This is a genomic window from Clostridium paridis (assembly GCF_016765615.1).
Classification (GTDB): Bacteria; Bacillota; Clostridia; order Clostridiales; family Clostridiaceae; genus Clostridium_T; species Clostridium_T paridis.
On record NZ_JAESWA010000022.1, the window covers coordinates 260,556 to 318,226 of the forward strand.

Genomic DNA, 57,671 nt, shown 5'->3' on the forward strand with positions numbered 1-57,671 from the left:
AGTGCTCTTAAAGCATTGATTGATACTATTATTTCACTATTAAATTTAACTGCTTCTTCTCTAAAAAACTTGATGATTAATCCAAACCGTTCCTCATATGTTCTATGTGCAAGATCTGGCAATGTCAGTATCATTGGAAATCTTCTTATAAATGTTCTAAGAAGAGTTGAATCTGGGTTTTCTGTTGTTGCAGCAACAATTATTACCTTTGCTTCTCTCTCTTCATCTGTTTCTCCAAGTCTTCTAAATAATCCTTTATCCATAAAAGCAAAAAACATCTCTTGCCCTTCAGGTGGTAGTCTATGTACTTCATCAAGAAATAAAATTCCGCCATTTGCTTTTTCAATAAGTCCAACTTTATCTAAATCAGCTCCTGTGAAAGACCCCCTACTTACACCAAATAATTGACTTATTAATAATTGAGGATTATTTGCATAATCAGCACAATTAAAGGTTATAATATTCGAATCCTTGTCCATCTTACCCATTTCAATGGCATAGCCATGAAGTAAATCTGCAAACATTGATTTACCTACACCTGTCTCTCCGAAAATAAGCATATGCATTCCATTGGGAGGATATAATATGGCTGCTTTAGCTTGTTGTACTGCTGAATATAAGCTTGGATTATTTCTTGCAAATTTATCAAAAACTGTAACGTGTTTTATGTTATTCTTCTTATGAATTGGGCTATATAACACTGGCCTTCCTTTTGTTTTACTCACTCTTCCAAATTCAAATAGTCTATTAAGGTCATTGCTTACATTTGCACGACTTAGGTTTAAATCCTCTGCAATTTCAAAAGCACTTACTCCACTACCACTATAAAGTTCTTGTAATTTTTCATAGACAGCCTCCAGCCTTCTCATAAAATTCACCCCTGTAGCATTAATAATAGATATTAAAATTTATATACTCAGACAAAGTGTAAAAACTCGAATACTTATGAAATTTATTATATTTTATACAATTTTATAATAATTTGTATATATTTACAATATATTTTTATTTTTTTACAATTAGTAATTTAACTAAATTTTTTCTTTAATTAAAAAGTCACTTACTACTAATAATAAGTGACCTTTACTAAAACTTTCCTATGAAATATATTCTTTATTTATTCCCACTGCATGCTTTAAAAACTGAACCTATTCTCTCATCTAGTTTAAAATATCCTAAATCCATCATAATTATAGGGTCCACTTTTAATGCATTTGGCTTTCCACTATCTAAACATTCTTCCTTTGCATATACAGATACTATTTCACCTATAAACATAATAAAATCAAACATTGGAATGGTCTGTATTACTTTGCATAAATAGTTTACAGGACATTCTTCTATCATAGGTGCTTTTCCATTTTCATCATAAAAGGATTTAAATATATTAGATTTATCAGTTTTATTTCCAGTAATCGTGCCACATAAATCTGTCTTTTCTATTAAATCTGATGATGGTATATTTACACTAAAGTAACCACTTTCTATTACACCTTTGGTTGTGTAATGCGAATTCTTCAATGATATATATAGAACTGGCTTTTGACTTACTACGCCATAAGCTCCAATAGTTGCATAGTTAGGTTTCCCGTCAACTTCTGCTCCTGCCAAAACTGTGATATATGGTCCAAAAGGGATATTGGAAATCTTCTTTTTATTCATATCTTCTCTCCTAACATATAATTTATTTGTTGCAACATGAAAAATTATACGATAGAAAAATAATAATTTATAGACTTTTTCTTTTAAATTTATTATCATATAGATAGGGTACGCCCCTAAGTAAACTTAGTAAATCTACTCATATATATCTGAAAATTCAATTCTCACTTTTTTCATATAATTTCTTTCAAGTTGATTTGCACACTTATTTTTAGTATCATCATTAATTGAAATATCTAGCAAAGAAATAGTGAATTCACTGCCTTTACCTAATACACTCTTTACTGAAATACTTCCACCTTGCATCTCAACTAAAGATTTTGCTATAGCTAGTCCTATTCCACTACCTTCACATGATTTTGAAATAGATTTATCCACTTGAATAAACCTATCAAATATTAATTCTTGCATGCAGTCTGGAATTCCAATACCTGTGTCCTTTACAGAAATGCATACTTTATTGTCTTCTAAATGTATTTTAACAAAAATACTTCCACCTTTTTCAGTAAACTTTACGGAATTAGATAACAAGTTTAATATTATTCTTTCAATTAAATTAAGATCACAAGCTATAATTTTCTCTTCAATTTCTGTATCAAAAATAATAGCTATTCCTCTATCTTTAATAAAATCAGCTACAGACATAGTTATGTCTTCAATTATCCTTATAATATCATAATTTTCAAAATTCACATCAAAATTCAAAGCATCTATCTTAGTAATATCAATTAAATTTTCAATTATCCTTATTAATCTATAAGAATTTTGTTTAATCATATCTAAATACTTATTTAATGTATTATCGTAAAAGTTACTCTTCTCTACATTTTCTTCCATAATTTGCTCAGCACAATATATTACATTTAATGGAGTTCTAAGTTCATGAGATATATTCGCAAAGAAATCCGTTCTTAGTTTCTCATACTCTTTAAGCTTCCTATTTGTTTCCTCAAGTTTTTTCTTACTTTCTAAATTATTTTTGTTATTTATAAAATCTTGCGAAAAGTGCTTAAAATTGATATTAGATGCTATATAAGCAAAAAGTGCAACTATTACTACATTAACCATATTACTAAATAAAGATCTTATATCATGAACTATATGAAATATTCCTAATGAAAAAATTAGCATTGAAATGAAATAAGTAACAAATGCTTCTAATGGTGAGATATATAAAAGCGCTGATATACATAGAATGCATATAAGATATGCAGAGATTTGTCCACCTATACTTAGATTATTTAATGCCATAAACATACACCAATATAGTGATATATTTATAAGCAATATATAATAAACCCTTAAACTTAGTGTTTTTTTGTATTTTTTATGCATCTTCAAGAGAATGAACCATAATAAAATCAAAATTATCACTGTAATGTGTGAATAGAATAAAAATATATATGATGAAGTTTTAGCTCTCATAGGCTTATAAACAATTAAATCCATAATTAACAAAATCGTGTTTAATATCAAAAGTATTGTACCAACTTTTTCGCATCTACTTATATTTGTATATATTCTATGATTTTCAAATTCATACTTATATTTCTTTATATTTGACTTAATATTTCTAATTTCACTATATTTGTTTAAAATTGAACGCATGCTAACCCCTCTAGAAATAATTACATTTTATGTATTATTTTGTAATAATGCATATATTTTACCACATTATTAAACTATTCTACAATTATACCAATAACCCTTTTTATAACGAGGTTTTTTCGCACGACAAAAAAATCCATATATTGACTTATAATTCTAGAATGTTATGGTTTAATTAATACATGACGTTCTTTCATTCTTCTAAAAATAATATTTCCAACTTTCATTAATTCCAACCAGTGGTTGCATTTTAAAATCTTGTAAGATATACTCATTCTATATTTTAGAATTACTTTATTGTTTTATGAAGATAATGTTTTTCTCATTATCTTAAGGAGGTAAACTATGACTCAAGAAAAAATGTTGTCAATTATAATTCCAGTATATAACGCTGAAAAATTTCTAATTGATTGTTTAAATTCATTAGTAAATCAATCCTATAAAAATCTAGAAATAATATTGATAGATGATGGATCTAGTGATAATAGTAGAAAAATTATTCATACTTTTATGGAAAAGGATTCAAGGATAGTAGGTTATTTTAGAGAAAATTCTGGAGTTAGCTCAGCTAGAAATTTTGGAATACAGCATTCTAAAGGTGACTATATAACTTTTGTTGATGCTGATGATTGGTTAGACCTAAACGCTTATGAAGAAACCATTAATCAATTTAATAAAACTGATTGTGATGTTGTTCTTTTTAGCTATATTAAGGAATTTAGTTCTACAAACAGAATACCCGAGATACTTCCTTTTAAATCAGAAGAGGTCTTAGATAAAAATAGAATTTATAATGACTTGGTATTAAATTTAATATCTTTTGATGATGAAACAAAAGAGTCTATCATGGGAGCAATTTGGAGATGTGTTTTCAAAGCTGATTTGCTAAAACTTAATGAAATACTTTTTGATACTGAAATGCATTATGCTGAAGACTTGATTTTTTGTTTAAATGCATTTAGTAAAAGTAATTCTATAAGAATAATAAACAAGCCTTTCTATCATTATAGATTTAATACTTCTTCAATAACTGCTCAGTATAAAAGTGACCACTTTGAGAGGCAATTATTTATATATGACAAAATTAAGGGATTATTTAAAAACAATAATGATAATGTTTTAAATGATAGAATGAATATTATGATGCTTCGATATATAATAAATGGAATTGCACATATTTGCAATACTTCCATGACCTTTAATGAAAAATATAGTAGTGTAAAAAAAATACTTAACAATAAAAGAAGTGAAAATCTAAGAAAACACTATACTATTAAATCAACTAAATATAAAATACTTAAATATAATCTTCCCTTAATTACTTTTCTATTAATTAGTTATATAAACAAGAAAAGCAAAAAGAGAATGAGTAATTAATATACCATTCTACCATAAATTACTTGTATATCTGCTCCTTTTCTATACGAAATATTTACTATACGTGTAAAAAGGAGTGGTTAATCTGAAGTACTTAAGAAAATTTTCAACAATTCTAACTTTAGTAATGTTTTTTGCTTTTAATAGTCAATTTATTTCAGTTGCAGCACTTTCTGTTCCTAAAGCACCTACTTCACTAGCTTACTCTGGAATAACATCTGAGAGTGTTAAGTTAAGTTGGCCAGCTGTTTATGGTGTTAAAGGCTATAAAATCTATCGTTCAAGTAATAATTCAAGCTATTCATTAATAGCCTCAACTGCACTTACAAGTTTTAAAGATTCATCACTTACGCCCGGAGCATTATATAAATATTATGTAAGAACTTATACTTCTGCTGGTATATCTTCTTCTTCATCTACTCCGGTAATTAGTCTTAATACTAAAAAGAGTCAAGCATCAATACCTACAGCGCCTGCTTCATTAAATTATTCTGGTATAACTTCAAGTAGCGTTAATCTAAGTTGGGGTTCAGTTTCTAATGCTAAGGGTTATAAAATATATCGTTCTAATGTAAATAGCTCTACTTATTCGTTAATAGCATCTACTGCACTTACAAGTTTTAAAGATTCATCGCTACTACCTGATACAAAATATAGTTACTATATCACAGCTTATAATTCAGCTGGTTCATCATCAGGCTCAAAGGTAATCACTTTTTATACAAATAAAATAAGTCTTGATGCTCCTAAAGAATTTACATACTCTATAGTCTCATCAAGTAGTATTAAATTAAGCTGGACCTCTGTTACAGGTGCTACAGGTTATCAAGTATATCGTTCAAGTTATAATAGCCTAAGTTATTCATTAATTGCTACTACTTCTTCAACTAGCTATTTAGATTCAACATTATCTTCTAACACAAAATATTGGTATTATGTAAAGGCATTTAGCTCTAATGGTATTTCCCCAATTTCTCCAATAGTATATATTAGCACTACTAAAAAGATTGTACTTGGGTATGCTACATATTATTTTTCCGGTGATAGTTCCTCTTATAACTCAATGGTTTCCAATAATTCAACTATTGATGAGATTGCCACTGATACCTTCGCCACTGATGGTACTGGTAAAATTACTGGGCTAATTCCAACTAATCAAATTACTTATGCTAATAATAATGGAATAAATATATTTCTAATGATAACTAATAACTTCGATAAAGATATAGCAAAGAAATTGTTAGAAAGTTCAACAAATAGAAAAACACTAATAAATAATATTTTAGGTGCATTAAAAACTTACGGATATAAAGGTGTAAATATTGATTTAGAAAATATCTACTATTATGATAGAACTTATCTATCAACATTTATGAGTGAGCTTTATAGTTCACTTAAACCTTTAGGTTATTACGTAACCATAGCAGTCCCTGCAAAAACTAATGGTAGCGCCACTGATGATTGGGGCGGAGCCTTTGATTATTCTACAATTTCTAAATATTCAGATCAGATATTAATAATGACATATGATGAACATTATTTTGGAGGAACTCCAGGACCAATAGCATCCATTGGTTGGGTTGAAAATGTAATTAAATATGCACTAACTGTTATACCTAAGGAAAAAATATTATTAGGAACTGCTGCTTATGGGTATGACTGGTCTTCAAAAGGATCAAATTCTTATGGAGCATCAGAAATTTATGATTTAGCACTAAAGTATAATACTACAATAAAATGGGATTCTATATCACAATCTCCTTACTTTACTTATAAGGATTCTTCTGGAGTTATTCATACAGTATGGTTTGAAAATTCCTATAGTGTAAGCTTTAAACTAGATCTTGTAAATAAGTATGATTTAGCTGGAATAGGTATATGGAGACTTGGGCTTGAAGATCCTGCTTATTGGACAAGTATTAAAACAAAATTAATTAGATAAACTTATAATTTTCAGATTTAAAAACAGAGCAGAACAAGTGAATATCAGTGTTCTGCTCTGTTAACTTTTAAATAGTATTTATTTCTAGATTATATTGTTCCATATATTAGTAAGTTTCTTACCATCATCTTTATAATAAATATAAGCAGGCTGCCAGTAGGCTCCAATATACTCACGTTGTCTAGTATTAACTGATACATATATTTCACAAGGATTTTCCGTTGCCTCAATTCTTACAACATTATATCTTTCTGGAACCCCAGGCCATAAGGAACCTTGATTCGCACTTAAAGCTCCTGCTCCAATCATAATCATATTTGGATTAATATTTTGAGGATTTAAATAATCTAGACTTATTGTTCTATGCACATGTCCATGCATATAAATCTTAAAATTCTCATTTTGCATTGCATTTGCAAATGGAATATCCTTTCCATACCCATTAGTTAGTTCTTCTGGGTGATGCCCAACAGCTATTTTTATCATATTCTCTTTTGGAAGCATTCTTGATGCTTTTATTAATCCATCTACATCAAAATAAGTTACTTGACGATTAAATTGATCAATGTTTGCAGCTGTATTAAGCATAAAAAATGCTATTTTCTTATTATCTAAAAAATCCCCATATATTACTTTAAGTTGCTCCTTTGGGTTATCTGGAAATGGTTCACCATATAACTTTTCGTAAAGATATTTGCTATAATTAGTAAACTTCTTATCCCATTCTTCTTCATTTCTCTTTAAATAGAATATATCTGTCCCCACATTAGTTACTACTTTATCGTTTGGCCCTGGAATTCCCTGAGTCAAATGGTAACTACTCATAGTTACATCCCAGCTTAAATCATGATTTCCTGGTACAATAATTATTTTATTGTAAGGAAGCATTAATTTTTTACTTAGTATATCAATAAAGTGAAATGCTTTTTCAAAGGAAATTTGTGAGTTCCCGAAGTTTACAAAATCACCACTCACTACAACATAATCAATATCTTGTAATCTTAGTGTATTCTCAACATTATCAAAGTACACTTTCTTTAAATCTTTTATGAGAAGATAAGCTTCATTTTCTTCATCTATATTTTCATCAAAATGCAAATCACTTATATCTACGATATAACCTTTTCTTTTATAAGATTTCTCATTTGTGGTAATTAACTCATTGCTTGTCCAGTCTTTTGTTTCTCCAATCACTTAACCTTACTCCCCTTTCTAAGATTTCTTTTTCACTAATATAATATTCTGGAAAGTAATTATAGTTTATTAAATTTAATAACGCCTCTCTATGTTGTTTTAATATAAGATAATAATACAATCATACCAATCTTAATATAGTAACATGTATTATCCATTAATAATATTATATTAGTAAGATATTTAGGTTTATTAATATATCTCTTCCTATATAAGGAGATTGATAATAAATGAGACTATACACTATACAAGGTGCAACTGATGCATTGCTTTTTGTAGTAGAAGAAGGTAATCCTTCGGGGAAACCCATAGTTTTCATACATGGTGTTTCCCAAAACAAACTTTGCTGGATTCGACAATTAGATTCAGACTTATTAAGAGATTATAGACTTATAGTTTTGGATTTACGTGGTCATGGGTTATCTGATAAGCCCTTAATTGGATATGATGATGAAAAGATTTGGGCTTATGATATTCATTCAATAATCACCTATTTAAAACTTGATAAACCTTTTCTTGTAGGTTGGGAATATGGAGGAAAAGTAATACTTGATTATATAACTATTTATGGTGAAGAAAATATTTCAGGAATAAATCTTATTGATGTTGGAACCTCTTCTGGTATTTATGGTGGACGTTACTACACTTCGACATCACAAGAAATACTATCTGGGCTAATGTCATCGGATGCTTTAATATGTAACAATTCACTACAGGAATTTGTTCGTATGCTTTTTTATCACTCCCCTTCTGAAAAGAATTTTTACTTCTTCTTAGGCTTTATCTCCATTGTTCCACCATATGTACGTGAAGCAATAATTAAAAGAAAGGTTTCCTATGATGATCTCCTAACTAAAATTAATGTACCAGTACTTCTTACCCATGGTATCGAAGATGAAATACTCTATCCTTCTCAATCAATAGATAACTCAAAAATTATTAAGAATGCTAAACTATCCCTTTATGAAAACACTGGTCATTCACCTTTTTGGGAAAAACCTATAAAATTTAATAAAGAATTAGTTTCATTTATTAACGAATGTTATAACAATAAATATCATTCTTAGATCATAAAAAATATAGACCACCATACTAAATGATGTATGGTGGTCTATTAAATAATTGTCACTAATTAAGGATAATTTTAGAATCATAGCAGAAAATATATATAATTTATAAATATAGAAATAGGAGTGACTCTCATGAATAAAAATTACAACTCAAAATTTTCTATTATTACAAAATTGCTATTATCTTTATTTATATTACTATCACTTAATATTACTTATATAGCACTAAATAAAAGCTACAAAATTAAAGCTTCAGAACCTGAACTATATATAAGGCCAGAAAAAGTTAGAATAGATGCTGCTAAAAAGCTATTGGTAGAAGGTAACAAAAGATATGTAGATAATAAAACTTTTGCCAATGATATTAGTGATACTAAGCGTAAAAAATTATCAAGTAATGGACAAAAGCCATTTGCTGTAATTTTAAGTTGTTCTGATTCTCGAGTTCCTCCTGAATTAGTTTTCAATCAAGGTCTTGGGGATCTATTTGTGATTAGAAATGCTGGAAATGTTGTAGATCCAATTGTTTTAGGAAGCATCGAATACGGGGTTGAACACTTAGATGTTCCTTTAATTGTAGTACTTGGCCATGAAAAATGTGGCGCGGTTGAGGCAACTATAAAAGACGGAGAGGCATCCGAAAACATAGCATCTATTCTTAATAAGATTAAACCATCCTATAATAAAGTTAAAAATAAAAATCAAAATATTGATGAAGTTATTAATTTAACTGTTAATGTAAATATAAATAATTCAGTAGCAATTATTAGCCAAAGTCCTGTAATAAAGAAACTTTTAGATGAAAAGAAAATTAGCATTATTGGTGCCAAATATAAAATGGATACTGGAGAAGTTATCTACGATTTTAGTAAATAACAACTTTACTACATACCTTTTTTAGATAATGGAGAGCACTAAATTAAGAAAAATGGAGGGTTTATTCTTTATTTCTTAAAAAATCAGTTAGTACTCTATTAAAGTCTGTACATCTATCTTGATTTGCACAATGGCTAGCTTCATTAAAGTTAATTCTATAGTAATTTGCATTATCTATACACCACTTGTTAGTTAAATTACCAATGCTCCTCATAGAATCCTTTTTTCCATAAACTATTAAAGTCTTTTTATTTATCTTATATCCTTTTTCAAAATGAAAAGCATCAGCAGTTTTTAAAAATATTTTAACAAAATCTTTCTTACCAACCTCTTTTACTGTGCATTTTATATAATTTCTTACATCTTCTCTTAATGCACTTAATCTTATACCTATTGCTAGTAGTACACTCCACGGACACATTGGCATCAAAATATGTGCTACTTTAATATATACTTTTTCTAAAACTGATAATTTCATTGTATTACATGGGCAATCTATTAACACTAACTTATCTATTCTATCTGGATAGTAAAATGCCATTTCTTGTGCTAATATTCCTCCCATTGACTGCCCAACTAATATTGCTTTATCTATTCTTTCTATATCCATAATATTTATTAAGTCTTCTACTAATAACTTAATACTAAATTGTTTACCTATTGGTCTTGATAATCCATGCCCTCTTGCATCCCATTCTAATATTTTATTACTATATTTAATTGCCTCAACTTGTTCTTTGAACATATTATGATCTAAACCTGCACCGTGTAAAAACAATACCCAGGGTCCATCTACATCTTTAGACATCCAATAGTGAATGTTACATCCATCTTTCCTTATTGTTTTCGCTAATAAATTTTCCTTCATGTTACCACCACATCATCTTTTCTCAATTGTACTTATCTTTTTTAATTCATTATTAATACTATTTACAAATCTATCTTAATAAATGCAAAAAAAAGAACCCCATTTAATGAGATTCTTTTTATATACTTAGCTAAAATAAATATTTAGTGACCCATCATTATATTTTGCACTGGCTATTTCTTTAGATTGAAGCTTATTAGGTAATATTAAACTTCTTCTTTCATTTTTAATAGATATAGTTATCTCATCGCCTTTTTGAGATAGCTTTAATTCTTTTTTATCTATAAATGGCATATTAATTCTTAATAAATATCCTTCCTTATCGGTCTCAACAGTAAATATTTTATCTTTAAATAATATTTCTTCAGGGTTAACATCCCTATAAATACTATCCCCTACTTTTTTAAGCATATCATATTCTCTTAACTCATTATTCATTAGCTCAAGCTTGAAAATTGGAATGCCTTTAAAACTTTGATAAATATCTTCAATGCTTTCATTTTGGATTTTTTTCCACTTTTCAAAGTATCCCATTAGAGAATCCTCTGAAAAGATCTTGTTTATTATTATTCCATCTACATTATAATTAAAAAGATGAAGATATGAAAAACTTCTCTTTGCTTCCTTGACAACAATTTTTTCTGGTGTAGTAACTATTCTTAAACTTACTACATCTTTGTTTAAAATAAGAGAATGTAGTTCATCTATCTTAGAATATATCTTCTCAATGTCATCAAAAGCTTCATCACTTGGCATTGGAATTTTTACAGTAGCTTCAATTATTGGTTTAGCAATTTTTGCTCCCTTTCGTTTTATTGGGAAAAGCTTCTCCATCCACCATTTAAATAAATCTGGAAACTTTAGTAGAGACATGGTTTCTCCAGTTGGAGCACAATCTACTATTAATACATCATATATGCCCTCATCATATATATCTTTAATCTTTAATAAAGAAAGTAACTCCTCAAATCCGGGAAAAACTAATAACTCCTCACTCTCTATATTTTTTTCAGACTTTAACATCATGAGCTTTTCAATATAACCTTTTATATTACTCCAAGCCTTTTCATTTTCAATAATACTATCTATTTCCATTGCATAAAGATTTTCATTTATTTCTACTGGTTCATCAGAAAGTTTTACTCCAAATGAATCTCCTAAGCTATGAGCTTGATCTGTACTTAATACCAAAACTTTTTTTCCTTCACCTGCTATTTTACATGCAGTAGCTGCAGCCACACTAGTTTTGCCTACTCCACCTTTTCCTGTATACAATATTATCCTCATAAATCCACCTCCTGTAGTTTAAGAAAAATCAATATTTACTTTTTTTATACTTTTACTATTAGTTTCTTTAACCTCTTCCTTTAACAACTCCACAGCAACATCCTTTAAAATATTAACCGAATCATTTTCTAATTCTTCTACCTTTTCCCTAACTTTAGTAGGTAGTATTTCTTTTATTGCTTCATACTTCAATTTTTCAGCTTTTATAATTTTCTTAATAAATTCTCTATTCATAATCTTCACCCTCAATTATTCAAAATAAATGCTTAAAAGTTCGTTATTAAGTTTTGCCGATACAATTGAATACCTTCTTATTACATTAGGTACAGGAATATTTCTTTTGAAGTTTCCTATTTTTACAATTATATCTGTTCCAGATTCAAAAAGATCAAAATCTTTCTTGTCAGAAAAGGGAACAAATACATCTAGACGATAGCCCTTTTCAGTTCTTTCAAAAATTTCGTTTATTGTTGTTTTTAATACCTTAAATAAATTATTATCTTTTAGAGAATCATCTACAATTCTCTCTAGTCCTTTTGTTCCATTAATATCTACTTCATACCATTTTATTTTGTATATGGGGATGTTCCAAAACACCGAATATATCTCATCTAAATAATTTTTTTGTATCTGTTTCCACTTATCAAAAAAGCCATTGTCTACTTCTTCAGGTATTATTCTATTGATATATAGTCCATCCACATTAAAGTTATATAAATTTAAATACATATAACTTCTTTTGGTTTCTTCTACAACCATTTTTTCAGGTATTGTCACAAGTCTTATACTACAAACCTCTCTATTCTTTAAGAGATTTTGTAATGTTCCAAGTTTAAAATATAACTTTTCAACATCATTCATTGCCTTTTCATCAGGCATCTCTAACTTGAAAGCTATTTTTGAAATTGGTCTTAATACTTTAAGAGCTATTTTTTCTAATGGAAAAAGCTTTTCCATATACCATGAAAAAAGTTCAGGAAACTTTAATAATGATAAGGTTTCACCTGTAGGTGCGCAGTCTACAATAATCAAGTCATATATCCCCTCATCATATAGTTCTTTTATCTTAAGCAGTGAAAATAATTCTTCTATTCCTGGAAAAACTACTATATCTTCTAATACTTCTTTATCCTCCTCATTTTTAAAGGAAAGCATATTTTTAAATGCATCTGAAATATTTCCATAATATCTTTCCATCTCATGATTTGAGTCAATCTCCAATGCATAAAGATTATTAAATATTTCTATTGGCTCCTCCTTTATTTCCTTCATAAATAAATCACTTAGATTGTGTGCCATATCAGTACTTACAATTAGTGTTTTCACGCCTTCATTTGCAGCTTTTACTGCATGTGCCGCTGCAGTACTGGTTTTACCAACTCCACCTTTTCCAGTAAAAATTATTATTCTTCCCATTAATATCCCTCCAATAATTCTTTCTTAGAATAGTTCTTGTAACGAAGTATTTCTTTTAAAAAATAACTTAGTTTTCTAAGTTATTCTATTATTATTCTTTTGACCTTTTTAGGAGATTTTTCATCATCTTTGCTTTTCCCTTTTTTAAGTATCGAAAGTGTTTTGTTAAATATGCTCATAGCAGCAGCTTTTTCTTCTGCAGTTAAAGAATTAAATATCTCTTTAAAATAATATTCAAAGCTCTTTTTTTCTTCTTCCATAAAAAGGTTTCCTTTTTCAGTTAAAACAATATTAACTACCCTTCGATCCAAACTATCTCTTTTTCTTTCTACCATCATTTTCTTTTCTAGTCTACCAACAACTCCTGTAGCAGTATTTAAAGGAGCATTAATATACTCTGCTATCTCACTCATATTAACATTTTTCTTTCTATATAAAATTAAAAGAGTTAATATTTCATTTTTTGAATAATCTAAAAATGCATTACTCCACTGATCTGGAAAAAGCAAAAATTTTAGTTCATCAATATAATTGAAAATTAATGATTCAAAAGTAAAAGTTTCATTATGCGACATATTAATCTCCTTAAATAGTTCTTTGTCCGAAGTATATTTTCATTCTACACCCGAAGTAATTTCATGTCAATATGTTCCATTAATAATTCTCTATAAACTGTTCTCTTTCATTGTATAAGGTTTTATAACCTAAATTCAAAGATAAAAATACAGTCATACATACTGATGTACAGATGGCTATCATTATAGCTATTTGATACATAATAGCTGTAGTTGGAAGTGTTCCTGATAATATTTGTCCAGTCATCATACCTGGCAAAAAAATTATTCCCATTCCTAACATAGAATTCAAAGTTGGAATTAAAGCTATTTCTAAAGAATTATTTGCAAAAGGCCTTAGTATCTCTTTAGGCTCTATACCTAAATTAATTAGCGCATTAATTTTTCTTCTTTCTTTATAGACTGAATCCATAAAGGTTTTAGCTCCAATATTAATTCCTGTCATTGCATTTCCTATTATCATTCCTGCTAAAGGAATTGTATATTGAGGATTAAATAGAGATTTGCCAATAACAACTATTACAAAAAAAATTAAGACAAAGAGACCTGAAAAAGTCAAAGAAATTCCTATTGCAACTTTAAACTTTTTATTAAGATCATTTCTACCTTTAATTACCCTATTAATAGAAAAAGCTATCATAAGTACTATAAATATTAAAGTATAAATAGGCTTGGGATTACTAAAGACATATTGCAAGATATATCCTACTAGTATTAATTGAACTGACATCCTCAAACTTGCAACTAACAAAAGTTTTGTTTGCTTAATCTTAGATTTTTTCATAAGGATTAATACTATAATTAGTAGTAAATATATAAGTAAAAATTGAATAATACTTAATGCAACTGCCCCCTTCACCTTACTCTCTCCTTTATGATTTCAATTTTATTTTCACAAAACTCATTAGTAATGTTTTTGTCATGACTTACAATTACTATTTCTATATTTTTTTCTTTACAGAAATTAATAATATTCTTAATCATTTTCGAACTATTTTTATCATCTAAAGCCGAAGTGGGTTCATCTAATAGCACTACTTTTGGGCATAATGACAGAAATATTGAAATATAAACCCTTTGTCGCTCCCCTCCTGATAAAGTTGCTGCATTTTGATCCAATGGAACATTTACTAGACAAAGTTCAGTAATATATTTCACATAATCTTCATTTGGAATTGGAAGTCCTCTTAAAGAATAGATTTTTTTAAAGTTATCTAATATACTATCTTCAAATAAAAATGGTTCTTGAGAAACCAAACTTACATCTCGTCTCAATAAAATTGGATTATATTCATTTATATCCTTCCCACCATACAATAATTCCCCAGCTTCAGCACTAATTGAATTATTTAATAACTTTAAGAAAGTGCTTTTACCACTACCACTTTCGCCTACGATAAAATTAACCTTTCCTTTTTCAATAATAATGTCATTATATATTAACTTATTTCTATAAATTACATTCTTAGCTCTAAATAAAGGTTCAATCATGATATTCACTTCCTTAACCGAAGAATATATACTTGATAAATCAATCTAGATATAAAAATATGCTATTGATATTCTAATTTTAGGGTATCACAGAAGGAATTGTAGTACAAGCGAAATAAAAACGTATTAGAGCTTAGTGCTCTAATACGTTTTTACTTAATATGTACCTTGTTCATTATATGTTTTGTGCAATTTTGTTTAATTCTTCTGACATAGCTGTTATTTCTTCTACACTTGCTGTTATCTCTTCTGTAGCTGCTGCTTGTTCTTGACTTGCAGATAAAGACCCTTGGCTTTTTATACTTGCTTCTTCAACTTTTGATTTTATTCTGTCAGTTAATTCTTTAATCTTTGGCACTGTGCTTTTGGATTGCTCTGATAATTTTCTTATTTCTTCTGCAACAACTCCAAATCCTCTTCCTGCTTCACCTGCTCTTGCTGCCTCAATTGCTGCATTTAATCCAAGCATCTTAGTTTCATCTGCTATTTCTTTAATAAATGAAGATACTTCATTTATTTCTTCTGATAAACTAGTTATCTCTTGAATTTCTCTATTAAGTTCTTGCTCATTTGTATGTATACTTGTTGCAGACGCTGCTAATTCTTCTATTGCCGATGCTATGCCTTCAAGACCACCTTCAAGATTTTGTGACATGTTACGTAGATTAGCTGCAACCTCTTTAGGCGTAATTATCGCAAAGCTTCCAACTGCTTCTTCTGGATTATCCTCATCAAAAAGTGGATAGCAAGCTTCAAAGGTTGGTATTCCATATACTGATTCATCAAGTTCTACTATAGTCGGTTGCTTTGAGTTCATAGTTTTTCTTGCTATTGAATCACTTGTAAGTGTATCATTAATTTTCAACTCTGGCACATCAAACTTTTTAGATGCTTGTTTACCTAATATCTTAGTAGTATTAGTTGTAAATAAAGTAGATCCTTCAGGAAACATCTCTGATAACATTGGAGCAAAGTCTGGAAATGCCTTTACTACAGGATGTAACCTTGGAATTAAAATAGAAAATGCTCCAACCACTTCATCCTCATCATTAATCAAAGGAATTGCAACTGTTCTTAATCTTGTCCCATAAAGTGTGCTTGGAATATTTTCAGCTAATGTTCTTCTCTCATTCATAGCTTTTTGGGCCATGCTGTTACTTTTAATTACTTCTCCTACATTAAACAAATCCAATTTAAATGCATCTGACTGCTTTCTCCATGTAATTGTATCCCCCTCAATAACTAAGTATAAGATTCCTCCAGGTATTATGTTAACCTGAAGTTCTGCCATAGCCTTTAAATATTCTAATCCATTAATTGATATCATGATACTAACTCCTTTTCTAAGTCATACTTAAAAATTTCTTTTTTTAGGTTTGATGCATTGAGTATTATTATTATTCTTTGTTCTATAATATTGATTCCCTCAATACTATTTTTACTTATGCCCATAATTTCTGAATCTAGAACCTGAATATCTCCTCCATTAATTCTTATGACTTCAGAGACATCATCAACAATTATCCCTGCCTTCATACCATCAATATCAAGTATTAATAATCTACTATCGGATGTTCTTTCTTTTACTTCGATTCCAAATCTTTTCTTCAAATCAAAAACTGGAATTGCTTGTCCTCTTAGATTGATAATACCTTCAATAAATGAAGGGACATTAGGCATTCTTGTAAATTTAGGTATGCGAATTATTTCTTGTGCGTACGAAATATTTATTGCATATTCCTCTTCTCCTAAATTAAATACTACTAACTGATAGGAATTCAAGTATAACAGCTCCTTCCACAAAAGTGCTTTAATTTTAAATTTAGTTACTTTTGTCTGTATTTGTAATTTTTGCATAAGCAAATTTATTTTAATTATAACTTTCATTAACTTTAATTTATAACAAAATTTTATTGTATAAAATACAACAAAAAACTGTAGAAGGGGAAGCTATAAGTTTCTCCTTAATAGCTTCCCCTTTATAATATTTATTTTTATTTCTAATATTTAAGATTGAACAATTTATCTTTTAAAGTATTCTTATTTCCCTGTACTAGCTTATTTCATTATCCTTAAAATATCCTAATGTGTAATTAATAAATTTCTTAGTAATTATATTAATCTTTTTAAATTTATTTGTAATAAAACCTACCTCTATTTTGAAGGGTTTATCTTTAAACGATATAACTGAAATTTTATCATTATTTTTAGCAGCGTTAATTGAATTTAATTCAGGAAGTATTGCTATACCCTTATTGTGTGCAACCAATCCAATAATTCTATCTAACTGTGAGGTTGTAAAAATAATATTGGGATTAAATCCTTCTCGAATACAACTTTCAATAATAAGATGTCTAGATTTATAATCAGTGGTTAGCATTATAAATTGTTCATCTGCAAGTTCTTTAAGCTCTACTTCTTTCCTATTAGCTAAGTAATGATTTTTATTAACTAAAAGCATTACATCACTTGTCGCAACAGGTATAAAGCCAAGTTTACTAGCATTTATAGGTTTTACGGCAAAAGAAATATCAAGTAAATCCTTCTCCATATATCTTTCACATGCATATGAACCTAACTCCACAATTTCTAAATTTACATCAGGGTGCCTCTCATTAAATTCGCATATAATTAATGAAAAAAGGTCTGAGTATAATATATTAGGCAAGCCCAAGCTAATAGTCCTCTTTTGGAGATTAGCCTTATCATTTAAGAAATCTAACATTAAATCAAATTCCTCAATAATCTTTTCTGATTTTTCTAGTAATAGACTTCCAAACTCCGTTAGGATTACGCCTTTAGATGTACGTTCAAATAATTCAACTTCAAATTCATTCTCTAAATTTTTAATTATCTTGCTTAATCCCTGCTGAGAAATATGAAGATTTTCAGCAGCTTTGGAAACACTTCTGTCCTTACATACCTGAATAAAATATTTTATTTGCTTTATCTCCATCTCGTACTCCTATAAGTTAAAGGACTAAATAGTTTTTACTTTAACCATCTCATATATTTTCTTTTTTGTCGTTGTAGTTTTATATATAATACTTTAATTAAAAAAACTAGTAAAATTTTAATATACTTAGATATTATATTTACTAGACTCTTTATGAAATCATCTCGCCAACTATGAAATATTATTCTTTTATTATATAATCAATTATTTGCTTTTATCAAACAGTTTAATTTCATTTCTAGTTTTATTTTTACTTAGTAACCTTCGTCATATGATTTACATATTTTATATAAAAGGTGATATATTTTCGTAAAATTCAATATATATTTTATATTTGAAAGGAGTTATTAATTATGTCTGAAAACATTCTTCATGGTTATAATACTATCAATAACTCTAATGTAAAATTAACACCATGCACTGGAATCCCTGCTGAATCAAGTAAAAGAACTCCAACCATAGGGTCCTGCATAGGTGTTTTATATGAGTGTGGGAATAAAAACCCAAATACTAGCTTTTGTAAAGAATGTGGTTCAACAGTTTATTGCGTCCATAATGGAAGACTTATTGCTGATACTAAAAACTATATCTTAGTTAATCACTATAAGCTTGATAGCGCTGGTTCACCTAAAGAGGAAACTAGAATCTTTTATAAATATCAAAGATATCCACATGTTGTAGATTATAAGGTTACTCCTGACTTACCCAAAACTGACCCTCGTTATTGTAAAGATTTTAGGTCCAAATCCATCCCTGGCATTATACCATCAAATGCTGTTGGAATTGAATTTTATAAAGATCCAGTGAAAAAGATAAAAGATATTAAAAATGGTAGATATGTCTTTTGGCTAGAGTCAGATGAAACTAGACATTGTGTAATAAATAACGCGAATATGAGTAAAGTTTTTAGAGTATATTATTATCATTATAAAAAACCTTCCTGCAATCCTTCGGGAGGCATTCCAAGACTGGAAGCGGAGTTAACTTGCAAAGATAATGTCATTTGGGTATTTAAACTCACCAAAAAAGATCATAAATTCGTTGAAAAGTGCTAATAAAAAAACTTGTAAAAAGAATTTAGAATGCATAACGATAAATGCATAGAAACTTTTTACAAGTTTTTATAATAGAATTTTTAAAATCTAATAATGCGTTGGCCCGGCAATTGCATTTATTGTTGATGATTGAATTACGGCATTTGTAATATTAAAATAATTAGTATTTACTCTTATGGAATAGGTGCTAGAGCTTCCACATAATAATTCATCACAATACTCAATACTAAATGATTCATTCTTTTCTAGTGTTATAAACACATATTGATCCTCTTCTGCTCCACTAACAATTTGATCCATTAATATCTTATACGGCCAAGAAGCTAACTCTTTAATTTCCCCTTTAGTATTAGTTCTAACTAGTGTAAAAATAAGATCTAGCTCTTCTAGTACTGTCACTGAATAACTTAATATACAACTAAAATCAATCTTTATAATTGCTCTAGTCAATAAAGTTGTATCAATGCTTACACTAGCTAGAGTTGATCCACTTGTTGGCATATTAGATAAATCTACATATCCGCCTTGTCCACATGCCAAAATAACTCCTGTAGGACATGGAGGCTTAATAGAGCATCCTCTCTCCTCACTACAATTATATTCCCTCATTAGTTAACACTCCCAATACTTAAATTTATAAATCAAACAAACATCTTCAATAGAAAAGATTTTACATTTATAAATTATTGTTCTACTTAGTACATAATACACAACTTTTAAATAATAGTTACTCTATTCGTAATTTCTTAGAGTTCTTTTTAAAAATTCCCTTGTACGTTCTTTCTTAGGATTTTTGAATATTTCCTCTGGATTTCCTTCTTCTGCAATTACACCTTTATCCATAAATACTACTCTATCTGAAACCTCCTCTGCAAATCCCATTTCATGAGTTACAACTAGCATAGTAAGGCCTGATTCTGCAAGTTTTTTCATAACTTTTAATACTTCCCCCACCATCTCTGGATCTAGTGCTGAAGTAGGTTCATCAAAAAGCATAACATCTGGTTCCATAGAAAGAGCTCTTGCTATTGCTACTCTTTGTTTTTGTCCTCCCGATAATTGCTTAGGTTTAGCGTTAATAAATTGCTCCATTCCTACAACTTTCAAATACTTTGCAGCAACTTTTTCTGCTTCCTCACTTGTACGTTTTAATACGTTCATTTGACCAACCGTACAATTACGTAAAACATTATGATTATTAAATAAATTAAATTGCTGAAACACCATTCCTAATTTGGTTCGATATCTATTTATGTTGTGCTTATCATCTAAAATATCCTCACCTTTATATATAATTTTTCCTCCACTAGGTCTTTCTAATAGATTTATACACCGTAAAAGAGTTGATTTTCCTGAACCAGAAGAACCTATAATACATATTACTTCCCCCTTTTTCACTGAAAAGTCTATATCTTTCAGCACTTCATGTGTTCCAAAGGATTTACTTAGATGTCTGATATCTATTACTTTTTCCATCACTTTCACCTCCACGTCAAAATATATTATCGTAATTATTAGAACGCTTTACTATATCCTCTGGTGTTTCTACTTGCATCTGATTAGCATACATAATATAGTTTTCTGGTCCATCTAATTTTCTTTCTATAAAACGTAATATCCTTGTTACTGTAAAAGTCATAACAAAATAGATAACACAAGCAACAAAGAACGATTCAAAATATCTAAAATTATTACCTGCAATTGATTTAGTTTGAAAGTATAGTTCTGTTACCGAAATAACATTAAGTACTGAGGTGTCCTTTATATTAATTACAAACTCATTTCCTGTAGCTGGTAAAATATTTCTAATTACTTGTGGTAGAATAACGTTTAACATTGTTTGTATATGATTCATTCCAATTGCATTAGCAGCCTCAAATTGCCCCTTATCAATTGAAACAATTCCACCTCGAACAATTTCAGACATATATGCACCTGTATTAATTGAAACTATAAAAATTGCTGCATAAAATCTGTTCATATCTATTCCAAAAGCTAGTGCAGAACCATAATATATAACCATTGCTTGCACAATCATTGGTGTCCCTCTAAAAAATTCAATATAAATTGAAAAGACGATATTAATCAACTTTAACAAATATCTTTCAATGCCTCTTTGAGGCATTGGAATCGTACGTACAACTCCTATAAATAACCCTATGATTGAACCTAATATAGTTCCAATTACGGATATTAATAGCGTAATGCCTGCACCACGAATAAACATTGGCCCATTTTGAGATATAATTCTTATTATCCACTCTGAACTCATATTTTCTCCTCTTTCTATTTTTAAACTTTAAAATATTACAAAACCGACTACATTAACTGCACTCGGTTTATAATAATTATTACTTTGCTGCAGGCTGATTTTTTATTGCAGTATCCATAATTTTTGTCTGTTCATCTTCTGAGATACCTGATAAGATTTCATTTATCTTTGGAGTTAATTCACTTCCCTTAGCTACTCCTACTGCTATCGCTGTATCATCATCCGACGTTTTAAATCCAGCTTTAAACTCCACCATCTTAAAATTGTTATTTGCAGTTTCAGCACTAACACCTTCAGGCTTTTCTGATACGTACCCATCAATCATGCCTGACTCAAGTGCAACTCTCATAGCTGGGAAATTATCCATGGCTGGTTGTTTACTAACTCCTTGAATTTGATCAATTACTGTGTAATGAAATGTATTTAATTGTGCTGTAATTTTAGCACCTTAAAGTCTTGAATTGATGTTGCACCATCATACTTTCCGCCTTTCTTTACAACCATAACCAAATTTGATTTATAATAGTTATTTGAAAAATCAATTGTTTCCTTACGTTCTGCTGTAGGAGACATACCTGCAATAATTGCATCAATCTTACCTGAGGTTAATGCAGGTACAAGGCCATCCCATTCTGTCTTTACTATAACTAATTTTTTACCTAGCCCTTGCGCAATCTTTTTTGCTATCTCTATATCATAACCTCCTGCATATTCTGCACTACCATCGATTTTTACTCCACCATTTGAATCATCCATTTGAGTCCAGTTAAATGGTGCATAGCCAGCTTCAAGACCGACCTTAAAAGTTTCTTCTTTGGTACTTGCTTCATTTGTTTTGCTTGTCCCACAGCTTGTCATACCTAATGCAGATATACACAGTACAGCTGCCAATAACACAGATAATTTTCTTATCATATTTCCCTTCCCCTTTCACTACTTTTAATTTATCTTTATCTTTTAAATGGCTTCACCGCCACCTTTGTTTTCAATTTGAGTATAAAAAAAGATCTGAGGTGAACTCAGATCGCAAGTAGCATATTTGCCCTTAATTCCTCTCCTTTCCCAAATGAGATAGCACAACTCAATAAACTGGGAAGTTTATTGAGACAGTCCTGTAGCTCTTAACTACAGACCCAGCAAATAATACTGAGAATATTATAAGCTTCGGCGACATTTCCTTCTTATTAGTATCATTGCTTCTCAAACTCCACTAAAAACTGTTAAATATCGCGCCTCTACCCCACCTACTTAAGTGAGGTTATATTAAATTATAAAATAAGTTTACCTTACATATCTTCCTAAGTCAACCCATATTTGTATATTTTTTACAGCCATTGGATTCTCCTCAAATTTAAAAGGTGGAGTTTTACTCCACCAATAATTTTATGATACAAATGTAAACTACATTCTTTTTGAATAGTAATTTGAAAAGCTTATAAATAGTATACCTTCTATTAGAAGCAATGACGAAACAAGAATTAAAACTAACCTATCTGCATTCATAAAGCCTAAGGCTAAAACCAGTATACAAATTATAAAGTTCATTATTTTACTCACCATATAACCTGATTTTTCTTTTATTCTAATATTACGTTCATCATTTACTTCAATATCCTTTAGTTTTTTTAACTTTTCATCTTCTAACCTTGTGGTAAAGAAATTTCCAACTAGGTTTCCTATACCTAAAACAAAAAATGCTGAACCAAATCCAAGGCAAATGCCTGAAATATTTTTTACATTCTCATCTGCCATTATGAATTTTCCCAAAAGTAACATAGCAACACCTAAAATTAATAAAACTAAATACATAAGAGTTTTTTTATTATTCATTTCTCTTCCTCCTCATATATAAAAATATCTTCGATTGACATTTCAAAATATCTCGCTATTTTAAAGGCTAGTACTATAGATGGATTATATCGCCCATTTTCTAATGAACCTATTGTTTGCCTTGAAACCTCTAATGCTTCGGCAAGTTCTTCTTGCTTAATTCCTCGTTCTTTTCTTATTTCTTCTAATCGATTTTTCAAAGATGAACCTCCTCTCATGGAAAGTTTACTTTCCATATATATAATAGCATTATTTTTCCAGAATGTAAAGCTTACTTTCCATGAGTTGTCAAAAAAAATAAGTAGATTATCTATAATCTACTTCTATACTCACTTGGGGTAATTCCAATTTGTTTTTTAAAAAATCCATAAAAGTTTGAAGTACTTTCGAACCCGCATAAAAATGCAATATTAATTACGGTATCATCTGTATTTTCAAGTAAAGCCAGTGCTTTCTCAATCCTAAGTGCATTTATATATTTCACTGGTGTAATACCAAATTTATCAGAAAAGACTTTTATCATATGATTCTGACTTACTCCTAATCCATTTAACTTCTCTTCCAATTCTATATTACTTGAATAATATGAATCAAATAACTCTTTAATCTTAAATGCAAGTTCATCTATTGGATTAAAAGTCAAAAGATCTGGTCGACATCTTTTACATGGACGAAAACCTTTATCAACTGCCTCTTCAAAAGAATTAAAAAACATTACATTATCTCTTAATGGCTCCTTTGATTTACAAGAAGGCTTACAAACTATCCCTGTAGTTTTTACTCCATAATAAAATAATCCATCATAATTTTCATCATTATTAATTACTCCATCCCATTTTTCTTCTTCTTTTAATATCATTTACTCCTCCTAGTATTCTCGTTTCATGCTTCTTATATTGTCTTTTGCTTCCTTACTGACTTTTAATGACTCTCTAATTTTTTGCAATACCTTATTATATGTAAAATTATCAAGAGAATTATTATTTAAATATTTCATTGTTTTTTTTGGAAACTTAACATAACACATTGAAACGGCCCAAGCTACCCCCATTTTTGCATAATAACCTTCATGGTTTATGCTGTCTAATAATATAATCACTTTATCAATATATTCTTCATTAATATAGTAGTCAATTAACATAACAATTCCAAATCTAACTTCAAACTCTTCTTTAGATTTTAAATAATACTCTATAAATGCTAAAACTTTTTCCATATTAAATTTAGTAAATTTTAATCCTACACAAAAGCTATCACAAACCGACCAATTATCAATTTTATGTATAAAGTTTGCTATATAGTTTAATCGTTCATTAACATCTGCTTTTACATATCCCAAAACCATCCCTTGCAGCATAACTTCCTCAAAATAGTCATCTCTAGCAGAATTAATATACGTCTTCCATTCACCCTTTGCTAACTGTTTTGCCATTTTTCTTAAATATGGCAGTCTAACTCCAATTATATTATTAACGTTTGGACACAAAGAACTCTGAAATTTTTTATATTCTTCATCTTCTAAGCTAAATAATATTTCTCTAATTTCCTTGTACACATTAACCACCTATTGTAATATTATTCTTCTCATTTCTCTTGTTTTCTATTTCTAAGAGTTTTTCTTTTATTCCTAATCCTCCTGCATAACCTACTAATTTTCCGTTAGTTCCTATAACACGATGACAAGGAATGATTATAGGAATCGGATTTTTATTATTTGCCATACCAACTGCACGAGATGCTTTTATATTTCCTATCTTCTCTGCAATATTTTTATAGCTACATGTCTCTCCATAAGGTATTTCTTTAAGTGCATTCCAAACTTTTTGTTGAAATTCTGTACCTTTGGGCTCAAGAGGAACATTAAAACTCTTTCTTTCTCCTTCAAAATATTCCTGCAATTCTTTTGCAGCTTGTTTGAGCAATGTTGTTTCAATCAGGTTAATCTCTTTGGGCATTTCAGAATTAAAATTAATGTGCGTAATGGCTCTTCCATTCTCTATAATTAATATCTTACCGATTTTTGTTTCATAATAATAGGCGTTCATTTATATACCTCCAAGTATACATATCTAATATATATTAAGTTTACTATATTCAAGTCTCCATGTCTTTCGAAATATCACTCTGTAATTTAATAAATAAAAAATACCGCAAAAGTCTTACTTTTTGCGGTAAGCAAGTTTCTATTCTGTTTTTTTCATTTTACTTCTCCAACTGCTAGCAGCTAATATTAATGTAATTACAAAAAATATTGAAAAGAATTTAAAGCTTAAGCCTATAGAGCGAATAAGCTTGCCAACCTCTTGTGCACCATTGAAATTATCTATTCCTACAAGTACTCTAGAAACCAATTCAGAAGGTATACTAAATTCTATAGTTAATATAACCAAAGTTTGACTTAATGCACGTCCTAAATTATAAATAGTATAAAACATCCCCGAAGCTGAACCTGTTTGCATTTTAGGTACTGATGATAATACTGCCTTAGCTACTGATGGCCAGGCAATACCATTTGCAACTGAAATTATAATTAGTGGTATTACTACAGCTGAAACATTTAAAACATTCCCAAGGTTACCAAGCAATAAGAAGCCGATTGTTAAAATAAAGCTTCCAATAATAATCATTTTTTCTGTTCCAAAGTGATCAGCTAATTTTCCTCCCAAAGGACCCATTATAAGCTGTGGTGCAGATAAAGGAATTATAAGAAAACTTGATTCAACTGGGCTTAGGTGTAACGCTCCCTGTAAGTATACTGTTAGAAGCAACGTTATTGAAAAATATGCTATGCAGTAGCTTATGGTTATTCCTAATCCAACAGTGTAATTTTTATATGAAAACAAGCTAAAATCAAATAGTGGATTTTCTACTTTGAGCTCATTTATTATAAAGATAATTCCTAATACTATAATAAAAATAAATGCTACAATAGTTTTTAAAGACGTCCATCCCCACGCTTCTCCTTCTGAAAGAACGAGCATTATAAGAGTTAGACAAATGCCAAAACTTATAATTCCCCTGAGATCAACTTTAAATTTTCCAATAACATTAGTACCTTCAAGAACTATAAAAGCTCCGATTACTCCTATAATAGCAAAGGGAACTGTAATGAAGAAAATTGTTCTCCATCCATATTCACTTATTAATGCTCCTCCTATAACTGGACCTACAAGTGCTCCTATGACCCATGATGTAGAATTAATTCCTAACGCTAATCCAAGCTGCTTGTCTGGAAATGTTTTAATAATTATAGGAGTTGCAGTTGCTAACGCAAATGCTGCTCCCACTCCTTGAATAATTCTATAAAAAATTAAGCTTATCCCAGAATTAGCAATACCACATAATACTGTACCTATAGTAAATATTATAAATCCCCATATAAATATTTTTTTATTTCCAACGATATCTGCCAATTTTCCTGCTGGTAATAAAAGTACTGTACTTGCAATAATATATGAAGTTATTGTTAGCAACCCCATTGCTACATTCATATCAAGACCTTGCATTATTTTGGGTAGACCAATTATTGTAATTGTAGAATCAACATTAGTAATAAACGAAACTAATGTGACTACTAATAAAACACTCCATTTGTATCCTTTTTTATTTTTCATAATTTTTCTCCTTTTAGTTTTAGAATTATATTTTAAGCTAAAATCGTAAAGCCTAGTTCACCTCTTTTCTTTATATTTTTCAATCTAAAACTAGTTTACATGAAAGCATATATCAAGTAAAATGAATGTTAATGATAATATAATTCACTTTTTATGATATACGAAAGGTTTGAAACTTATGGAAAGTAATGAACTTAGAATATTTAAAACAGTTGCACTTGAAGGGAGTATTACAAAAGCTGCTCAGATTTTAGGATATGTACAATCAAATGTAACTGCAAGAATTCAACAATTAGAATCTGAACTCAAAACTCCTCTATTTTATAGACAACGTGGCATGGTTTTAACTCCATCTGGTGAAAAGCTCTTAGTTTATGCAGAACAAATCCTTCATTTACTTGAGGATGCTGAAAAGGCTTTAGATGATTCCATTAATCCATCAGGCTCTTTAGCTATTGGTGCTAATCATACGTTGTCCTCACTACATCTTCCCGCAATTTTATCAGAATATCATAAAGCTTACCCTAAGGTTGATTTATCACTTATAACTGGTAATACTAATGAACTTATTTATAAGGTTCAACACTTTCAGATAGACGGAGCTTTTGTTAAGTCATCCTCAATATCTGATGAAAATATCATTAAAGAACTTGCATATGAAGAAAACTTAGTTCTTATCTCTAGCTCAAAATATAATGATATACAAGAGGTATATTATAAGCCATTTATAATGAACACTGTTGGATGTCCAAATAGATTTCAACTAGAAGAATGGCTAAAAAGCAAAGGAATTTTTAACATTCGGTACATGGAATTTAATAATCTAGATTCGATTATTGAAGGTGTAGTGGAAGATCTAGGTGCATCTTTTGTACCAGAATCTTCGATTGAAGAATATGAGCAGCTTGGATTAATTAAATCATTTAAGATACCGCAAGAATATAGTCTAGCAAAAACATTTTTTATTAGACATAAGGATTCTCTTAAAACAAATGCACTTCAAAAATTTATAGAAATAATTGAATCAAAAACATCCTTTCATTCAATTATTAATTCAGACTATAATTCTTTAAAAACTTTAACATAGTAACTTTAATATAAATACACTATTTATATATTGAGTTATTAAGGAAGTAAGCTTATGAGTAGTTTAAATACTGAAAAACTTTCAGTTGAGTTTGGATCAGGAACCACACCCACAGCCCCTATTATACCAAGACGTTATACTCTCACTCATTCAGATATAACTGCAGAACTTTTTTTAACTATATGTAGCGATTATGCTTATGGTGAATTTACACATATGAGAGATGAAGTTTTAGGTGAATGGCTTAATGCTGATGAAATATATTTATTTCATGTATCATTAATGTTAGATGGAGAATTTGGTCCAAATACAAGAAATATCGTATTTAGACGTGAATTACCCCTTGCTTTAGAAGCAATTAGATATGGTGATAGAAAATTATTTATTCTAAATCCCATATTAGACATTTGTCCAATAATAGTTAATTTTAATTCAGCAGACCCTTACTACAATTCTATCGAAAATTGGGGATATTTTTCTGAATACGATATTACCAAGTCCTAACAAACCCAAAGATGCCAGCATGTCTATAACAGACGTACTGGCATTGTTCAAAGGTCTCTATGCAATTTTCTACTTATTCCTGATAATGTATAGTCTTTTATTAACTTTCCATCCTTAAACACGACTTCTAATTTGTATCGGCAAATACACTAAATCGTGTAATGCTTCAATATGCTTTGTATCTTTATCTTTATCTCCCATTGTTTTATAAAAATCTGTTAATAAAAGTAGATTAATCACAGCTATACCCCTCTATTAATTACCTTAACTTGTAATGATTCAATTACATCTAAGGCTTTATCATGTAGTTCATCATCGAAGCTAGCACATAGACTTGCATCAACTGAAATATTAGCATTAGTATATTGTGATTGAAATATTACTACATTACTTATTACACATATATTTGTAACTACTCCAACCATCTCTATTTCATCTATATTCTCTCCAAGTTCTTTAGCAATTTTAAGCATGACTTTTGGTGATATTCCAAAACTTCCTTTATTATAATGAAGAGTATTTTTTACCTTCACAAATTCCTTAAGCTTTCCAAAAAGTTCATGTCCTTTTGTACCTTTAATGCAATGAATTACAGGGAGGTTTTTTCCTTCTCTAGTTTCTAAATAATTATCATGATGAGTGTCATAAGTAAATAAAACCTTATGCCCTTCATGTAAATATTTATTCACCTTATTATAGATTCCATCTTCTAAAGTTTCAGCCTTTTTAAATCCTAAGGCTCCATCCACAAAGTCTTTTTGATAATCAATTACTACTAATAATTTTTTCATAATACCTCTCCTAAATCTCAAAAATAGTATTTTCACAGTGAGTAACTGCAAGATATATTTCTTTTGCTCCCATCTCTTTAAGTTTCTCTTCTGTTAACATAAATGTACCACCCTTTGAGCATAAGTCGACTAATATTATTGCAACAAAATTCTCATTCTTAATATTACCACTTATCTCTAACATTTGATATAACCTGTTTTAAAATCTCTCTTCTTATAAGTACTTTTCTGAAATTGTTTTCATTCCTATCATCTGTTGTGTATATTACTATATCATTGGAAACACTTGGTCTTTTGTAATTTTCAACATTTTACTCATTTAAATATTCATTATTAGGAAAATGCTTATAATCAATGAATTCTCAAAATATATTAAAACTGGAGGTGGGTAATTTGAAAATGAAAATATTCAGTGGAGATAACTTTCGTAAACTTGAAGATGAGGTGAATGATTTTATAAAAGACAAATATGTACTTAATATTCAGCACTCCTCTGTAGTGACGAAGAGAACCTTTTTAATAGTTACTATTCTATATGATGATACTTTTAACTGTAGCTATGTTAAACTACCACTTTAATATAAATGATAAAATACGTATCAAATCATCTTATTTCGACATATATTGTACTATATGCTATTTCATTATTACTATGTTAATTTATTTAATCTTAGTTAATAAATTTAGATTAAGTTGGAGGAATAAAGATGAAGGTTGTTATTCTATGTGGGGGCAAGAGCACCCGAATGCATGAATTGACAAGAGATATTCCTAAGCCACTTGTGGAAATAGGAGGAAAGCCTATACTTTGGCACATAATGAAATTATATAAACATTATGGCTTTGATGATTTCGTCCTATTATTAGGATATAAAGGAGAAAAAATAAAAGAATACTTTTTAGACTATAGATGGAAAAATCATAATTTTATACTTGATTCTGATCCAAATAATATTCAGATTCTTGAAGAAGCTGAAAAATGGAAGATAACTTTTGTTGATACAGGACTTGAAACAATGACTGGTGGTAGGATAAAACTTGCTCAAAGATACATTGGAAATGAAACTTTTATGTTGACTTATGGAGATGGTCTTTCAGATATAAACCTAAATAATCTTTTAGAATTTCATAAAAATAAAGGTGCGATTACTACTGTAACTGGAATTTATAAGAAAAGCCAATATGGTACTTTAACGGTAAATGAAGGTATTGCAAAATCATTTTATGAAAAAAATCAAACTGGTGACTTAATTAATGGTGGTTTTTTCGTAATGAATCCAGAAGTTTTTAACTATTTGAGTGATAGTACAAGTTGTATATTAGAGCAGGAACCACTAAAAAAACTAGTAAATGATCAAGAGTTAGCTGTTTATATTCATCAAGGATTTTGGACAGCAATGGATACCGCTAAGGATATTTCAGCTGTAAATGAATTGTGGAATCAAGGAAAACACTTATGGAAGGTATGGTGAAAAACATGAACTCATTTTGGAAAGGAAGAAATGTTTTTATCACTGGTTGTACAGGCCTATTAGGAAGTTATATTTCAAAAAAATTAGTTGATTTAGGTGCAAATGTAACTGGGCTTATAAGAGACTCTGTTCCTAAATCAAATTTATACAGTGGTAATTATATCCAAAATATAAATATAGTTAATGGTGCTCTTGAAGATTATACTCTACTAGAGAGAACCTTAGGAGAATATGAAATTGATACTGTATTTCATTTAGCAGCTCAAGCTATTGTTGGTGTTGCTAATAGAAATCCCTTATCAACCTTTAATTCAAATATTTTAGGAACTTGTAATATATTAGAAAGTTCAAGACGAAGTCCTCTAGTAAAAAGAATTGTTATTGCGTCAAGTGATAAAGCATATGGTGATCAGATTACTCTTCCCTACGATGAAAATATGCCACTTAAAGGCACTCACCCCTACGATGTATCAAAAAGTTGTGCTGACTTAATAGCTCAGACTTACTTTCACACTTATAAACTTCCAGTATCAATTACTAGATGTGGTAACTTATATGGTGGAGGTGACTTAAACTTTAATAGAATTATCCCGCAAACTATTAGAAGCATACTAAACAATGAAGCACCTATAATCCGTAGTGATGGAACTTTTATTAGAGACTATTTCTATGTAGAAGATGCTGCTGAAGCTTATTTGCTTTTAGCTGAAAAATTAGAGGAGTTAAATTTAGCTGGTGAAGCTTTTAATTTTAGTAATGAAATACAACTTACGGTTTTAGAATTAGTAGATAAAATAATAAAAGCTATGAATAGTAATTTAAAACCAATTATTTTAAATGAGGGAACTAACGAAATAAAACACCAATATCTATCATCAAAAAAAGCTAGAGAAGTTTTAAACTGGCAACCACATTATAGTATTAATGATGGATTAAATAAAACTATAGATTGGTATAAGGATTTTTTAAAAAATCAGTAATATCAATATTTAAAATTAGGATGGAGTTGATATAGTTGAACAACTCATTTTGTACTATTTTATCTAAAGAGCGATTATACCAATCTATCGCTCTATTTTTCTCACTTTATGAAGTTATGGATGATTTTTGTGTATTTGTATTATGTGTTGATGACGAAACTTATAGTCTTTTAACTAAAATCAACTTAAAGAAAATTATATTAATTCGAATTGAAGACTTAAATGATAAATCCTTATATTCATTAAGAAAAGAGAGAAAGCTAAATGAATTCTGTTGGACATTAAAACCTATATTTATAGAAAGTTTACTATGTAAATTCTCATCTATAAACCGCATAACATTTATAGATTCAGATTTATTTTTCTTTAGTAGCCCTACGTTAATATTCGAAAATCAACCTAAGCCTTCTATTCTACTCTCTAAATCTGAAGTTTACGTACCATCATTTCCACCTGAGTTTAATAATAGAATACAGAGATTAATTGGTCACTATAATTCTGGTTTTATAAGTTTTAAAAATAATAACATCTCCTTGCTCTGCTTAAAATGGTGGAAAATAAAATGTCTTGAAAAATGTAGTGATACAATTGAAGCCAATAGTTTTGGGGATCAAAAATATTTAGATTTAATCCCCACTTACTTTCAAAGCGTTTCTGATATAAAAACTCCTGGAGTAAACATTGGGCATTGGAATTATGCTAAACACAACTTTCGAATAATTGATCAGAAATGTTTCATTGACGATTCAAGACTGATCTGCTATCACTTTAGTGGCTTTAGAATTATGAGTAAGGATGATATTATCCAATTATATGAACTTAGAAGTATTGATTCTCCATTTATATACTCAATTTATAAAAATACTATAAAAAAAATTATTGCAGACATCCTAGAGATAGCCCCTTATTTTAACGGCTTCTCTAATGCCGAAGATATGACTACTAGTATCCTTAAAATAAACCCCTAGAGAGGAAGTGAATACTGTGAAAGCTAGTATAATTATTACTTCATTTAATTCAAGTGAAAGATTGTACTATAACTTATTGGCACTTAACAATCAAATTTATCCCCATGATGACTTTGAGGTAATTGTAGTAAACAATGGTTCATATGATGATACTGAAAATATGCTCTCAACCTTTGTTTCTAATTTTCCTCTCAAAAAAATACGACTAGATGTGAATAAAGGTATTGCACGAGGTAGAAATAAAGGAATTGAACAGGCTTCAGGAGATATATTGATTTTTCACGATAGTGATATGATAGCTTCGAAAGACTTCGTAACAAAACATGTAGAAGCACATGATAGAGAAAATGTTGTAGTTTGTGGTGTCCCTTGGTTAAGAGTTTATAGCTATTACTATAAAGATTTTCTACCTTATCAGCTTAAGGACTTTTTTAAGAGAGCTGATAAATATAAATTACCTATAGATTATTGGCAAAACGAAAAATACCAACTAATTACACAAGACCAAATTATTGATGAAACTTTTTTAAATTATGCTTTCGACTTAGAAATGGATTTTATAACTGATTTAAAAGAAACAATTAAAATCTATGGTCAAGATCTTAATGGATATAATATACCTTGGAGATTTTTTATAACAAATAATGCCTCAGTTGATAGAAGACAAGTTATTAGTTTAGGAATGTTTGATGAGAATATTATTAAATATGGATTTGAAGATTATGATCTCGGTATTAGGCTTTATAAAGCAGGCAATAAATTTAAACTTGCTTATGATATTATAAGTGTGCATCAAGAACATTTAAAAAATGCTTCTAACGATTCTGCTCCAGTAAATATTAGTTATTTATGTACAAAATATAACAACATTTATTTCCTTGATATGCTACTAATATGCTTAAGCCTAGTAATTCCCATGGATCATCATGAAATTAACAATGTTATCTCCGAAATTAATCAGCTGAATATTTTGGGAAAATACAAGGATTTATTAAATACTTTTCTTAAGATACTTCAAGTCGCTATTGATATTTGTGTTAGGAACAATACGACTACTAAGCTACTTTTGTTCCCTGAATTGGAAAAAAATTTTGAAAAAACTAAAACTCAATTAATAAAACTACAAAAATTACACGGAATGTCACATTTCCCATATATGTTTTTTGGACTAACTAAAAGCATTTTCAATTTAACAATATAACTAATCTTAGAAATAAGGAGTGATATTATGCCTAAGTTTCATTTTACTTCAGTAGTTTCTAAATATCATTTATTCAAATTAATAGCACTTTATAGTTCATTAAAGACTCGTTGTTCTGATTTTGAACTTTTTATATTATGCATGGATCATGAAACTTTCGAGGTGCTATCAAAAATAGGTTTTGAAAAAGTGACCTTATTTAAAATAGAACAATTGGAAGATGATCAATTGTTAAAAGCAAAAAGCAATAGAAGTTTTCATGAATATTGTTGGACTGGTAAACCTCTAATACTTCATCATGTGTTAACTAATTATACAGATGCTGATTATTATGCACACTTGGATGCAGACCTATATTTTTATGAAGATCCTATGCTAATTTTTAAGGAAAACCCTTCTGCATCAATTTTTTTAACAGATCATAGAAATTCAAAGGACTTTGCGTTTACCTATCCACTTACTGGAAGGTTTAATACTGGCTTTGTAGGTTGTAGAAATGATCCTATTGGAGTAAGCGCTATAAAGTTTTGGAAAGAGCAATGTATTGAGAATTGTTCGTCTACTATAGACTTGGTTAATAAAACTTTCGGAGATCAAAGATATACAGAGTCATGGCCACAAATATTTCCCAATATTCACATTGTAAATTCTTATGGCGTTAATGCTGCCATTTGGAATATTCAAGATTATACAGTAACTTCACAAAACGGTGAGGCGTATTTAAATAATGATAAATTGGTATTCTTTCACTTTTCTGGATTAACTATTATTAGTCCAAAGGAAGTCAATTTATGTTGGTATTACCACATTTATAATCCTATTATATTAAACTTGATATATTTACCCTATGTTTATGTTTTAGACGAAGCAATAAAACAAGTAACTCAGAACTTTCCATGGTTTAACTTTGGCTTTATTGGTGAAGAAGGCGTTCCTGCTACACATCGTTTTATATTAAATTGAACATGAATTTTTTAATAATAATTGTATACACTTACAATATTTACGAATAAATTAGTATTGGGAATGTATTTTTTTTACAAGCCGCCAAAATAAATAGCCATAAGTCTATATTATCTAGACTTATGGCTTAAATATTACACTAAATTAATGGACTATTAATTTGTGTTGTAAATAGATAATCATGTGTATGACCATCATTACAAGTTGTTCTCCCATAGATAACATGAATATGCTTATTAGTATTTGGGATAGGAATATCAGGACCTGTAGTTCCTCCTATCTCATGATGGTGATCAAAAAAATCTGTGTTAGTAGAGTAAGGATGAACATGTCTTCCTCCACCAATGGGTATAACTTCACCTGTAACACCTGCAACCCTATGATTGTGTCTCTCATTTCCTTGTTCAGCTAATTTAGTACTTTCTTCAAATTCGTGTACATGAGTTTGAACTGTGTCTGGACATTCATTTTGACATTCATGCCTCTCATTATCATATCCCATTATATTTTCTCCTTTGTAAAAATATATTAGAAACGCTTAAACAAGTCTCTAATATATTATATTTATGTAAATACAAATAGTTCTCATTATTCTTTCAAAAATTTTATAATTCACTTTATTAATATAAAATCATATCAATATAATATATTAATTTACATGATGTGATTAAGTGGAAAAGAATTTTGAAAGCTATAACCCTAACCCATACTCAAACGGTGAGGTTCCACCTTGTAGTGCTTTCTTAGGAAATACAGAACCTATAATAAAAAATGGCCATATTATTTTTCGTAATAATAATAGATTATTTTGTTTCATAAGTACCTCAACTGATATTACCTCCGAAAATATTAATGATATAACTACAAATATCCAAATAAGTATAACCTCTTATATTATTGGATTATATATAAATAAAGTGCAATTAGGTATACTAGAATATGACAAAAATGCTAAAATTCATTCAGATGAGAAAACTGATGAATTTATACATAAGATGATAGAAAAATCTCCAGAAGTTAAAGTTGACTATAGACCTTACTTAACAGCTACTGTCTCACATCAAAACGCAGTTCTTCCACTTTTTACTAATGTGATTAATATAAAACCATTAAATTATTATATTCTATTTATTCTAAATAGAATGGAAGCTAATCCAGGTTTATACTTTGCAAATAACGATTTTGTTACAGACGATTCAATAAATTTCATGCTTGCGTCTCTTTATTTTGAAACTTTATAGAATTTTATTTTTTAAAAAAGCACCTCAAAGATTTTTTCTTTGAGGTGCCTAATTTATACATTATATTCTATAGGACAACTTAAAGTTCGCTTTGTCTAACGCCTTCTATAAACCACCTTTGACCAGTCGCTATATACAAATGTTGTTCCTACTTTTTTATATGCTCTTAATTTGTAATAATAAGTTTTTCCTAAAGTTAATCCTGAATCAGTATAATTTAAGTATGCTGTGCTTGCTATTAATGAATAAGTAGGATGATCCGGAGTTGCCCGATATATCATATACCCATTTGCTCCACTTACTCCACTCCATGCAATTTTAAAACTTCTATAATTTATTGAAGTTAATGATATATTTAGTGGTGTTGAAAGAATGGGCTTTGCACTTACCACTGTTGAAAAATCACTGTATACTTTTGCAGTTCCTACAAGTTTATAGGCTCTAACTTTATAGTAATATGTACTATTGGTTAAGAGACCAGTATTATTATAACTTAAAGCAGTTGTTGACGTTAAGTAAGAATATGTTCCTACACTTGATGAAGATCTATATATCTCATATCCACTTGCACCATTTACTGCTCCCCAGCTGATATTTATGGTATCATAGGAAATAGATTTTGTACTTAACGATAATGGCGCTTCTAATGTTGTTATAGTTATTGTACAAGTTGCTTTATAATTACCATCAGCAGTTGTAGCTGTAATAATTGCCGTTCCATTGCCCACAGGATATACTTTTCCAAAGGAATCAACTTTAGCCACTAATGAATTACTGGAAGTCCATGATACATTTCTATTTGTTGCATCTATTGGGCTTATTATTGGTGTCAGCGTAAGTGTCTCCCCTGCTTTTAAACTTCCACTGGTTTTATCCAACGTTATTCCAGTAACCGGTCTTGATACTATTAAGGAATATTTTTGTGATGTACTATAACCCGAATATGAGTATACATGGATATAATAAGTTCCTGTATTTGTTGCATTATAATTTATAACTTCATTTGCAGTTCCTGATCCGGTTGAATATCCTACTAATGATCCATTTGCATCATATAATTCTAAATCATAATCTTGTGGCAAGTTAGCCATGCTTATGCGAATATTTCCAACTGTATTAACATTAAATTTATAATAATCTTCATCACTACTTGTTGAAATATATGAATTATATGAAGTTCCCATATTTATTGGATAAGCTGTAACTATTGAGTCGTTTGGTTCATATGGGTCATCTACAGTTACAGTTCCTATTCCTATTGCACTAAAAGCGCTATTAATTGCACTTATTTCGCCACTATTAGCTCCATACAAATCTGTAGCTGCTTGTATTAAAGAATTTTTCTCCTGGGCAAAATCTGTGTCTGCATTCATATAACTTGTTATAGCCCTATAATAAATCCTTGCAGTTTTCTCCATGCCTATACTTTGAGCTATAAGATATGCTGCCTTATTAGGGATACCTGAATTCGTATGAACTCCACCCCAATCTCCTGCTTCTGTATCTGAATAACTTTTATAATTGCTCATATTATCAGGTTGTCCATATTTAGTTGGATTTGATAAACTTCTTAACGCATCTCCTGGAATATTAGGCGTATAAATATCATCCCCAACAACCCAATCAGATGAATTAAATGCCCATGTTCCACCTGCTGCAACATTATATTTATCATAGGTTGAGATTAATACTCCAAATGTATCGGCTAATGATTCATTTAGCGCTCCTGATTGATTATGGTAAGATAAATTTGCAGTATTACTTATGACTCCATGAGTCATTTCATGTCCAACAACATCCAAATCTCCACTTAAGTATGTAAAGGTCGTTCCATCACCATCTCCATACACCATTTCATAACCATCCCAGAAGGCATTGTTATATTGAGTTCCATAGTGAGTATACGACTCAATTGCCATTCCTTTATTATCTAAACTATTTCTGATAAATAAATTTTTGTAAAAATCAATAACTTTGCTTGCATTATATTCTGCACTCACTGATGCTTTGTAAGGTTCTGTCCCAAAATAATTAGTTGAATTGGAAACTAAAGTTCCAGTAGTTGTACCATTATTTAGTGAATAAGTACTTATCTCACTAGTTGATGATTTTGTTATATCTTTCATTTGATATGAAGTACCTGATTGATATAAATTTAAACTTTTAGTCTTTCCTAGAACATCAATACCTGAACCTGTAACAGGACCATCATACCTAATATTATTATCTGATTGTATAACTTGTCCTGAATTTGCTTCAATATATACATCGTAATTTCCTATAGTTGGTTCCTTATAAGAAATATTCACTTTATAAACTTCATAATTTTTATCATCCTTAGTAATTATTAATTTTTCAGCACTAGGCGTATTTCTCAAGCTCTTAAATTTATATTGCTTTTTAGCTACTTCTATAGCATCCCCTTCTGAAACTTTCTTACTTCCAAGAGTAGTTATTGTTTTGTTTTTTTGCAGCTTTCCATTAATACTTGAAATGACACCATCTTTATCAAAGTGAACATTAATTATACTATTGTTCACTTTAACCCCATTAATTATTTGAGCAAATTTTACATATGTATCTCCATTTTTATCTTTGTTAATATCAGCAATTTTTAAGTCGTTTGAAGTACTATCAATTCCAAGTAAAGCCTTATTGTCATCCAAAAACTTTAATGCCGATTTTTCTCCCGGAACTTGTTTATCAGAAAGCTTTCCAGAAAGAAATACTTGTCCATTCTTTCTATTCAACCTAATACTTCCTTCTTTTCCATTAGCTAATTTGAAACTAGTTTGTACTTCTCCTAAATTAGTTGTTGTAGTTACTTCTTTAGCTGATATAGAAATTGGAACAGAACAAATTACCGTTATACTTAATAAAAAAGAGAGTATTTTCTTTTTCATAATAAGCACCTCATCTTTTGTAAATTATATAATTCTATATAATTTATCGTATAAAAATTATTCCTTCTTCATAAGTTTTCAGGATTATTTACTCAGATTCTTCATGGAAACTTCTTCTATATTCACTATGTTTAAGCGATAATTATTCTATTTGGTTCTTTAATTACCTGTTGTTAAACCAAGTAAAAATATCATGATTCAAATTAATATTCAATTTTTGTAATTTTACACTTATATGATATATACTTTAATAAGTGGATTCTCTTATTATTTATAATCCCTATTAGGAGGTACTTAGAATGAATGTAGAAAACATTGCTCCATGGGAGTTATTACAAAAGAAAATGACCTGGGAACAGTTAAAATATATACAAAATAAAAAAATATTGGATTTTGGAAGTGGAAATGGCATGACAGCTAGCCATTTTGCAATAGACAATGAAGTTATCGCAATTGAACCAAATAAAGAGATACTAAAGGGGCGATTTAGGGAAAATAATTATACTCAAATAACCGGAGACATGAAGGAGCTTAAACATTTTGAAGATGAATCATTTGATGTAATATTATGCCACAATGTTTTTGAATACTTAGTTGAAAGAAAAGAGATTATAAGAGAATTTTCGAGAATACTAAAGAGGAACGGCTATCTTTCTATTTTAAAACATAATAGAGCTGGAAGGGTTATGCAGATGGTAGTGTTGCTGAATAATTTTGGACATGCTAATGAATTACTAGCTGGTGAAAATGGCCATGCACAACAATTTGGTGAAATTAACTACTATGATTATTCAGAAATATTTAAATGGTCCGATAAATTTGAACTTGAAAAAATCTTTGGAATAAGAACATTCTGGGACTTGCAACAAAACCAAGAAATTCACAAAGATGAGTCATGGCAGAAGCAGATGTTGAAAATAGAATTGAAGGTATGTGAGGTAGAAGAATATAGATCTATATCATCATTCCATCATGTTATATTACGGAAAAAGTAATGAAGGTTATGATTAGTGTTTAGTACTCTCTCTTCATAAAATATTTATTATAGTAACTCAAAAAATCCTCTAAGATGATTACCAACTTAGGGGATTTTTTTAAATTACTTTAATAGTCCTTCTTTTTTAAGATACTCCTTTGCAACTTCTTCTGCAGATATCCCATTTACATTAACTTCATAATTCATTTCACGCATCTCATCATCTGATATTTTTCCGCCTAATTTATTTAAAGGTTCTTTTAGTTCTGGATATTTTTCAAGTGTTTTATCTAGCATAAGGGGCGCTCCTTGATATGGGGGAAAAAATTGTTTATCATCCTCAAGTACCTTTAAATTATATTCTGCAAGTTCACTATCTGTAGAATAAGCATCTAACAAATTTATATCTCCTGACTTTATAGCTGTATATCTTAATTTGGGTTCCATAGTTTTTATACTTTGAATATTTAAGTTATATAGCTTTTTAATTCCTTTATATCCATCATCTCTATCTGTGAATTCTAGTGTGAAACCTGCATTAAGTTTATTTTCTATTCCATTTAAATCTGACACTTTATTTAGATTATATTGCTTTGCTAATTCTGGAGATACCGCAATCGCATAGGTATTGTTATACTTCATAGGTTTTAATAATGACATCTTAAATTTATCCTCCATACCTATACGAGCCTGTTCATATACTTCATCAGGATTATGACTTTTTGCATTTTCCTTTATAAAAGTTTCAAGAGCTGTCCCTGTAAACTCTGGATAAATATCAATGTCACCTGATTCAAGTGCATTAAAAAGGAAACTAGTTTTACCCATCCCGGGCTTTAAATTTACATGTATATTAGTTTCATCTTCAATCATTAACTTATACATATTGATTAATATCTCTGGTTCAGATCCAAGTTTTCCTGCAATAGTAATTTCTTTATTTTTAGTACCTATGTGCGGGTACACAACCATTGAAACAGTAACTATAAAACCTAGAGTTAACACAAACATTGACTTCTTTAGTGATGATTTCTCTAAAAATCTAAGTAATACGTCAAATATAATAGCAAGTAATGCTGCTGGAATTGCTCCAATTAATATTAAACTATTATTATTTCTATCAATACCTAGAAGAATTAAGTCACCAAGTCCCCCTGCACCAATTAATGCAGCAAGAGTTGCTGTCCCAATAATAAGTACCATAGAAGTTCTAATTCCCGCCATTATTACTGGCATTGCAAGTGGAAGCTCCACCTTATATAGTTGCTTTCCTCTATTCATTCCCATTGCTTCAGATGCTTCAATCAGTATCGGATCAATTTCCTTAATTCCTGTATAGGTGTTTCTTAAAATTGGTAGTATTGCATAAATCACTAACGCAATAACTGCAGGAACTTGTCCGATTCCTACCAGTGGGATTAATATTCCTAGTAGTGCAAGGGATGGAATTGTTTGAAAAATAGCTGCAATTTGTATAATAGGCTCTGCTATTCTTCTATGACTTGTTAATATTATACCTAATGGCACTGCAATTATAACTGCTATAAATATTGAGATAAGTGAAATCTGCATATGCTGTAGCAATGCATTTACTAATTCTTCATGTCTTTCACTTAAGGTAGATATTAGTGTATTCATTAAACTTCACCACCTTTATCAAGCTTTGAAGATATAAATTCAATTAAGTGATCTCTTGTTACCATTCCTATATTTTCTCCTAAGTGCTCTACCAAAACAGATTTTTCTTCACCAAATAACTTTAATAACTCTTCTATTGATATTGTAGAATCAACTCTAAACATATGGTCTTTTTGTATACTTGGGCTAAATAACTGTGCTTCAAATAGATCCTTTACTTTATAATTTGAATTTAATAAGGATGTTTTATATACGTTCCCTGATTCAAAGAAGTTTCTCACGAAATCATTCTTTGGATGTTCAATTATCTCATTAGGTGTATCACATTGAATGATTTCTCCATTATTCATGACACAAATTCTATCACCTAAAGCTAAAGCCTCTTGCATATCATGTGTTACAAATACAATAGTCTTCTTGATTTTCTTTTGAAGCTTTGCTATATCTTGTTGTAACTTTTGACGACTTATAGGATCTAATGCACTAAATGGTTCATCCATTAAAATTATACTTGGATCAGCTGCTAGTGCACGAATGACCCCTACTCTTTGCTGTTCTCCACCTGAAAGCTCAGAAGGTTTACGATATCGATATTTTTCTGGTTCTAGGGAAACGCTCTCTAAAAGTTCAGTAACTCTATCATGTATCTTTTTCTTATCCCATTTTTTTAATTCTGGAACTATTGCAATATTTTCTTCAATTGTCATATGAGGAAATAATCCAATCTGTTGAAGTACATAACCTATATTCCATCTAAGTTCATGAATATTGTATTCACTAATCTTTTTATTATTTATATAGATTGTCCCATCGCTTAATTCAACTAATCTATTAATCATCTTAAGTGTTGTTGTCTTTCCACATCCACTTGGTCCTATTAGCACAAAAAATTCACCTTCATTAATGGTTAAATTCAAGGAATTAACGGCTTTATTTCCATTTGGATAACGCTTTGAAACATTATCAAATCTAATCATATAATTTTCTCCTTACGCTTTAATATCTAATCCTAATTAATTAATATTAATATATAATAATTCTTATTAGTTAATATTTAATCATACTATTAATATTATTGCAAATCTTTTACATATTATATCTTGAGAAACTTGACTACTGTATGTCATATTTTATATAGATATTCTTCCCTAATAAAAAATAGTATCTTGTGCCACAAATCTTATGGACAAAATACTATTTAAAATAATCTATTGTTTCTTAATCTTAAAGTTCTATTTCTTCCCCAGGTTTTACAATTAATGCACCTGATGGTTTAAATTTTTCAGCGATATTGATATCGAATAACTCACCTGGTTTCATATGAATTGGTATATTATGCTTTGATCCTATTATTTCAGCACACTTTTGAGCTTCATTAACATCCATGTTGTAATAACCATCCATAGGAAGTAATGTATAATCTATTGCTTCCTTCGATAAGTTTGTTGACATATATTCAGTTTCGGAGGTATCTCCTGCAGCATAAATTTTTAATTCATCGACCTTTATTACATACCCAACACATTCATTTATATTATGATTTTTGTTATAAGCTGGTACAGCCTGAATATTTAAATTATCTATCTGCTCACTTTTATATTGTCCATTTACTAGCATATTTTTAGCTCTTCTTATTTCACAAGAAGTTTTAAGGGTAACTAAATCAATCTTATTATGATCTCCATGTTCATGTGTAACTAATATGATATCTGCAGGAACGTCGTATCCTTCCCCTGCAAACGGATCTACATAAATAATCTTGCCATCATTACTTTCAATACGAAAACTCCCATGTCCTTGATATAACAATTTTGTCATTACTATCACCATCCAATTAATTAAGTATAGTTACTATCGATTTCTACTACTATTTTATACCAAGAAATCATTGCTACATATATATTTTTTGTTAAATATATTTTTCTAAGCTTCCTTGCTCATAAAAATCACTGTAGTAATTGCTATAACTCCTATAGCTATTAGTATTAATAATGGGTTGATTATACTTAAAATATGCAATACAAAACTATCTTTTAAAATCATTTTAATTGCTGTATATATTAGTAATGCAGCACAAATATAAATAATTATTGGATATTTGCTCATTAATTTTGAAACTATTTCACTCCCTAAAAAAATAATCGGAACACATATAAGTATAGCAAGTACTACTAATATCATCTGCTGGCCAGTTATTTCTCCTACATCATTTATGATAACTGATGTTATTGCTAATACATTATCAAGGCTCATACTTATATCAGATATTATTATTGATATAAGCGCTTTTGAAAACCCATCAGAACTTTCCTTTGTAATAACAGCCTTTTCGTCATTTGTTTTCATCATATTGACAGTAATATAAATAAGTATAATTCCACCAATCAGATGTACATGTAGCCATTTAAATTTAAAAATATATCCAATTACACTTATAAAAAATATCCTTAGTAATAGAGCCATGCATACGCCTATCATATTTGCTAATTTTGCTTTCTTTGGAGGAAGATTTTTTACTGATAGTGAAATCACTGCTACATTATCACCTGAAAGTACTAAATTGATCAAAACTATTTCTACTATTTGAGAAATAAGCTGTGATGTTATGCTCATATTAACCTCTTTAATAAATTAATTACTCTACTAGTATATTTCAAATATTTATACTTAATATTAATTAAGTCCAAATCAAGTAATTTTTTTCATAAGAAAAAAAGGGGGAACCCTCTAACGACTCCCCCTTTACACTTTTAAACTATAACTATTTATATAACATTTTTAATAATCAGTTACTGTTTGCCTAGTACTTCCTGCTTTTGCTGCTGCTCCTGTATTATTTACTACATGAGTAATTTCTCCATTACCTGTTAAATATACAGAACAAGCATGATGCACTTTTACTCCAGAAGTAGTTGGAACTTCAATACCAGTATTGGCTGAAACTACTGCATCCCTAAAGTATGAGTATATTCCAGAGCCATAAAGCTGGTGTGTAGTAACGTTATCGGCTACTTTGTATGAGGCATATCCATTTACTGTTCCATTATGACTCATCCAGGAAGCCTGATTTGGAACATCATAAGGCATTTCGCTTTGATAGAAGTATACTCTTCCACCGTTACCATTCCATAAAGTTTGATATTCATGGAAATGCTCTACAAATAATCCATATATGGTAACATCATTACCATTAACTACAACACCATTCTTAGTTGTGTTTATTGTCCAACCTACTCCATCTACACCATGGTCAGCACGCCATACCCAGAAATTATCTCCAATAACGTTATTGCTGTTTATTTTTAAGCTTACATCAGCTTTACCAACTGCTGCTCCACCAACTCTAAAGAATAAATCGCTAAGTGATGTTGGATTAGCTGCATGGTTTTGTGTGCTTCCTGTAGGTCCAACTTCTAATAATGTTGGCGAATTATTCTGACCTGCATCAAAAAGTAAACCAGATATATTTACTCCATCAACATCTGCCACAGTCATAGCTGCTGTTCCATTATCAGGAATTAACGTTGCAAGACCTAATCCTAGTATTACTGTATTAGGGTTATTAACTTTAATAGAATCACTTAAATGATATACCCCTGGTGTAAATATTAGATTTTTCCCTTGATTGAGTGCTGCATTAATACTTGCAGCTGTATCTCTATCTGATCTTGCAATATAGAACTGATCTATCGACATAGATGTTCCTTGACCCATTCCATTAGCCCAGCTAATTCCCTGGGAATTACTCTTTAAAGCTGGTACAAAAACTGAATACTTTCCATTGCTATCGATTGTTAAGAAAGGTTTTTCTCTAACAACAGGAGTTTGGTTAACCACTGTATTGGGTACTGATGGGAAAGAACTGTCATTAGTTGGTGCACCATTATTACCTACAAACACCATGTTCCAATTTCCACCATTCCAAGAACCCATTTGGCTATTTCTAGTTAAGAATTGTTGTTGTGATCCAGAAGAAATTGTTCCATCTACCTTTGAATCAGATATAAATCCACCACTTGACCAAGCACCATCATAGTTTGTACCATAAGGATCCCATAAAGATAATCCACCTTTTATATGAACACGTCTCATTGGTGCTGCTTGTGATACTGCCCAAGTTAATGTTTCTGCTGTGGTTAAGTTATTTGATACATAAGTTGGGCTAACTGATAGATTCTCAACTGATCTCCAGAAGTTACAAGTTGCATTACCATTCATCCAATCCGCTTCACAACGTACTGCCCCTGTAATGCTAACATCATCTGGCATTTGCCCTAGTCCGTAAACTGTGGTATAGAAGCCTACATTAACATTTGCATTATATGAACCTGGTTTAAATAATAGAGCGTATCTCTCTGAACCAAATTGGTTACTTTGCATTTGGTTAAATATTGTATCAACTGTACTTTGAATACTCGCACTTGACATAGATGGATCAAATATTTTTACATTAGGTCCAAAGTCTACATTACTACTGCTTCCAATTGTAATATAAGAAGTTGCTATATCAGAATCTGTCATACCAGATTTATATGCGATAGCTTTAACTGATGTTGTTTGCGATACAGTAAAAGCACCTGAATAAATAGTACCATTAGTAGCTGATGGATTAGTTCCATCTGTAGTATATCTAATGGTTGAACCAGAAGTACTATCAGAAATTGTTACACTCTGTGCTGAAGTGTAGCTGCCATTTGAAGGTGTTATTGCTGGAGTACTTACTTTATTTGCTACCGAAGCAGTTCCATATACTTCAAATCCCCATAAGGAATATCCATATTGGGTTGTTCTAGAAGTTCCATACATTCTCACATATCTTCCAGTTACAGAAGCTCCAAAAGTTAGTGTCTCTGTCCCCCCAGTTCCACCTGTTTTTGTATAAGCATCTACCCAATTAGAGTTGTCATTGGACACTTGAATTTTGTAATCTTTTGCTGCTGCTGTTTCCCAAATTAACTTGGCTCCAGTAACAGTATAAGTTGAACCTAAATCTACAGAAATCCATTGTGGATCACTAAAAGCAGACTCCCAACGAGTTCCTGCATTATCACTATCAAATGCTAATGATGCAGTATTACCGCCTAAAATTGAAGATGCAGTAGCTGTTTTATTTAATGCAATATTTGAACTTTGTGTAACTGCTGTACCATAAACTTCAAAATCCCACAAGGAATATCCATATTGGGTTGTTCTAGCTGTTCCATACATTCTCACATATCTTCCAGTTACAGAAGCTCCAAAAGTTAGTGTCTCTGTCCCCCCTGTTCCACCTGTTTTTGTATAAGCATCTACCCAACTAGAATTGTCATTTGATACTTGTATTTTATAGTCTTTTGCTGCTGCAGTTTCCCAGTTAAGCTTAACTCCAGTAACATTATAGCTTGTCCCCAAATCCACAGAAATCCATTGAGGATCGCTCCAGTCAGATTCCCATCTAGTATTGGAGTTACCATCGAAAGCCAAAGAAGCTGTGCTTCCTGCAATATTTGAAGATGAAGTTGCAGTTTTATTTAACGCAATATTAACTGGTTCTGCTTTTGTAATTAATGTAGCACCCATAAATAAACTAGTAAAAACTGATAGAGATAGAATTGTTGATAAAAGTTTTTTACCCTTCTTGAACATTTTACTTACCTCCTAAAATCATTTTACCTTTTGAAATATTCAATATTATCCTACATATTTAGTCAATCCTCCCTTCTTTAGAAACTCTTTATTTAGCAGAGAGCTATTACTATGTATTAATACAATTAAATTAAGCTATGACAATTAAAGGTAGACTAGTCTCTGTAAACGTTTAACAGAGCCATTCATTAAATAACCTACACAAACAAAATTATATAATTTTACTCTCAATCTGAAATAAAATAAGAATTGTAACACTGACTATAAAGTATAACTTTTGCTATTACTAAAATCATACCCATATTCAAAAGAAATGTTTAATAAGAAAATCTTAGAATTTATAGTTGTGGGGAATTAAGTAAAATCGACTTTAATACAAACATTATTAATTTCAATAATACGGTATATAAATCTATTTTACATATTTAGTATATGCTTATATTTTATGTCAATTAATTTACGATTTCAATAGAAATTTAATGATTATTCAAATATTTATTTTTTAAATCCACATTATTTACTAAGAATAATCTATTTATGTTGTTAATCTTTATAATATAATTCATAAAAATGCGCCATACTATAATCGAGAAATTTATGTTATAAGGGAGGAACTTATATAATGAAAACTAAACTATTTTTATCATCACTACTTGTAGTATGTACTCTTTTTACTGCATGTGCTAAGAAAAACGATCAAACAACACAACCTGCTGATCCAGCTAAGCAAAACACAGGAAATACAGATGCTGGAACCTCTGCTTCAGTTGTAGATAATGCTGATACTTTTGAAAAAGCAATAAGTTCAAAAGGTACATGGATTGTTGCTATAACAAAAGATCTTACTGTTAACAAAGATCTTGTAGTTGAAGGTGAATTTAAAAATGGTAAGAAGGATGATAAAGGAAATGATCAAATTCAACGTAAAATAGCACTTTATTCTCAAGATGAAAATCGTAATATAACTGCAAGATTTACATTAACTGCACCAAAAATGACTTTTAGAAGTCCACAAGGTAGTCTTCAACATGGAACCTTCAAAGGAGATTTATATGTTGATGTAAAGGGCTTCCAATTAATAGATGCTAAAGTTGATGGAAATGTATACTTTACTTCTGAGGAAAATAAATCAACATTTAAAATGGATGATAAGAGTTCTATAACTGGTAAACAAGAAGTTAAGAAATAAAGAAAAAAAACTAACTAACAGAAGCCTTGCCTTCTGTTAGTTAGTTTTTTATGCTTATCCTAAGTAAATCTTCCATGCTCTGGCTTTGCTAGCTCTTCAAAGTTATCCTTAAGATACTTCAAATGGGATCTTAATTCTTCCCCTTCTAATGGATTTCCGTGACTAAATACTGCTAGATTAGGTTTTAAATTTGTTATGGTTTCAATAGCATGTTTTGCATCTTCCCAGTTGGTTGTGAGGTATGCTGGTGGCCCACTAATTTGTTCTCTTTGAGTTAAAACAGATATAAGTGATTCTTGCTTTGTAGTACATAATGCATCTCCTACAATAATTGTTCCATCACTTTCTCTGTATAGTGAAATATGTCCTGGAGTATGACCTTTAGTTAAAATCCACTTCCATCCTGGCATATAGGGAATTGTTCCATCCTCAGGAAGCTTATGTATAAACCCGCCTAAATCTAATGCTTCATTTGGAAAGTATTTAGACATCTTCGCTACCATTCCATCATCAACTGTAGAATCTCCTCTTGGGTAATCCTTTTTACCTGTTAAATAAGGTATTTCAAGTGGATGAACGTAAACTGGAATATTATAAGTCTTAATAAGCTGAATAACTGAGCCTACATGATCAAAATGTCCGTGAGTCAATATAATTGCTTTAGGATAACTTTTCTCTCCATAAAGCTTTTCTATTGTATCTATTATAAAATCTCCTGAAGTCTTAAGACCTGTATCTACTAATACAAATTCATTAGGTTTTTCACCTAAATTTGCAACAATACAGGAATTTACTACTGTAAATCTTAAAAGTATAATGTCATCAGTCAATTGCTCATAAGTCTGCATTATTTCCGATATTTTTTCTAACATTTGCTCAATCATAAAACTTCCTCCAATTCATTTTATCTTATATATATTTTGCATAAATTTTCACTACATTATTCTCTATCAAAATAAGGCAAAACCCTGCTAAAATGTGCATTTTATGATATAATAATGCTATAGAAAAAAGATAGGAGATTGAGATATATGAAGGCAAAATTAGGTGAACAAATTAGATTTAATAAACCACATACAATCCCCCTTGCTAAAGGTGGAACTGCAAAAATTGTACCGGGAGATATTGCAAGAGTTATGAAAAAAGTTGACGAAAATACTGCTGAAATTATGTATCTAACTGGTGAAGCAAAAGGATTAAGTCAAAAAATTCTCCTTCAGGTAGATACAAATATAGACGCAGATTCTATTGTTAAGAAAATAATGAGTGATTTAAATAAATAGAAGTTATCTTGGAGGTTTCAATGAATAATTATGATATTTTTACAGTTGAAGATGTTTTCAATATGTTAGACGCAAAACTTCAAGACCAAAGAGAAAGATGGGAAAGTTTTTATTCTCAAAGGAATTTTAAAGCTCCATTTATTAATCATCCTGATTTACCAGACGAAAATCTTAAAGATTTCTTTTCAAAATTTGAAAGGATTCCAAATACAGTTCTTGAACTGGGCTGTGGTGAAGGCAGAAATGCTATATTCATGGCAAAGCAAGGCTCTAATGTTATTGGTGTTGATTTATCAGAATCTGCTATAAAAAATGCTCAAATGCAAGCAAATAAAAATAATGTTAAGGTTAATTTTCAGTGTAAATCAATCTTTGAATTTAAAAATATGAATTTTGATTTTATTTATGATAGTGGATGCTTTCACCATCTTCCACCTCATAGAAGAATTACATACTTAGAACTTTTAAGAAGTTCTCTAAAACCAGGAAGTTATTTTGGATTAGCTTGTTTTTCTACTGAGGTAGACTCTGAAGAATACACTGACTGGGACTATTATGAACGTCATATTACTGGAACTGGATTTTCAAAAGAAAAGCTAGAAAAAATATTTAGTGATGACTTTGAAATAATTGAGATTAGGAAATATAGAGATGGTGTTCCAGATACCTTACAAGGTCTAAGCTTCTTATGGACTGCCTTATTTAAGAGAAAGTAAAAAACGACTTAAAAGCCTTTAAAACGCAGCTTTTAAGTCGTTTCTATTTATTTTATTCCTTTTGCTTTAACTTCATCCATTATTCTCATTATCTCAATTGAATCCTGCCAACTCATTATTTCACTTTGGAGCTTGCCCTTATTTATACAGTCTACAACTTCATTTATTTGATATTCAAAGCCATTTATATCAAAAGGCATATATATCTTTTCTTCATTACCATTAACAGTTAGAGTTGCAGTATCTGAACTAGAAAATCTCTCAACACATATTCTTCCCTCTGCCCCTATAATATTAGCTTCTCTTTTTGAGTTAACATTTATTGCACCATAAAGTTGTGCTTGCTTTCCTTCTTCATATGTTAAATTAATTGAGACACATTCATCTACTCCTGTAGACCCAATATAAAGATTACTTCCTATACATATTGGTTTGTTTCCGAAAATAAAGGAACTATAGGATATAGTATAAATTCCTACATCGAGAAGTGCTCCTCCGCCAAGTTCCTTATTATATAATCTTCCTAATGGGTCAAAGTCAGCTTTAAACCCAAAATCAGCTTGAAGCAAACGAACCTCTCCTATTCTGCCTTCATCAATCCATTCTTTTACTTTTTTATTTATAGGTAAAAACCTTGTTTTCATGGCTTCCATAAAGAATACTTTATTTTCTTCTGCTGCTTTTATTACTTCCCTTACCTCATCTTCATTAATAGTAACAGGTTTTTCACAAAGTACAGCTTTTTTATTTTTTAAACACATTATTGATATGTCTTTATGAAATGGATGTGGAACTGCCACATATATTACATCTACATCATCATCCTTAACTATATCCTCGTAACTTCCATAGCATCTATCTATAGCCACATTATATTTGTCACCAAAAGCAATAGATTTTTCCTTTGATCTTGAAGCAACAGAAACAAGTTCAACATTATCCATCTTAGTTACAGCTTGTGCAAATTTATTTGCGATTTCACCAAGTCCTATTATTCCCCATCTTATTTTCTTCATTGAGTTTCCTCCTAATTAAAAGGTTTACGAATTTACACTAATTATATCACAGCTTATAAGAAATACATTACCACAATAAGTAAAATTATAATTGTTCCATAGAATATCCCTATTGTTAATGATACACAGGCCTTAGCCCATTCTATGATATTCCACTTTATTTTTTCAGATTTCATAGAAAAATCTATATTATCTTCGTTTTTATTTCGTACCTCTTCATAATATTTTCTAAAATAAGTTTCTTGACTTAAAAAATATGAATCTAATATCCAAAACATCAATACTGGGAAATAAGTTAAAATAATGTATTTATTATTTGAATCCTTTGCAGCTAGAGCAAACATTGCAGCAACCAAAGTAATAGCCCACCCCTTTAAAAGGAATGAGTTATTTGCCATTCTTGATATTATCCCTTGAATTAACTCTAAATGTTTTATTTTATTCTCCATAAACCCACCTATAAATTAATCCTTTTTAAGTAATGATTTCATTTCATATAGTGTATCTAATGAGTTACCACTAGTATATTTTTCCTTCCAAATATATAAATCATCTTCACTTAGTTCAATTAATTCATCCATTTCTAAATAATATTTAATGGGCAAATTAGAATTAAATACATATATATCAGGAGATTTAATTCGATGAAAATTAGGATTTCTTTTTCTTATTAATTTAGTCATTGCTATTTCATAATATATCCAAGGTGACCCAGTACTACCGATTACTTCAGAAACATTTAATGAATTAGGAGTATTAAGAAAAATTAAGCATTCAGTATTATCTATCATCTTTGACAAAGCAATTGAAAGCATCATGTGAACATGACTTGTAGATTTATTTCTTTTAAAATAGTTATAATATTCTTTATCTTCCTCCAAACAGAAACCATCATCAATTATTTTCAAAAGTTCTTCTGAATATCCCCATACACAGGAATCAACAAAAACCTTTAATTTAAAATTTTCATTAAGCCACCCTGCTAGTGCTACAGCTATTTTTTCGTCTTTATAAGCATAAGAAATAAACACATCAGCTTCAATTAAAGGGAACCAATTAGATTGAATTTTTGTGCCATTTATAAATCCATCCTTTATTATAAAACTTTCTAAGCCTTTTCTAATTAAAGCTTTATTTTTATCTAACAATTTTGTACCTAAATCATAATAATAATCAAGTTTATTACTTAGTATCAAATTAAATGCAGCATACATATTTATCACCCATTAATTTGTTATATAACTTAAATATATTATGATTTTACAGATAAATTACCTTTTAATATTTATAGACTTTAGATAAAAACATAGCAAAAAACCCCTTTAAATAGTTTCCTATTTAAAGGGGTAAAATTTACATCAATTAGATAGCTGTAATATTTTCTGCTTGAGGACCTTTTTGTCCTTCTACTACGTCATAAGAAACTTTTTGTCCTTCTTGAAGTGACTTATAACCTTCTGCAACTATTTGAGAAAAATGAGCAAATACATCTTTACCATCTTCTCCAGTAATAAAACCAAATCCTTTTTCTCCGTTAAACCATTTAACTGTTCCTGTCATTTTTGTTCCCTCCGAAATTTTATTATTTCTTAAATTCTTTGTAATAACTCACCAACAAAATTTCGATATTATCATACCCATTTGAAGTACTAATTGAAATATATCTGTGTTACATTATTTACTATTAATTTAAGCTTCTATATTATAATATAACAGTTTGTTTTATAAAGCAAGTTATTTCACTTTTCAAATATATCTTTTCCAATGTACTAGTAATTATACATAGATTTATTGATTAATTAATTTTTAAAGATTTTAACTACATTAAATCCGCTATTTTTAATTTCTTCTTCCGAAACATGACCATCAAGATGCATACAATATACTTTATTTCTAAATTCCTTAGGTATTATTTCAATTAATTTATTAATATATAAATGTCCATTACCTTCATAGTTAAGTCCACTAGTATCTTGATATACTTTTTGAATTTCTCCTCTCTTGAGTTTATCAATAATTTTATTTTCGATATCATTTGAATCACCACTGTAATAAAATGTTTCTCCATTTATACTCATAATAAATCCAAAAGAAGGAAGTTTGTTAGAATGTGTTGTTTTTATAAATTCAATTTCTACCTTACCAAACTCCCTAACATCTATTATGATTTTCTTAGAGTCGTTTATATAATACATCTTTTCTTCAACACCTAAACCATCTAGAATTCCACCAAGAAAATCTTTATCTGGGAAATAAACTATTGGCTTATGTTTCAAAATGTAGTTTGAATAAAATATTGTATCCCCTAAGCTTCCAATATGATCTGGATGAGTATGAGTAATAATAAAATACAAGTTTTTAATTCCTTGAAGCAGGTTTAATTCTTGTAATCTATGAAATACTGTTCCTCCGCAATCTATAAGAATTAGGCTACTATCTTTTTTTATAAAAGCGCTATTATTACCTAACCTAGTATTAAAAGTACTTCCTACTCCTATAAAATTAAGCATTTTTCCCTCCTTTATCCATACATTCTATAATTTTAAAATCTACAATCCAATTATTTAAATTCTCATTTTCGATAATTTCTCTGTTCAAATTTATCCAACTTTTACATTTATCTAAAATAATTGCATCGCTAGTTATTACGTTAGGTAAAACTTCTAAGGTTTTATCAACATCATTTATATTTTGAACATTAACTTTAAAATTATAAACTTTTAATAACTCTAGTATTCTTTCCTTTAACCTACCAGAATTTGATACTGGAGCATCTAAATAAAAATTTGCTTCAGCTATTTTATTCTTACTTATAATATTTCCAACTAGATTAATAGCAACATCTGTTTTATCTATTAACCTATACGTTCCCCTAAGTCCAGCTAAATCTCTAATAGTGCCATCTAAACATCTTAGTACTAAAGACTCAGATAATAACACTTCCAGAGTAATAATTGTATTAAAACCATCAATATGTACTGTTGAATCTTCTAAGCTTCCTAATACTTCTTTGTCTTTTCTAATCTTAACTGATTTTTCAGATGATATTGCTCTTACTAAAGCCAATCTCTGTCTTTCAGATAGTAAATAGTGATTACCAATAAATGTAGAGGCTCCCTTAATGTTATAACCATGATTTAAAAGATAATATAAATCCTTAGCTGCTTTATGTAGTTTTTCTATAGATTCATGTCCAAATTCCTCGTTATCTTTAGGTGAAAAACCCCGTCTAACAATATTATTCATATTATACCTCTTATTAAATACTTCTAGTTATTTTTATCTTTTCTAAGAAATTATATCATTAAATATGTTTTTCCAATTACAATATGAATATTACTTCTTATCGAATAAAATATAACAAAAAAGATCCAAACCATTAGGATTAATATATTTTAAAAACTAACTTCCTAACACTTAAGATCTATATAACTACTTTCTTAACTATTTATATATTCATCTAATAATTTTTTCCCATATTCATCATCCGGTATTATTTCAAGTTCTTCATATGACCATCTAATTTCACGTTCTAAAAGTCCAATTTCATTATTTATTTCATAACCAAATTTAACTTTGAATTTACCGTCACTGCTTAAGTTGTAGTTTAATGTACTCCAAGTGGTTTCGCCAGCATTTTTAAATTCAATCCATAGATTTCTATTAATCTCTCTAAGCTCTCTTAAAAGAAGTTTAAAGGCATCTTTGCTAACACCAAATTTATCAGGTATCGTTCCAGAATAATTAATTTTATTACAATCATCTGTATAAAAGTAAAAACTGGCGGAACTAACAGTTTCTAACACTTCAGCATACATAACTACCTTATCCCATTCTACAGGTATAATTTCACCTAGCTTTTCAGCTATTTCACTGTAATATTTGTTTAAGTTATTTTCGTTAATCATAGTTTCTCCTTTGGAAAATTCAGCAAACTTATTATTTAGATTATACCATATTTCTATCTTATTATTTCTTACTTACTATATGATTTATGAATACCTCTGGTAATTCCATATCATATTTTTCTACATAGTAAATTACATCTGAACGCCATTCATAGTCACCGTCAGTCATTAAGCTAAGCTCTAGTGTTTTATTGTTAGGATTTATTAAATCCTTGCCTACCGCTGGTGCTTGTGCTATAACTTTAGATTTTCTCATATATTCTAAAACTTTTTCTTTTTCCTTAATTGGATTATTTATTAACTCTTTTATTGATGGATATTTATCATCCTCATAAACTTCCCTTATTTGCCCTATCATTATCATATTTGATTACCTCCAATTCACTTATATAATATATTTTAACTCATTCTTACATACTCTTTTCATATTAATTTTAATTCATCAAAAATATTTTTTCAACTCTATTGACCGAATCGGTTTATGGCGTTATAATCAAGTAAACCGATTCGGTTTATAACGATTTGCGAGGTGGTGTTTTTGGAAAAGTTTAAAAACTTATCCCAAGAGAAACAAGACATGATTATAAATGCAGCATTAAAAACTTTTGGAACTAATGGCTATAAAAAAACCTCTGTTAGTGACATTGCTTATGCTGCTGGAATTTCTAAAGCTATGGTATTTCACTACTTTGGCACAAAAAAAGCATTGTATCTATACTTATTAGAACTTTGTGGAACAATTGTTACAAACGAAGTTATCAATAGATTTGATAATACAATTACTGATTTTTTCGAGAGAATCAAAATGGCAACTGAAATAGAGCTTTCTGTTATGAAACAGTATCCTCCAATTCCTACATTCCTAACAAGTATGTATTTTGAAGAGGATGAGGAAGTAAAAGATGACATTAAAGCAATTCTTGCTCAAGGTGAAGGCTTTAGAGAAAAAATTGCCTTTGATGGTATGGATGTTTCAAAATTCAAGGATACAATTGATCTTAAAATTGTTATGAAAATGCTCTACTGGATGACTGATGGTTTTATGAATCAGTTTTCAGGTAAAACAGATGTAGATTTTGAAGGCATATGTAATGAGTTCTATGATTGTATGGAAATGCTTAAAAAGAACTTTTATAAAGAGGAATACCTGTAGAAGCTATCTATGAATTACATATTAGAAATTTATATAATAAGAGGATTTATACGATTAAATTTTAGGAGGTTTCAATTATGAATGTTATTGAAATTAAGAATCTTACAAAACAATATGGTAAGTCCAGAGGTATTATTGATGTTAATTTAAACGTAGAGGAAGGAGAAATTTTTGGTTTTATTGGTCCAAATGGAGCTGGAAAATCTACTACTATTAGAACTCTTTTAGGACTTATATATCCAACTAGCGGTAGCGCAACTATATTCGGAAAGAATTGTATTGAAAACCCTGAAGTAAGACAATCACTAGGTTATCTTCCATCAGAAGTATTCTATTACGATAATATGAGAGTTTTAGATTTATTAAAATATTCTGCAAGCTTTTATAAAAAGGATTGTACAAAAAGAATTCACGAGCTATCAGAAATTATGGATTTAGATTTAAAAAAGAAAATAGACGATCTTTCCTTTGGTAACAAGAAGAAGGTTGGTATAGTACAAGGACTTTTACATGAACCAAAGCTAATCATATTAGATGAACCTACTAGTGGACTTGACCCACTAATGCAACAAAGATTTTTTGAACTTATTAAAGAAGAAAATAAGAAAGGTGCGACTGTATTCTTCTCTTCTCATATTCTAGGTGAAGTTCAGAAGATGTGTAGCCGCGTAGCTTTCATAAAAGAAGGTAAAATCATTAAGCTTGAAAAGATTAGCACTCTTCAAGAAAATAACTATAAGAAAATCAGCATTGAAGGTAAATCTAATATCAAAAAAGAAGATTTTAATATTAAAGGTGTAAATAACCTTAAGATTGAAAAAGACTCTGCTAGTTTCATCTTTAGAGGAAATATCAACTCTATTACAAAAAAATTAGCTGAAATAGAACTTAATAATATATCTATTGAAGAGCCAGATTTAGAGGAAATCTTTATGCACTATTATTCAAAGGAGGATTAGTAAGA

General features: G+C 29.6%; 62 protein-coding genes, 2 pseudogenes and 1 riboswitch (2 of these 65 cut by a window edge). Of the genes and pseudogenes, 21 read left to right on the plus strand and 43 right to left on the minus strand.

Annotation, left to right across the window (positions count from 1 at the left end; all coding sequences use genetic code 11):
• The 3 genes from JK634_RS08940 to JK634_RS08950 form a co-directional block, all read right to left on the minus strand.
• Positions 1-869 carry the 5' portion of a sigma 54-interacting transcriptional regulator gene (locus tag JK634_RS08940; protein ID WP_202767305.1) on the minus strand. Its footprint begins 748 nt before the window's first position, so 869 of the gene's 1,617 nt are visible here — the first part of the coding sequence; its start codon is at positions 867-869; the stop codon falls past the left edge of the window.
• 244 nt (positions 870-1,113) lie between these two features.
• On the minus strand, positions 1,114-1,662 hold the full coding sequence (locus JK634_RS08945) for a flavin reductase family protein (protein ID WP_202767306.1): 549 nt from the start codon (positions 1,660-1,662) through the stop codon (positions 1,114-1,116).
• Between the two features lie 135 nt (positions 1,663-1,797).
• Positions 1,798-3,270 (minus strand): sensor histidine kinase, encoded by a 1,473-nt coding sequence (locus tag JK634_RS08950; protein WP_202767307.1) that lies wholly within the window; start codon positions 3,268-3,270, stop codon positions 1,798-1,800.
• A gap of 345 nt (positions 3,271-3,615) precedes the next feature.
• Here JK634_RS08950 and JK634_RS08955 point away from each other — a divergent pair, with 345 nt between their 5' ends.
• Both JK634_RS08955 and JK634_RS08960 read left to right on the plus strand, forming a co-directional pair.
• Complete coding sequence (locus JK634_RS08955) at positions 3,616-4,647, plus strand: glycosyltransferase family 2 protein (RefSeq protein ID WP_202767308.1); 1,032 nt, start codon at positions 3,616-3,618, stop codon at positions 4,645-4,647.
• A gap of 127 nt (positions 4,648-4,774) precedes the next feature.
• Entirely contained in the window at positions 4,775-6,589 is a 1,815-nt protein-coding gene (locus tag JK634_RS08960) for a glycosyl hydrolase family 18 protein (RefSeq protein ID WP_202767309.1), read from the plus strand.
• Positions 6,590-6,673: 84 nt separating this feature from the next.
• Here JK634_RS08960 and JK634_RS08965 read toward each other — a convergent pair whose 3' ends face one another.
• Positions 6,674-7,783: a metallophosphoesterase gene (locus JK634_RS08965; RefSeq protein WP_202767310.1), complete on the minus strand. Its 1,110-nt coding sequence runs from the start codon at positions 7,781-7,783 to the stop codon at positions 6,674-6,676.
• A gap of 230 nt (positions 7,784-8,013) precedes the next feature.
• On the opposite strand from JK634_RS08965, the gene JK634_RS08970 reads away from it, so the two are divergent.
• Positions 8,014-8,850: an alpha/beta fold hydrolase gene (locus JK634_RS08970; protein ID WP_202767311.1), complete on the plus strand. Its 837-nt coding sequence runs from the start codon at positions 8,014-8,016 to the stop codon at positions 8,848-8,850.
• 135 nt (positions 8,851-8,985) lie between these two features.
• Positions 8,986-9,729, plus strand: coding sequence for a carbonic anhydrase (locus JK634_RS08975; RefSeq protein WP_202767312.1), 744 nt, complete (start codon positions 8,986-8,988; stop codon positions 9,727-9,729).
• A 61-nt stretch (positions 9,730-9,790) separates the two neighbouring features.
• On the opposite strand, the gene JK634_RS08980 is transcribed toward JK634_RS08975, so the two are convergent.
• From JK634_RS08980 to JK634_RS09025, 10 genes are all read right to left on the minus strand, one after another.
• The gene (locus JK634_RS08980) at positions 9,791-10,597 is read right to left on the minus strand and encodes an alpha/beta fold hydrolase (RefSeq protein ID WP_202767313.1); all 807 of its coding nucleotides are present in this window, start codon (positions 10,595-10,597) and stop codon (positions 9,791-9,793) included.
• A gap of 126 nt (positions 10,598-10,723) precedes the next feature.
• On the minus strand, positions 10,724-11,884 hold the full coding sequence (locus JK634_RS08985) for an ArsA family ATPase (RefSeq protein ID WP_202767314.1): 1,161 nt from the start codon (positions 11,882-11,884) through the stop codon (positions 10,724-10,726).
• A gap of 18 nt (positions 11,885-11,902) precedes the next feature.
• Positions 11,903-12,118: a hypothetical protein gene (locus tag JK634_RS08990; RefSeq protein ID WP_202767315.1), complete on the minus strand. Its 216-nt coding sequence runs from the start codon at positions 12,116-12,118 to the stop codon at positions 11,903-11,905.
• A 15-nt stretch (positions 12,119-12,133) separates the two neighbouring features.
• Entirely contained in the window at positions 12,134-13,300 is a 1,167-nt protein-coding gene (locus JK634_RS08995) for an ArsA family ATPase (RefSeq protein ID WP_202767316.1), read from the minus strand.
• A gap of 80 nt (positions 13,301-13,380) precedes the next feature.
• On the minus strand, positions 13,381-13,875 hold the full coding sequence (locus JK634_RS09000; protein ID WP_202767317.1) for a MarR family winged helix-turn-helix transcriptional regulator: 495 nt from the start codon (positions 13,873-13,875) through the stop codon (positions 13,381-13,383).
• A gap of 79 nt (positions 13,876-13,954) precedes the next feature.
• Entirely contained in the window at positions 13,955-14,734 is a 780-nt protein-coding gene (locus JK634_RS09005; protein WP_202767318.1) for an ABC transporter permease, read from the minus strand.
• The gene (locus tag JK634_RS09010; protein ID WP_202767319.1) at positions 14,731-15,366 is read right to left on the minus strand and encodes an ABC transporter ATP-binding protein; all 636 of its coding nucleotides are present in this window, start codon (positions 15,364-15,366) and stop codon (positions 14,731-14,733) included. Before JK634_RS09010 ends, JK634_RS09005 begins: the two co-directional genes overlap by 4 nt.
• 175 nt (positions 15,367-15,541) lie before the next feature.
• Positions 15,542-16,693 carry a methyl-accepting chemotaxis protein gene (locus JK634_RS09015; RefSeq protein ID WP_202767320.1) on the minus strand — a complete coding sequence of 384 codons (1,152 nt, stop codon included), beginning with the start codon at positions 16,691-16,693 and terminating at the stop codon, positions 15,542-15,544.
• Positions 16,690-17,223 (minus strand): chemotaxis protein CheW, encoded by a 534-nt coding sequence (locus tag JK634_RS09020; RefSeq protein ID WP_243425590.1) that lies wholly within the window; start codon positions 17,221-17,223, stop codon positions 16,690-16,692. Before JK634_RS09020 ends, JK634_RS09015 begins: the two co-directional genes overlap by 4 nt.
• 196 nt (positions 17,224-17,419) lie before the next feature.
• Positions 17,420-18,322, minus strand: coding sequence for a LysR family transcriptional regulator (locus tag JK634_RS09025; protein WP_202767321.1), 903 nt, complete (start codon positions 18,320-18,322; stop codon positions 17,420-17,422).
• 353 nt (positions 18,323-18,675) lie between these two features.
• Between JK634_RS09025 and JK634_RS09030 the strand changes: the two genes are divergently transcribed.
• Positions 18,676-19,377 carry a hypothetical protein gene (locus JK634_RS09030; RefSeq protein ID WP_202767322.1) on the plus strand — a complete coding sequence of 234 codons (702 nt, stop codon included), beginning with the start codon at positions 18,676-18,678 and terminating at the stop codon, positions 19,375-19,377.
• 87 nt (positions 19,378-19,464) lie between these two features.
• Here the strand turns inward: JK634_RS09030 and JK634_RS09035 are convergent, their stop codons facing one another.
• From JK634_RS09035 to JK634_RS09080, 10 genes and pseudogenes are all read right to left on the minus strand, one after another.
• On the minus strand, positions 19,465-19,986 hold the full coding sequence (locus tag JK634_RS09035; RefSeq protein WP_202767323.1) for a DUF4489 domain-containing protein: 522 nt from the start codon (positions 19,984-19,986) through the stop codon (positions 19,465-19,467).
• A gap of 123 nt (positions 19,987-20,109) precedes the next feature.
• Positions 20,110-20,853, minus strand: a complete 744-nt coding sequence (locus tag JK634_RS09040; RefSeq protein WP_202767324.1) for an amino acid ABC transporter ATP-binding protein — start codon at positions 20,851-20,853, stop codon at positions 20,110-20,112.
• A 16-nt stretch (positions 20,854-20,869) separates the two neighbouring features.
• A complete protein-coding gene (locus tag JK634_RS09045; RefSeq protein WP_202767325.1) occupies positions 20,870-21,649 on the minus strand; it encodes an amino acid ABC transporter permease in 780 nt (259 codons plus the stop codon).
• Between the two features lie 79 nt (positions 21,650-21,728).
• A pseudogene (locus JK634_RS09050) lies at positions 21,729-22,507 on the minus strand (transporter substrate-binding domain-containing protein).
• Between the two features lie 206 nt (positions 22,508-22,713).
• A riboswitch (Lysine riboswitch) is annotated at positions 22,714-22,895 on the minus strand.
• A 155-nt stretch (positions 22,896-23,050) separates the two neighbouring features.
• Complete coding sequence (locus tag JK634_RS09055) at positions 23,051-23,479, minus strand: hypothetical protein (RefSeq protein WP_202767326.1); 429 nt, start codon at positions 23,477-23,479, stop codon at positions 23,051-23,053.
• The gene (locus JK634_RS09060) at positions 23,476-23,679 is read right to left on the minus strand and encodes a helix-turn-helix transcriptional regulator (RefSeq protein WP_202767327.1); all 204 of its coding nucleotides are present in this window, start codon (positions 23,677-23,679) and stop codon (positions 23,476-23,478) included. Before JK634_RS09060 ends, JK634_RS09055 begins: the two co-directional genes overlap by 4 nt.
• A gap of 110 nt (positions 23,680-23,789) precedes the next feature.
• Positions 23,790-24,338, minus strand: coding sequence for a bifunctional transcriptional activator/DNA repair enzyme AdaA (locus JK634_RS09065; protein WP_202767328.1), 549 nt, complete (start codon positions 24,336-24,338; stop codon positions 23,790-23,792).
• 9 nt (positions 24,339-24,347) lie between these two features.
• Complete coding sequence (locus tag JK634_RS09070; protein ID WP_202767329.1) at positions 24,348-25,034, minus strand: DNA alkylation repair protein; 687 nt, start codon at positions 25,032-25,034, stop codon at positions 24,348-24,350.
• Between the two features lies 1 nt (position 25,035).
• The gene (locus JK634_RS09075) at positions 25,036-25,524 is read right to left on the minus strand and encodes a methylated-DNA--[protein]-cysteine S-methyltransferase (protein ID WP_202767330.1); all 489 of its coding nucleotides are present in this window, start codon (positions 25,522-25,524) and stop codon (positions 25,036-25,038) included.
• A gap of 138 nt (positions 25,525-25,662) precedes the next feature.
• Complete coding sequence (locus JK634_RS09080) at positions 25,663-27,093, minus strand: MFS transporter (RefSeq protein WP_202767331.1); 1,431 nt, start codon at positions 27,091-27,093, stop codon at positions 25,663-25,665.
• A gap of 178 nt (positions 27,094-27,271) precedes the next feature.
• Between JK634_RS09080 and JK634_RS09085 the strand changes: the two genes are divergently transcribed.
• Both JK634_RS09085 and JK634_RS09090 read left to right on the plus strand, forming a co-directional pair.
• Complete coding sequence (locus JK634_RS09085) at positions 27,272-28,180, plus strand: LysR family transcriptional regulator (RefSeq protein ID WP_202767332.1); 909 nt, start codon at positions 27,272-27,274, stop codon at positions 28,178-28,180.
• A gap of 54 nt (positions 28,181-28,234) precedes the next feature.
• On the plus strand, positions 28,235-28,684 hold the full coding sequence (locus tag JK634_RS09090) for a staygreen family protein (RefSeq protein ID WP_202767333.1): 450 nt from the start codon (positions 28,235-28,237) through the stop codon (positions 28,682-28,684).
• A 114-nt stretch (positions 28,685-28,798) separates the two neighbouring features.
• On the opposite strand, the gene JK634_RS20540 is transcribed toward JK634_RS09090, so the two are convergent.
• The 3 genes and pseudogenes from JK634_RS20540 to JK634_RS09100 form a co-directional block, all read right to left on the minus strand.
• A complete protein-coding gene (locus tag JK634_RS20540; protein WP_274601343.1) occupies positions 28,799-28,924 on the minus strand; it encodes a hypothetical protein in 126 nt (41 codons plus the stop codon).
• 2 nt (positions 28,925-28,926) lie between these two features.
• The gene (locus tag JK634_RS09095; protein ID WP_202767334.1) at positions 28,927-29,475 is read right to left on the minus strand and encodes a cysteine hydrolase family protein; all 549 of its coding nucleotides are present in this window, start codon (positions 29,473-29,475) and stop codon (positions 28,927-28,929) included.
• A 16-nt stretch (positions 29,476-29,491) separates the two neighbouring features.
• Positions 29,492-29,691: pseudogene (locus JK634_RS09100) on the minus strand (ribose-phosphate pyrophosphokinase); the annotation flags it as partial.
• A 177-nt stretch (positions 29,692-29,868) separates the two neighbouring features.
• On the opposite strand from JK634_RS09100, the gene JK634_RS09105 reads away from it, so the two are divergent.
• The 6 genes from JK634_RS09105 (at position 29,869) to JK634_RS09130 (ending at position 35,059) form a co-directional block, all read left to right on the plus strand.
• Positions 29,869-30,054 (plus strand): hypothetical protein, encoded by a 186-nt coding sequence (locus tag JK634_RS09105; RefSeq protein ID WP_202767336.1) that lies wholly within the window; start codon positions 29,869-29,871, stop codon positions 30,052-30,054.
• 128 nt (positions 30,055-30,182) lie between these two features.
• On the plus strand, positions 30,183-30,947 hold the full coding sequence (locus JK634_RS09110; RefSeq protein WP_202767337.1) for a glucose-1-phosphate cytidylyltransferase: 765 nt from the start codon (positions 30,183-30,185) through the stop codon (positions 30,945-30,947).
• On the plus strand, positions 30,932-31,927 hold the full coding sequence (locus JK634_RS09115) for a GDP-mannose 4,6-dehydratase (RefSeq protein ID WP_202768096.1): 996 nt from the start codon (positions 30,932-30,934) through the stop codon (positions 31,925-31,927). The genes JK634_RS09110 and JK634_RS09115 overlap by 16 nt, the downstream gene beginning before the upstream one ends.
• A gap of 35 nt (positions 31,928-31,962) precedes the next feature.
• On the plus strand, positions 31,963-32,895 hold the full coding sequence (locus JK634_RS09120) for a putative nucleotide-diphospho-sugar transferase (protein WP_202767338.1): 933 nt from the start codon (positions 31,963-31,965) through the stop codon (positions 32,893-32,895).
• 16 nt (positions 32,896-32,911) lie between these two features.
• Positions 32,912-34,096 carry a glycosyltransferase gene (locus tag JK634_RS09125; protein WP_202767339.1) on the plus strand — a complete coding sequence of 395 codons (1,185 nt, stop codon included), beginning with the start codon at positions 32,912-32,914 and terminating at the stop codon, positions 34,094-34,096.
• Positions 34,097-34,123: 27 nt separating this feature from the next.
• Positions 34,124-35,059, plus strand: coding sequence for a putative nucleotide-diphospho-sugar transferase (locus JK634_RS09130; protein ID WP_202767340.1), 936 nt, complete (start codon positions 34,124-34,126; stop codon positions 35,057-35,059).
• 139 nt (positions 35,060-35,198) lie between these two features.
• Here JK634_RS09130 and JK634_RS09135 read toward each other — a convergent pair whose 3' ends face one another.
• A complete protein-coding gene (locus JK634_RS09135; RefSeq protein ID WP_202767341.1) occupies positions 35,199-35,561 on the minus strand; it encodes a YmaF family protein in 363 nt (120 codons plus the stop codon).
• A 169-nt stretch (positions 35,562-35,730) separates the two neighbouring features.
• Between JK634_RS09135 and JK634_RS09140 the strand changes: the two genes are divergently transcribed.
• Complete coding sequence (locus tag JK634_RS09140) at positions 35,731-36,300, plus strand: hypothetical protein (protein WP_202767342.1); 570 nt, start codon at positions 35,731-35,733, stop codon at positions 36,298-36,300.
• A 95-nt stretch (positions 36,301-36,395) separates the two neighbouring features.
• Here the strand turns inward: JK634_RS09140 and JK634_RS09145 are convergent, their stop codons facing one another.
• Positions 36,396-39,203: a M4 family metallopeptidase gene (locus tag JK634_RS09145; protein ID WP_202767343.1), complete on the minus strand. Its 2,808-nt coding sequence runs from the start codon at positions 39,201-39,203 to the stop codon at positions 36,396-36,398.
• Between the two features lie 299 nt (positions 39,204-39,502).
• On the opposite strand from JK634_RS09145, the gene JK634_RS09150 reads away from it, so the two are divergent.
• Positions 39,503-40,198, plus strand: a complete 696-nt coding sequence (locus JK634_RS09150) for a class I SAM-dependent methyltransferase (protein ID WP_202767344.1) — start codon at positions 39,503-39,505, stop codon at positions 40,196-40,198.
• A gap of 104 nt (positions 40,199-40,302) precedes the next feature.
• On the opposite strand, the gene JK634_RS09155 is transcribed toward JK634_RS09150, so the two are convergent.
• The 5 genes from JK634_RS09155 to JK634_RS20440 all read right to left on the minus strand — a co-directional run bounded on the left by JK634_RS09155 (position 40,303) and on the right by JK634_RS20440 (position 47,442).
• Positions 40,303-41,817 carry an ABC transporter permease/substrate-binding protein gene (locus tag JK634_RS09155; RefSeq protein WP_202767345.1) on the minus strand — a complete coding sequence of 505 codons (1,515 nt, stop codon included), beginning with the start codon at positions 41,815-41,817 and terminating at the stop codon, positions 40,303-40,305.
• Positions 41,817-42,794 (minus strand): ATP-binding cassette domain-containing protein, encoded by a 978-nt coding sequence (locus JK634_RS09160; protein WP_202767346.1) that lies wholly within the window; start codon positions 42,792-42,794, stop codon positions 41,817-41,819. The genes JK634_RS09155 and JK634_RS09160 overlap by 1 nt, the downstream gene beginning before the upstream one ends.
• Before the next feature lie 247 nt (positions 42,795-43,041).
• The gene (locus JK634_RS09165; RefSeq protein ID WP_202767347.1) at positions 43,042-43,635 is read right to left on the minus strand and encodes an MBL fold metallo-hydrolase; all 594 of its coding nucleotides are present in this window, start codon (positions 43,633-43,635) and stop codon (positions 43,042-43,044) included.
• 105 nt (positions 43,636-43,740) lie between these two features.
• Positions 43,741-44,430 (minus strand): YjbE family putative metal transport protein, encoded by a 690-nt coding sequence (locus JK634_RS09170; RefSeq protein ID WP_202767348.1) that lies wholly within the window; start codon positions 44,428-44,430, stop codon positions 43,741-43,743.
• Between the two features lie 165 nt (positions 44,431-44,595).
• Complete coding sequence (locus JK634_RS20440) at positions 44,596-47,442, minus strand: galactose-binding domain-containing protein (protein ID WP_243425591.1); 2,847 nt, start codon at positions 47,440-47,442, stop codon at positions 44,596-44,598.
• 622 nt (positions 47,443-48,064) lie between these two features.
• Here JK634_RS20440 and JK634_RS09190 point away from each other — a divergent pair.
• On the plus strand, positions 48,065-48,631 hold the full coding sequence (locus JK634_RS09190; RefSeq protein ID WP_202767349.1) for a hypothetical protein: 567 nt from the start codon (positions 48,065-48,067) through the stop codon (positions 48,629-48,631).
• A gap of 59 nt (positions 48,632-48,690) precedes the next feature.
• On the opposite strand, the gene JK634_RS09195 is transcribed toward JK634_RS09190, so the two are convergent.
• Positions 48,691-49,515 carry an MBL fold metallo-hydrolase gene (locus JK634_RS09195; protein ID WP_202767350.1) on the minus strand — a complete coding sequence of 275 codons (825 nt, stop codon included), beginning with the start codon at positions 49,513-49,515 and terminating at the stop codon, positions 48,691-48,693.
• Positions 49,516-49,662: 147 nt separating this feature from the next.
• On the opposite strand from JK634_RS09195, the gene JK634_RS09200 reads away from it, so the two are divergent.
• The gene (locus JK634_RS09200; protein ID WP_202767351.1) at positions 49,663-49,914 is read left to right on the plus strand and encodes a hypothetical protein; all 252 of its coding nucleotides are present in this window, start codon (positions 49,663-49,665) and stop codon (positions 49,912-49,914) included.
• 20 nt (positions 49,915-49,934) lie between these two features.
• Positions 49,935-50,630: a class I SAM-dependent methyltransferase gene (locus JK634_RS09205; protein ID WP_202767352.1), complete on the plus strand. Its 696-nt coding sequence runs from the start codon at positions 49,935-49,937 to the stop codon at positions 50,628-50,630.
• 47 nt (positions 50,631-50,677) lie between these two features.
• On the opposite strand, the gene JK634_RS09210 is transcribed toward JK634_RS09205, so the two are convergent.
• The 8 genes from JK634_RS09210 to JK634_RS09245 all read right to left on the minus strand — a co-directional run bounded on the left by JK634_RS09210 (position 50,678) and on the right by JK634_RS09245 (position 55,918).
• Positions 50,678-51,646: a Gfo/Idh/MocA family protein gene (locus JK634_RS09210; protein ID WP_202767353.1), complete on the minus strand. Its 969-nt coding sequence runs from the start codon at positions 51,644-51,646 to the stop codon at positions 50,678-50,680.
• A 53-nt stretch (positions 51,647-51,699) separates the two neighbouring features.
• Positions 51,700-52,095 carry a hypothetical protein gene (locus tag JK634_RS09215; protein ID WP_202767354.1) on the minus strand — a complete coding sequence of 132 codons (396 nt, stop codon included), beginning with the start codon at positions 52,093-52,095 and terminating at the stop codon, positions 51,700-51,702.
• Positions 52,096-52,110: 15 nt separating this feature from the next.
• A complete protein-coding gene (locus tag JK634_RS09220; RefSeq protein WP_202767355.1) occupies positions 52,111-52,860 on the minus strand; it encodes a hypothetical protein in 750 nt (249 codons plus the stop codon).
• 148 nt (positions 52,861-53,008) lie between these two features.
• A complete protein-coding gene (locus tag JK634_RS09225) occupies positions 53,009-53,206 on the minus strand; it encodes a cold-shock protein (RefSeq protein WP_202767356.1) in 198 nt (65 codons plus the stop codon).
• A 239-nt stretch (positions 53,207-53,445) separates the two neighbouring features.
• A complete protein-coding gene (locus JK634_RS09230; protein WP_202767357.1) occupies positions 53,446-54,156 on the minus strand; it encodes an MBL fold metallo-hydrolase in 711 nt (236 codons plus the stop codon).
• Entirely contained in the window at positions 54,149-54,892 is a 744-nt protein-coding gene (locus tag JK634_RS09235; RefSeq protein ID WP_202767358.1) for a DUF434 domain-containing protein, read from the minus strand. The genes JK634_RS09230 and JK634_RS09235 overlap by 8 nt, the downstream gene beginning before the upstream one ends.
• Before the next feature lie 194 nt (positions 54,893-55,086).
• On the minus strand, positions 55,087-55,554 hold the full coding sequence (locus JK634_RS09240; protein WP_202767359.1) for an immunity protein YezG family protein: 468 nt from the start codon (positions 55,552-55,554) through the stop codon (positions 55,087-55,089).
• A gap of 61 nt (positions 55,555-55,615) precedes the next feature.
• Positions 55,616-55,918 carry a hypothetical protein gene (locus JK634_RS09245; RefSeq protein WP_202767360.1) on the minus strand — a complete coding sequence of 101 codons (303 nt, stop codon included), beginning with the start codon at positions 55,916-55,918 and terminating at the stop codon, positions 55,616-55,618.
• 174 nt (positions 55,919-56,092) lie between these two features.
• Between JK634_RS09245 and JK634_RS09250 the strand changes: the two genes are divergently transcribed.
• From JK634_RS09250 to JK634_RS09260, 3 genes are all read left to right on the plus strand, one after another.
• Positions 56,093-56,707: a TetR/AcrR family transcriptional regulator gene (locus tag JK634_RS09250; RefSeq protein WP_202767361.1), complete on the plus strand. Its 615-nt coding sequence runs from the start codon at positions 56,093-56,095 to the stop codon at positions 56,705-56,707.
• Between the two features lie 77 nt (positions 56,708-56,784).
• Complete coding sequence (locus JK634_RS09255) at positions 56,785-57,666, plus strand: ABC transporter ATP-binding protein (protein ID WP_202767362.1); 882 nt, start codon at positions 56,785-56,787, stop codon at positions 57,664-57,666.
• A 4-nt stretch (positions 57,667-57,670) separates the two neighbouring features.
• A protein-coding gene (locus tag JK634_RS09260) for an ABC transporter permease subunit (protein WP_202767363.1) crosses the window boundary here: on the plus strand, position 57,671 shows a 1-nt sliver of it. 800 nt of this gene lie beyond the right edge of the window; a 1-nt sliver of its 801-nt coding sequence is all that appears in the window; only part of the start codon is in view: it crosses the right edge, with 1 base visible at position 57,671; its stop codon lies beyond the right edge, outside the window.

Excerpts from the sequence above, each read along its gene's own strand:
- JK634_RS08985 (WP_202767314.1), bottom strand. The coding sequence starts at position 11,884 with ATGAGGATAATATTGTATACAGGAAAAGGTGGAGTAGGCAAAACTAGT.
- JK634_RS09010 (WP_202767319.1), bottom strand. The coding sequence starts at position 15,366 with ATGATTGAACCTTTATTTAGAGCTAAGAATGTAATTTATAGAAATAAG.
- JK634_RS09240 (WP_202767359.1), bottom strand. The coding sequence starts at position 55,554 with ATGATTAACGAAAATAACTTAAACAAATATTACAGTGAAATAGCTGAA.
- JK634_RS09220 (WP_202767355.1), bottom strand. The coding sequence starts at position 52,860 with ATGTATGCTGCATTTAATTTGATACTAAGTAATAAACTTGATTATTAT.
- JK634_RS08945 (WP_202767306.1), bottom strand. The coding sequence starts at position 1,662 with ATGAATAAAAAGAAGATTTCCAATATCCCTTTTGGACCATATATCACA.
- JK634_RS09075 (WP_202767330.1), bottom strand. The coding sequence starts at position 25,524 with ATGAACGCCTATTATTATGAAACAAAAATCGGTAAGATATTAATTATA.
- JK634_RS09000 (WP_202767317.1), bottom strand. The coding sequence starts at position 13,875 with ATGTCGCATAATGAAACTTTTACTTTTGAATCATTAATTTTCAATTAT.
- JK634_RS09215 (WP_202767354.1), bottom strand. The coding sequence starts at position 52,095 with ATGGAGAATAAAATAAAACATTTAGAGTTAATTCAAGGGATAATATCA.
- JK634_RS09135 (WP_202767341.1), bottom strand. The coding sequence starts at position 35,561 with ATGGGATATGATAATGAGAGGCATGAATGTCAAAATGAATGTCCAGAC.
- JK634_RS09090 (WP_202767333.1), top strand. The coding sequence starts at position 28,235 with ATGAGTAGTTTAAATACTGAAAAACTTTCAGTTGAGTTTGGATCAGGA.
- JK634_RS09195 (WP_202767350.1), bottom strand. The coding sequence starts at position 49,515 with ATGATTGAGCAAATGTTAGAAAAAATATCGGAAATAATGCAGACTTAT.
- JK634_RS09205 (WP_202767352.1), top strand. The coding sequence starts at position 49,935 with ATGAATAATTATGATATTTTTACAGTTGAAGATGTTTTCAATATGTTA.
- JK634_RS09255 (WP_202767362.1), top strand. The coding sequence starts at position 56,785 with ATGAATGTTATTGAAATTAAGAATCTTACAAAACAATATGGTAAGTCC.
- JK634_RS09170 (WP_202767348.1), bottom strand. The coding sequence starts at position 44,430 with ATGAGCATAACATCACAGCTTATTTCTCAAATAGTAGAAATAGTTTTG.
- JK634_RS09095 (WP_202767334.1), bottom strand. The coding sequence starts at position 29,475 with ATGAAAAAATTATTAGTAGTAATTGATTATCAAAAAGACTTTGTGGAT.
- JK634_RS09025 (WP_202767321.1), bottom strand. The coding sequence starts at position 18,322 with ATGGAGATAAAGCAAATAAAATATTTTATTCAGGTATGTAAGGACAGA.
- JK634_RS09150 (WP_202767344.1), top strand. The coding sequence starts at position 39,503 with ATGAATGTAGAAAACATTGCTCCATGGGAGTTATTACAAAAGAAAATG.
- JK634_RS09210 (WP_202767353.1), bottom strand. The coding sequence starts at position 51,646 with ATGAAGAAAATAAGATGGGGAATAATAGGACTTGGTGAAATCGCAAAT.
- JK634_RS09130 (WP_202767340.1), top strand. The coding sequence starts at position 34,124 with ATGCCTAAGTTTCATTTTACTTCAGTAGTTTCTAAATATCATTTATTC.
- JK634_RS09085 (WP_202767332.1), top strand. The coding sequence starts at position 27,272 with ATGGAAAGTAATGAACTTAGAATATTTAAAACAGTTGCACTTGAAGGG.
- JK634_RS08995 (WP_202767316.1), bottom strand. The coding sequence starts at position 13,300 with ATGGGAAGAATAATAATTTTTACTGGAAAAGGTGGAGTTGGTAAAACC.
- JK634_RS09160 (WP_202767346.1), bottom strand. The coding sequence starts at position 42,794 with ATGATTAGATTTGATAATGTTTCAAAGCGTTATCCAAATGGAAATAAA.
- JK634_RS08955 (WP_202767308.1), top strand. The coding sequence starts at position 3,616 with ATGACTCAAGAAAAAATGTTGTCAATTATAATTCCAGTATATAACGCT.
- JK634_RS09190 (WP_202767349.1), top strand. The coding sequence starts at position 48,065 with ATGAAAACTAAACTATTTTTATCATCACTACTTGTAGTATGTACTCTT.
- JK634_RS09230 (WP_202767357.1), bottom strand. The coding sequence starts at position 54,156 with ATGCTTAATTTTATAGGAGTAGGAAGTACTTTTAATACTAGGTTAGGT.
- JK634_RS08950 (WP_202767307.1), bottom strand. The coding sequence starts at position 3,270 with ATGCGTTCAATTTTAAACAAATATAGTGAAATTAGAAATATTAAGTCA.
- JK634_RS09035 (WP_202767323.1), bottom strand. The coding sequence starts at position 19,986 with ATGAGGGAATATAATTGTAGTGAGGAGAGAGGATGCTCTATTAAGCCT.
- JK634_RS09030 (WP_202767322.1), top strand. The coding sequence starts at position 18,676 with ATGTCTGAAAACATTCTTCATGGTTATAATACTATCAATAACTCTAAT.
- JK634_RS09015 (WP_202767320.1), bottom strand. The coding sequence starts at position 16,693 with ATGATATCAATTAATGGATTAGAATATTTAAAGGCTATGGCAGAACTT.
- JK634_RS09020 (WP_243425590.1), bottom strand. The coding sequence starts at position 17,223 with ATGCAAAAATTACAAATACAGACAAAAGTAACTAAATTTAAAATTAAA.
- JK634_RS09200 (WP_202767351.1), top strand. The coding sequence starts at position 49,663 with ATGAAGGCAAAATTAGGTGAACAAATTAGATTTAATAAACCACATACA.
- JK634_RS08975 (WP_202767312.1), top strand. The coding sequence starts at position 8,986 with ATGAATAAAAATTACAACTCAAAATTTTCTATTATTACAAAATTGCTA.
- JK634_RS09115 (WP_202768096.1), top strand. The coding sequence starts at position 30,932 with ATGGAAGGTATGGTGAAAAACATGAACTCATTTTGGAAAGGAAGAAAT.
- JK634_RS20440 (WP_243425591.1), bottom strand. The coding sequence starts at position 47,442 with ATGTTCAAGAAGGGTAAAAAACTTTTATCAACAATTCTATCTCTATCA.
- JK634_RS09225 (WP_202767356.1), bottom strand. The coding sequence starts at position 53,206 with ATGACAGGAACAGTTAAATGGTTTAACGGAGAAAAAGGATTTGGTTTT.
- JK634_RS09165 (WP_202767347.1), bottom strand. The coding sequence starts at position 43,635 with ATGACAAAATTGTTATATCAAGGACATGGGAGTTTTCGTATTGAAAGT.
- JK634_RS09110 (WP_202767337.1), top strand. The coding sequence starts at position 30,183 with ATGAAGGTTGTTATTCTATGTGGGGGCAAGAGCACCCGAATGCATGAA.
- JK634_RS09155 (WP_202767345.1), bottom strand. The coding sequence starts at position 41,817 with ATGAATACACTAATATCTACCTTAAGTGAAAGACATGAAGAATTAGTA.
- JK634_RS09065 (WP_202767328.1), bottom strand. The coding sequence starts at position 24,338 with ATGATATTAAAAGAAGAAGAAAAATGGGATGGAGTAATTAATAATGAT.
- JK634_RS09245 (WP_202767360.1), bottom strand. The coding sequence starts at position 55,918 with ATGATAATGATAGGGCAAATAAGGGAAGTTTATGAGGATGATAAATAT.
- JK634_RS09055 (WP_202767326.1), bottom strand. The coding sequence starts at position 23,479 with ATGAATAATAAAAAAACTCTTATGTATTTAGTTTTATTAATTTTAGGT.
- JK634_RS09040 (WP_202767324.1), bottom strand. The coding sequence starts at position 20,853 with ATGGAAAAAGTAATAGATATCAGACATCTAAGTAAATCCTTTGGAACA.
- JK634_RS08970 (WP_202767311.1), top strand. The coding sequence starts at position 8,014 with ATGAGACTATACACTATACAAGGTGCAACTGATGCATTGCTTTTTGTA.
- JK634_RS09235 (WP_202767358.1), bottom strand. The coding sequence starts at position 54,892 with ATGAATAATATTGTTAGACGGGGTTTTTCACCTAAAGATAACGAGGAA.
- JK634_RS08990 (WP_202767315.1), bottom strand. The coding sequence starts at position 12,118 with ATGAATAGAGAATTTATTAAGAAAATTATAAAAGCTGAAAAATTGAAG.
- JK634_RS08960 (WP_202767309.1), top strand. The coding sequence starts at position 4,775 with ATGTTTTTTGCTTTTAATAGTCAATTTATTTCAGTTGCAGCACTTTCT.
- JK634_RS09045 (WP_202767325.1), bottom strand. The coding sequence starts at position 21,649 with ATGAGTTCAGAGTGGATAATAAGAATTATATCTCAAAATGGGCCAATG.
- JK634_RS09080 (WP_202767331.1), bottom strand. The coding sequence starts at position 27,093 with ATGAAAAATAAAAAAGGATACAAATGGAGTGTTTTATTAGTAGTCACA.
- JK634_RS08980 (WP_202767313.1), bottom strand. The coding sequence starts at position 10,597 with ATGAAGGAAAATTTATTAGCGAAAACAATAAGGAAAGATGGATGTAAC.
- JK634_RS09145 (WP_202767343.1), bottom strand. The coding sequence starts at position 39,203 with ATGAAAAAGAAAATACTCTCTTTTTTATTAAGTATAACGGTAATTTGT.